We start from the raw sequence: 41,777 nt of genomic DNA, 5'->3' as shown, positions 1-41,777 counted from the left end.
GAGCCCGAAGACGCCGCCCCCCGGGACGATTCGACGACCACCGCCGAACCCGAGGACGCCAAGCCCGCGGACGCCAAGCCGAAGGCGACGGCCGAACCCGCCGACGCCGAGCCCGCCGACAAGCCCAAGGCCACCACCGAGCCCGAAGACGCCGCCCCCCGGGACGATTCGACGACCACCGCCGAACCCGAGGACGCCGAGCCGAACGCGACGGCCGAGCCCCAGGACGCCGTGCCCGGCGGCAAGCCCAAGGCCACCGCCGAACCCCAGGACGCCAAACCCGCGGACGCCAAGCCGAAGGCGACGGCCGACCCCGAGGACGCCAAACCCGCCGACAAGCCCGAGGCCACCGCCGAACCCCAGGACGCCAAACCCGAGGACGCCGAGCCGAAGGCGACGGCCGAGATCCAGGACGCCGTGCCCGGCGGCAAGGTCGGGTCGGCGGGCGGTGGTTCGGGTTCCGGGGACGGTCGCGCGGACGCCGACGGCGAGAGCGAGGAGGCGCCGCAGGGGGCACCCGCACCTGACGGCGACGGCCGCGCGGACGGTGCGGGCGGGAAGACCGACGGCGGCGACGGCGAAGCCGAGCCCGCCGTCGATCAGCCCACGACCATGCTCAAGGCCCCCCGCCCCCCGCAGGTGGACCAGCCGACCACCACGCTCAAGCTGGGGGGTGCGAAGCCCAGGACCCCCGAGGCCGACGCCGAGCGCACCAGCAAGTTCGTCGCTCTCAAGTCGGACATAAGGCAGGGCCCGAAGCCGGAGGCCAAGCCCGAGCCCGCCTCGACCACCCGGACCACCGTCCTGCCCCAGGTCGGCCCCGAGCGCACCACCCAGCAGCCGCTTCCCCCGAAGCCCCCGCTGGACCTGCTCGCCGAGCTGACCAACACCCCGCCGCCGCCGGAGACCCCGGTCAGGACCCTCTTCCGCCGGGTCAAGATCTGGACGCCGCTCGTCATCGTCCTGCTGATCGTCTTTGCGGTCGTGCAGACTCTGCGTCCGCTCCCCCAGCCCACCCTCGACCTCACCGCGAAGGACACGTACACCTTCGACGGCGGCAAGACGGACATCCCCTGGCCGGCCGACGGCCAGGCCGCCCTCGACGTCCAGGGCATCGGCACGTTCGGCTCCTCCGGCGACCAGAAGCCGGTGCCGATCGCGAGCGTCGCCAAGGTGATGACCGCGTACATCATCCTGCGCGACCACCCCCTGAAGAGCGGTGCCGCCGGCCCGAAGATAAAGATCGACCAGGCGGCCCAGGACCAGGCGAACGCCGGCCAGGAGTCGACCGTCGACGTGACGGCAGGCGACTCGATCACCCAGCGCGAGGCCCTGGAGTCCATCCTGATCGCCTCGGCCAACAACGTGGCCCGCCTGCTGGCCCGTTGGGACGCCGGCTCCGAGAAGTCGTTCGTGGCGAAGATGAACACCACCGCGAAGAAGCTCGGCATGACCAACACGACGTACACGGACCCGTCGGGGCTCACGAACTCCACGGTGTCCACGGCCGTGGACCAGGTGAAGCTGGCGAAGGCCGCGATGGCGAGCGAGCCGTCCTTCCGCGAGGTCGCCGCGATGATGTCGTACGACGACTACAAGGGCGTCAACCACTCCAACTGGAACCAGCTGGTCGGCCACAACGACGTCGTCGGCATCAAGACCGGCACCACCACCTCGGCCCTCGGCAACCTGGTCTTCGCCGCGAAGAAGACGGTCGGCGGCGAGACCCGCACGGTCATCGGCGCGGTGATCCGGCAGCCGGCCAACGCCAGCAACGACAACAGCATCCTCAAGGCCGCCCTCAACGCCGGCGACGCGCTGATCCGGGCGGCCCAGGGCGCGCTGAAGGGGGCGACGATCTACAAGAAGGGGGACGTCGTCGGGTACGTGGACGACGGGCTCGGCGGCCGCACCCCGGTCGTGGCGACCAAGGACGTCACCGCCGTCGGCTGGTCGGGGCTGAAGGTGAAGCTGTCGTTCGCCGCCGACGACGTGCCGCACACCGCGCAGGCCGGTACCAAGGTCGGCACCCTCACCGTGGGTGACGGTTCCGGCTCCGCCGTCCAGGTCCCGGTCGCCCTGGAGAAGGACCTGGCCGAGCCCGGGTTCACGAGCAGGCTGACCCGCCTCGGCTGACCCATAACCGGCATTCCGTCACCGCACCCCGCCGATGGCGGCCCACCCCAGGGCCCCGCGGCGGGGTGCGTGCTAGCGTCACGAATCGGGGCAGGTCGCCGGTCGCCGGGACACGGCCGCGAACTGGACGGAAAGCGGCCGCCAACACCGTGGAACGCGGCCGGTAACAGAAGACGGGACACGGGGAGTGCCTTCAGGTGGCCACAGCGGAGCCGACACGCGCCGACGACGCCGATCCGGGCCCGGTAGCCGGCCCGCGAATAGCCCTGCCGTCGGCGGACACGGACGACACGGAGCGTAAGGCCGGCAACCGGCTGCTGCGGGCCGCCGAGCCGCTGCGCGGACGGCTGCTGCGCCACCCGGTGCTGTCGGTCACCGCCCTCGCCGGCATCCTGCACATCATCTGGTTCTTCACGTTCGCGAACAGCGGCGGGGATCTCGCGGCGCAGGACGCCTGGGCCGAGTTCGTCGGCCGGCATCCCGACTCCGCGTACAACCTGGCCTGGTACGGCGGCATGCACCCGGTGTCGTACAGCGTGGTCTCGCCGTACCTGATGTCGCTGATCGGCGTCCGTACGACGATGATGCTCGCCGGCACCGTCTCGGCCGGGCTGCTGACCCTGCTCCTCATCCGCAGCCGTGCGGTGAAGAACCCCCTGTGGGCCGCGCTCGCCGGGGTGTTCGCGCTGATCTGCAACGCGCTGTCCGGGCGGGTCACCTTCGGGCTCGGCACGATGTTCGCGCTGGCCTCGGTCGGGGCGGTGTTCTGCTGGCCGTACCGCTGGCGTTACAAGAGGTGGGCGAAGGCGCTCGTGGCCGCGCCGCTCGCCGCGCTCGCCACCATGTCGTCGCCCGTGGCCGGGCTCTTCGTCGGCCTGATCGCGGTCGCGCTGTTCCTGCAGAAGCGGCGGCCGGGCGCCTGGGCGCTGGGCCTCGCGCCCGCGGCCGTGGTGGCGGTCTCCGCCTGGCTGTTCCCGTTCTCCGGCACCCAGCCGATGGGCTTCGGCTCGGTGATCATGCCGCTGACGTACGGCCTGCTCTGCCTCTTCCTCGTGCCGAAGGAGTGGAAGACGGTCCGGCTGACGGCAGCCGTGTACAGCCTCGGCGTGGTGCTGGTGTGGCTGGTCAGCTCGCAGATCGGCTCGAACATCTCGCGGCTGCCGATGCTGTTCGCGGGGGTGACGCTGATCGCGGCCCTCCCCTACACGGTCCCGCGCTCGCGCAAGTACTACACCGTCGTCCTCGCCTTCCTCGGCGCCTGCGGCTGGAGCAGCTTCAAGTCGGTCGACGACATCATCCACACGACCCCGGCCGCGTCCTGGGCCCGCGAGCTCGCCCCGCTCGTCCACCAGCTCCAGCAGGTCGGCGCCGAGAAGGGCCGCGTCGAGGTGGTCCCGGCCCGCTCGCACCGCGAGGCCTCCGCGCTCGCGCCGTACGTCAACCTGGCCCGCGGCTGGAACCGCCAGGCCGACATGGAGCGCAATCCGCTCTTCTACGACGACACCCTCAACTCCGCGAACTACCACGAGTGGCTGCAGCGCTGGGCCGTGCACTTCGTCGTCGTCCCGAAGGACCAGCCCGACGGCGACGGCGGCGGGGAGCGGGAGCGGGCGCTGGTGCGGCGCGGGATGCCGTACCTGAAGCAGGTCTGGGGCGACGCCAACTGGCAGCTGTTCCGGGTGACCGACCCGGTGCCGCTCGCCGAGCCCGACGCGGTGGTGGACAGCGCGGAACAGGGCGAGCTGACCATCGAGGTCCGCAAGGCCGGCCGGATCCTGATCCGGATCCCCTACTCGCCCTGGCTGAGCATCGTCGACGCGGACGGCAAGAGCCTCAAGGCGCCCCAGGAGACCGAGGCCTCCAAGCACCGGGCCGACGGCGAGCCGAAGACGTACACCAACGTCAACGGCTGCCTGAGGGAGACGCCGGAGGACGCCAAGGGGGACAAGTGGACGATGCTGCTGGCCCCGAAGGCAGGCACGTACCGGCTGGCGGCGCCCTACCAGCTGCCGCGGGGCACACCCTGCCCCGACGAGCTGAAGTGACCAGCCTGCAGACGTGACATGACTGACAGGATGACAACTCGATTGACTCACTGAGTCAATTCACATTCGAGCTGGATATTCCCAGCTCAGAGACGGTATTAAGGAGGCCGTCACGGCCTCCCATGACCCCTGTCCGCCCATTTTCTTTACTTTTTACTTGACTCTCAATGACGGGCTCAGTTGACTGAATGACGTTGATTCGTCAGCCGAGGAGGCAGCGCAGTCATGGGGGACGAGACGTTAGGGATCATCCTGGCGGGAGGCCGGGGCGAACGTGCCAAGCCGCTCACCCTCGCCTCCTCGGACTACATCCGCAGCAAGGCGCTCATCCCGTTCGCCGGCCGGCCCGTCGTCGAGTGGCTCGTCGAGAACTGCCGGGACCAGGGCATCCGCCGCTTCCACGTGGTCGCCCAGGGGGCCGAGAACCACAGCCAGATCAAGCTCGTGCTGGGCAGCGGCGAGCGGTTCGGCGTCGAGATCCACTACTCCCGGGCCCGGCTCGACCGCTACAACGTCGGCTCGGGCGCCGCCACCCTGCACAACCTCGAACGGTGGGACCTGACCGGCCGCGCCCTGGTCATGCCGGTCGACTCCGTCTTCGAGTTCTCGCTCCCCCTGCTGACCGACGCGCACGACGCCGCCGACGCCGTCGTGACCGTCGCCTCCGTCGGCCGCACCGCCGAGGAGATCGCCGGCAAGTACGGCGTCATGCAGAAGTCCGCGGACGGCACCGTCTCGGGCTTCCTGGAGAAACCCGACCTCGACCGCATCCACCGCCTCTTCCCCGAGACATCCTTGCCGGGAGCCGGCTTCACCCTGCCCACCAACGCGGGCATGTACCTGATCGACTGCGGCCGCCTGCGGCTGGCCGCCCGCACCCCCGAGATGATCCGGCTCGCCCAGCAGCGCCTGGACTGGGGCGGCGACCTGCTGCCCTGGCTGGTCCGGCGGGGCCTGCCGGTCGCGGCCGCACCCATCGACCGGCTCGGCGACCTCGGCAGCATCCCGGACTACCTGGCCACCCTCGGCGACGTGCTGCGCGGCCGCTACCGGTGGATGAGCCGGGCCATGGGCGCGCCGGTGAGCACCGACCCGCCGTACTGGATCCACGAGTCGAGCCTGCGCACCAAGGACAGCGTGCACGGCACCACCCTCGCCCAGAAGATCTCCGAGGGCAGCGTGGTGCTGGGCCCCGCCGTGCGCATCGGGCGGAACGCCGAGATCGGCCCCGGCGTGAAGCTGCGGTACACGGACGTCGGCGACGACGTCGACATCGACGAAGGGTCCCGGCTCAGCCGGTCGGCGATCGGCGACGGCGCCGTCGTCGGGCCGTACGCCCGCATCACCGACTCGTACGTGGGGCCCATGGCGCAGGTGCACTCCGCGCGCGACAACCCCGTCCGGCTCGTCCACTCGGCGATCGGCGAGGCCGCCGACCTGCGTCCCGGCACCCGGCTCTCGGGGGTGAGCGTCTACCCGCGGCTGCGGGTCCCCGCCGTCACCGGACTGCCCACCGGCACCCATCTGACCAGCTCCGACGACATCCTGCGCTGGATCTGACCGGATCCGGCCCGACCTGACCTGACCTGACCTGACCTGACCTGACCTGACCTGACCTGATCGAACACGCCCTGACGCATCCACCTGCTCCTTCCCGCACCCCAATCGTCCGGCTCGTCTACAGCCTGGGGAGTTTTCTCGATGGACAGCCCGATCGCAGTCATAGGAGGGACCGGCCGGGTCGGCCGGCTCGTCACCCGCCGGTTGCTGGCCCGGGGCGAGACCGTCCGGGTCATCGGCCGCAGCACCCAGCGCGCCCGGCGGCACATGCCCGCGCAGGCGCAGTACTTCACGGCCGACGTACGCGACCCCGGTACGCTCCGCACCCCCCTGCACGGGTGCTCCGCGGTCGTCTACGCCGTGGAGCCGGGCACCGACGCGGCCGGCCCGGACAGCCCGGAGTCGACCCTGCACGGCGGCGTCCGCCACGTTCTCGACGCCCTGGGCGCGGCCGCCCCGGTCGACCGGCACTTCGTGCTCGTCAGCCAGCGGCACGTCACCCGCCGCGACCACCCCATGAACGCCTACGGCAGGATGCTGGACTGGCGGCTGGCCGGCGAGGACGCGGTCCGCTCCTCGGGGCTGCCCTACACGGTGATCCGGCCGGGCTGGCTGACCGACGAGCCCGGCCACGGCGTGCTCCACCTGGAGCAGGGCGACGTCGGCGACGGGTACGTGGCCCGCGAGCACGTCGCCGAGGCGTGCGTCCGGGCGATCGGCTCGCCCGCCGCGCACGGCGTGACGTTCGAGATGCGCAGCGAGGCCGGCCCGGCCGCCGGTGCCGTGCCCTGGGACGAGCTCTTCGCCGGGCTGCGCGCCGACGCCCCGGCCGGGACCAGGGCGGTGTTCGCATGAGCGCCCCGACCGAGGCCCAGGACCAGCCGACCGCCACCACGACCACGGATCCCGCGAACGAGTACATGACCCTGCCCGCCGACCAGGCCCCCGACACCCTCGACCTCGTCCAGCCGGGGGTCACCCCGGGCCACCCGCAGCCGCTGGGCAGCACCGTCGACGCCGACGGGGTCAACTTCTCGATCTTCTCCGAGCACGCCACCCGGGTCGACCTGCTGCTCTTCGAGCACTGCGACAGCCCGCGGCCCTACCGGACCGTCCGGCTGCGCCCCGAGCGGCACCGGAGCTTCCACTTCTGGCACTGCCACGTGCAGGGGCTGGGCGCCGGCCAGGTCTACGCCTACCGCATCGACGGGCCGCGGGACCCGGTCGCCGGGGGCAGCCGCTTCGACCACCGCAAGGTGCTGCTCGACCCCTACGCCCGCGCCAACGTCAACAGCCGCTGGGACCGGACCCGCGCGATCGGTCCCGGGGACAACGTCGAGCACTCCATGCGCAGCCTGGTGGTCGACCTGGACGACTACGACTGGGAGGGCGACACCCCGCTGCGGACCCCGATGGCCGACACCGTCATCTACGAGATGCACGTCCGCGGCTTCACCGCCTCACCGACCTCCGGGGCGGAGTGCCCGGGCACCTTCTCGGCCGTCATCGACAAGATCCCGCACCTGAAGGAACTCGGCGTCACGGCGGTGGAGCTGCTGCCGGTCTTCGACTTCGACGAGACCCAGGTCCTGCGCACGGGACCGGACGGGACAGCGCTGCGCAACTACTGGGGCTACGACCCGTACGGGTTCTTCGCCCCGCACACCGGCTACTGCGCGAGCCCCCATCTCGCCACCCACATCACCGAGTTCCGCGACATGGTGAAGGCGCTCCACAAGGCGGGCATCGAGGTCATCCTCGACGTGGTCTTCAACCACACCAGCGAGGGCAACGAGTTCGGGCCGACGATCAGTTTCCGGGGCGCGGCGAACGAGGCCTACTACCACCTGTGGCCGCAGGACCGCTCCCACTACATGGACTTCACCGGGTGCGGCAACGCGGTCAACGCCAACCACCCCATCGTCACCAAGTTCATCCTGGAGTCCCTCGAGTACTGGGTCTCCGAGCACCACGTCGACGGCTTCCGCTTCGATCTCGCCTCGGAGCTGTCGCGCGGCCCGATGGGCTACGAGATGGCGGTGCCGCCCGCGCTGTGGGCGATAGAGCTGTCGCAGGTCCTGGCCGAGACGAAGATCATCGCGGAGCCCTGGGACGGCGGCGGGCTCTACCAGGTGGGCCGCTTCCCGGGGAAGCGCTGGGCACAGTGGAACGGCCCCTTCCGGGACGACGTACGACGGTTCGTGCGCGGTGACGCGGGCATCGCCGGCGAGGTCGCCTCCCGGCTCGGCGGCTCGGCCGACCTGTTCGCGCCGCAGGAGGAACTGCCCACCAACAGCATCAACTTCGTGACCTGCCACGACGGCTTCACCCTCAACGACCTGGTCAGCTACAACACCAAGCACAACCACGCCAACGGTGAGGCGGACGCCGACGGGACGAACGAGAACTACAGCTGGAACTGCGGCTCCGAGGGCCCCTCGGACGACCCGGAGGTCGAGGGGCTGCGGGTACGGCAGATCAAGAACCTGCTGTCGGTCCTCATGCTCAGCCGCGGCGTCCCGATGCTCCTGGCGGGGGACGAGTTCCGCAACAGCCAGGCCGGCAACAACAACGGCTACTGCCAGGACGGGCCGCTCACCTGGCTCGACTGGGACCAGGCCGGCAAGGAGCGGGAGACGCTCGGGTTCACCCGGGACGTCATCGGGCTGCGCAAGCGCTACCGCACCTTCCGTGAGCCGCAGTTCTTCTCCGAGCGGCTCAACCCTCGTCTCCTGCCGGACATCACCTGGCACGGCACGCGCCTCAACCAGCCGGGCTGGGAGAACCCCGACGCCCACGTGCTGGCCTGCACGTACGGCGGTTTCGACGGTGACCCGGACCTGCACCTGATCCTCAACATGTACCACCTGGGCCTCGAATTCGAGCTGCCCGAGCTCCCCGGCCACCGCTGGCACCGCGTCCTGGACACGGCCCGGCCGGCCCCGTACGAGATCCTCCCGCCCGGAGCGGAGGAGCCGGTCGACGGTCCCACCTATCACGCCCAGGGCCGCAGCGTCGTGCTGCTGGCGGCCCTGCCCGACGAGAAGGGCACGCGACGATGAGCGCACTCTCCCAACGACGCATCACCTCCGACACCCTGGCGGGGTACGTCACCCACTACAGCCCCACAAGGCGCATGTTCGGCCTGCGCAGCCCGGACGGGCGGGAGTTCACGGTCCACCTGACCCACAACGCCGTCTCCCGCATCGTCCGCAACCTCGGCGACTCCTACCGCGACACCACGGCCGACACCGTGGACATGCTGGCCGAGGGCCGGTTCCTGTTCGCGTACGGGATCCTCTACGAGTGGGAGGGCGGCGCCCGCTTCGACGCCAAGGAGATCACCTTCCCGGAGGAGAGCCGCGGCCAGTACGTCTTCGAGCACCCGAACTGGTGGGTGCAGCAGGCCGCCGCCATCGCCGACTTCTACCTGCGCGGCCAGTTCCCCGACGGGAACTACGACTGGCGCGACTTCCGCACCCACCTCACCCTCAGCGGCACCCACTTACCGGACTTCCACGGGCAGGACGTGCGGCAGGAGACCGACACCATCTCCCGGCTGGTGTACGGGCTGGCCACGGCCTACCTGCTGACCGGCGAGGACCGCTTCCTGGAGGCGGCCGAGTCCGGCACCGAGTACCTGCGCGAGCACATGCGGGTGGACGACCAGGCGGACGGGATCACCTACTGGTACCACGGCATCGACATCACGCCGAACGGGCACCGGCCGGTCTTCGCCTCGGAGTTCGGCGACGACTACGACGCGATCCCCATGTACGAGCAGATCTACGCGCTCGCCGGCCCCACCCAGACCTTCCGGATCACCGGCGACCCGAAGATCCTGAACGACATCGACCGCACGGTCGCCCTGTTCCAGAAGTACTTCCGCGACCCGGTGAACGGCGGGTTCTTCTCGCACCTGGACCCGATCGCCCTCGACCCCGGCGCCGACTCGCTGGGCCGCAACCGGTCCCGCAAGAACTGGAACTCCGTCGGCGACCACGCCCCGGCCTACCTGATCAACGCCTACCTGGCGACCGGGCGTTCCGACTTCGCCGCCCTCCTCGAGGAGACCGCGGACACGATCGTCGAGCGGTTCCCGGACGAGCCCAACTCCCCCTTCGTGCAGGAACGGTTCCACGCCGACTGGAGCCCGGACCGCACCTGGGGCTGGCAGCAGGACCGCGCGGTGGTCGGCCACAACCTCAAGATCACCTGGAACCTGACCCGCATCAAGGCGCTGCACGACAAGCCCGAGTACCTCGCCACGGCGGAGCGGATCGCCGAGCTGATGCCCGGGGTGGGCAGCGACGGGCTGCGCAGCGGCTGGTACGACGTGGTGGAGCGGCAGCCCGACCCGGACAGCGGCATCCACCGCATGGTCTGGCACGACCGCAAGGCCTGGTGGCAGCAGGAGCAGGCGATCCTCGCCTACCTCATCCTGGCCGGCACCACCGACGACCCCGAGCACCTGCGGCTGGCCCGGGAGGCGGCGTCGTTCTACAACGCCTACTTCCTCGACTACGAGGACGGCGGCGTCTACTTCAACGTCCTGGCCAACGGCATCCCGTACCTGCTGGGCACCGAGCGGCTCAAGGGCAGCCACGCGATGGCCGGCTACCACGCGCTGGAGCTCTGCTACCTGTCGGCCACCTACACCGGTCTGCTGCTCGGCAACGACCCGGTGACCCTGCACTTCCGGCCGCGCCCGGACGACCTGCCGGAGCGGCTGCTGCGGGTGGCGCCGGACCTGCTGCCGGCCGGCTCGGCGGAGCTGACCCGGGTCTGGGTGGACGGGCAGCCGTACCAGAACTTCGACGCCAAGGACCTGACGGTACGGCTGCCCGAGGGCACCGAACCGGTGCGGGTGCGGGTGGAGCTGGAGCCCGCGCAGATGCGGCTGCGGATGCGCAGCGAGTTCGACGGCGGAACCGCCCACATCAGCTGCCGCGGTGTGATCGACGCCGCCGAACTGGGCAAGTTCCGCAGGATCCTCGGCGAGGTCATGGCGGCCACCCCCGGGCGGGTGGAGTTCCACCTGTGCGAGACCAGCGAGATGTGCCGGTCCGCCATCAACGAGCTGCTGTTCCAGCGCACCAAGGCGGGGCTCGACGTCGACTTCGTGATCGTGGGCTGCGCCCTGCCGGAGGTCGCGGACGCGCTGCTCGCCACGGACGCCTTCCTGCTGGAGGGTGGTGACGACTGCAACCATGAGTGATCTCGCGACCCTCGCACTCCCGTTACCGTCCGTGCGTACCCCGGGTGCCCCGCCCGGTGCCTGCGACCTGCCGTCCTACTGCGGCGAGCTGTTCGGCCAGTTCACCCGGGCCGACCAGCGGCGCTGGGGCGAGGTGTACCTGCGCGGCCTGCTGGCGGTGCCCGGACGCAAGACGCCGGCCAGGATCACCGAACAGGTGCTGGGGCGGCGGGCGGTGCAGCAGATCCAGCAGTTCGTGAACCAGAGCCCCTGGGCGTCAGCGCCGGTGCGCGGCCGGCTGGCCGGGCAGATGGTCCGGGCCTTCCGGGCCGAGGCCTGGTCGGTCGACGAGGTCGTCTTCGCCAAGAACGGCGACCGCTCGGTCGGCGTGGCCCGCCAGTACGCGGCCTCCCAGCAGCGCACCGTCAACTGCCAGCTGGCGCTGGCGACCTCGCTGGTGGGGCACGCCGGCGGGGTCCCGGTGAACTGGCGCCTCGTGCTGCCGACCCGGTGGGACCGCGACGAGGACCTGCGCGGCCAGGCCCACCTACCGGAGCACGAGCGCTGCCGTCCGCGGTGGAGCTACGTGCTGGAGGCGCTCGACGAGATGCTCGACGAGTGGTCCCTTGAACCGCTGCCGGTGCTGGCCGACTGGCGCGGCGACGGGGATCCCGACCCCCTGCTGCGGGGGCTGGAGGCCCGCGGTCTCGGCTATGTGGTCCAGACATCGCCGCACACCCCGGTGCTCCTCCCCCGCGGCCGGGCCGGCGGCACCGGCGGCACCCTGGCCGACCTCGCCGCGCACGCCGTCCGGCACACCGAGCGGACGTCGGTGACCTGGCACGACCCGGTGACCGAACGCATGTGGCACTCCGAGTTCCTGACCGTTCCCGTGCTGCTGCGGGCCGAGCGCTCTCCGGAGGGCTGCCCGAGCGGCGCGCCCCGGGCGCGGATGCTCCTCGCGGACTGGCCCTACGGCCGGCCGCAGCCGCGGGCGTACTGGCTGACCAACCTGCCGGTCCGGCGGCTCGCGGAGCTCGTGCTGCTGGCCCGGCTGCGCAGGTTCGCCGGGGAGGCGCTGGCCCGGATGCACGACGAGTTCGGCCTCGGCGACTTCGAGGGCCGCTCCTTCCGCGGCTGGCACCACCACGTGACGCTGGCCTCGGCCGCGCTCGGCTTCGACATGGTGCGCCAGCAGGCCGACGAGAGAGCCCTGAGCGCACCGCATGCCTGAACAGCGCCACCGCAACAGCCAAGACGGCCCCGTGCGGACACGTCCGCACGGGGCCGCCGTGCGCTCACTTCTCCCAGCCGACCTTCGTGAAGTCGATGTCGCCGAGGCCCGGGACGCCGTAGTTGGCGAGGCCCTTGCGGACGGCGAGGATCTGGGGGCGCTGGTAGAGCTCGATGTCGTGGCCGAGCCGCCAGATCTGGGTGTCCGCCTCGTTGTACAGGCGCCGCGCGGCCCGTTCGTCGAGGGTGCCGGCGGCCTTGCCGAGCAGTTCGTCCACCTGCGCCGAGCCGACCCGGCCGTAGTTCTCGAAGACCTGACCGCCGGCCGGGCGCCGGTAGACGGCGTAGGCGGAGCTCGGGTACGTCAGGCCGGTGAACCGGAAGATGGCGAGGTCGAAGTTCCCCTTGTCCAGGTACTGCGGCCCGTAGGCCGTGGCGGGCACCTTCTCGATCTCGACGCGGACCCCGGCCCGGGCCAGCATCTGCTGGACGAGCTGGGCCAGGTCCTCGCCGAGCCGGTTGGTGCCCTCGCTCAGCACCAGGCGCAGGGTGAGACTGCGGCCGTGCCTGACCCTCGGCTTCCCGTCGCCCTGGCTGCGCCAGCCCGCGCGGTCCAGGGCCCGCTCGGCGGCCGCCAGGTCGAAGCGGCCGTACGGGCCGGAGTCGTCGGCGTAGCCGGGCTGGTTGGTCATGTAGAAGTGGTTGCCGAGCAGCGGCACCTTCACCGGCAGGCCCGAGGCCGCGACCTCGGCCAGCGCCTGACGGTCCACGGCCTGCTGGAGGGCGTTGCGCACCGCCCGGTCGGCCAGCGGCCCGCTCGCGCCGTTCAGCGTGACGTGCACCTCGTCCCAGGCGGAGCCGACCCGGATGGCGGTGTCCTTCGCCTTCGCCAGCTGGGCGTAGGCCTCGCTGGTGGCGGCGTTGACGACGTCGACCTCGCCGTTGCGGAAGGCCTGCAGGGCGGCGTCGGGGTCGAGGACGCGGAAGACGATCCGGTCGAGCCGGGGCCGGGTGCCCCACCAGGCCGCGTCGGGGACGAGGGTGAGGGTCTGCGCCGTACGGTCGACGGAGGCCAGCCTGAAGGGGCCCGCGGTGACCGGGAGCCGCCCCTGCCAGCCGGAGTCGAAGTGCTGCGGGCTGTCGTAGGCGACCGCCGGGAAGAGCGGGGTGAAGAGCCTGCGCCAGTCGGCGTACGGCTGTTTGAAGGTGACCTTGACCTCGTGCGCGCCGGCGCCCTGGCGGACGTCGGCGATACGGTCGTAGCCGCTCGGGTCGGCGACCAGGTACCGGTCGTCGCCGCCGCCCACCGCCTGCCACTGGGCTGCGAAGTCCCGCCAGCTCAGGGCCCTGCCGTCGGACCAGCGGGCCTTCGGGTTGAGCCGGTAGGTGACGACCTGGCGCGGGCCGGCGGCGGAGACGGTGGCGGAGGTCAGGTAGTCCGTGACGATCCGGGGGACGCCCTCGGCGTCGCGGGTGAAGAGCCGGGGCTCCGTCATCGTGTCGACGGTCCACACGTCGTCCAGGGCGCCGTCGACGTGGTTGAAGTTGAACTGCGTGATCATCTGCGTGATCGGCACGGTCAGGGTCCCCCCGGAGCGGAGGTCCGTGGACGGCAGGGCGTTGATGTCGTAGGTGCCGTAGGTCGGCAGCGCCTGGTGCCGGGAACCGTCGTGCACGCCGGACGCGGTGCATCCGGTCGCCGTGAGGACGATGAGCGCCCAGACGGCCGGCCACGCGGGCCATCCCCGTAATCGCTCCACCTGTCAGCCTCTCCGGCGTCGCGTAACCGCCAACTACCCCCGTTACCATGGGAATTGCGGCGTCGGAGCTTAACATCACGATGTTTCCCTCACATGAAGAGAAGGCAGACTCCCCTCCGTCAGGAGTGCCATGTTCTTCCTGGTCGCCAGGCGCCTGGTCCGCTGTGTCGTCCTGTTCCTCGTCTCCCTGGTCCTCTCCTACGCCCTCGCCTCGACCGCGCTCGATCCCCGCGCGTACTTCGAGGACCGCAGGCCACCGCCGCCGGCGCGGGTCGTCGACCGCGAGCTGTCCCGGCTCGGCATGGACGACCGCGCCCCGCTGCCGGAGCGCTTCGCGCGCTGGGCGGACCGCGCCGTCCACGGCGACCTGGGCCGCACCATCGACGGCGACTCGGTGAGCGGCGAGTTCGGCCGCCGGATCGGCGTGACGGTACGGCTGCTGCTGGTGGGCACGGTGGCCGGTACGGCCGTCGGCACCCTGGCCGGGATGTGGGCGGCGGTCCGGCGCGGCGGGTTCGGCGACCGGGCGCTGGCCGGGTTCTCCTTCGCGGTGCTGTGCGTCCCCACCTTCGTGCTGGCGCTGCTGCTGAAGACGGGGGCCCTCGCGGTCAACCGGGCCGCGGGCGGCAACGTCGTCAAGTACACCGGCGAGCACACCCCCGGGCTGCAGGGCGACTGGAGCGTCCACCTCCGGGACACGGCGGCCCACCTGGTGCTCCCGGCGCTCTGCGTGGCGCTCGCGGCGATCGCGCTGTACAGCCGCTACCAGCGGGCCGCCACCCTGGACGTGCTCGGCGCGGACCATCTGCGCACCGCCCGCGCCAAGGGGCTCACCCCGGGCCGCGCGCTGCTGCGGCACGGACTGCGGATCTCGCTGGTGCCGATGACGGTCTTCTTCTCCTTCGGCGTCCTCACCCTGGTCACCGGGGCGGTGTTCACCGAGCGGGTCTTCGGCTGGCCCGGCATGGGCAGCTGGCTGATCGACTCGGTGGAGAAGGGCGACGTCAACTCCGTCGTGGCGGTGGACGGCTTCGCCGCGGCCGTCGTGCTGCTGGCGGGGCTGGTCGCGGACGTCCTGCACGCGCTGCTCGATCCCCGGGTGCGGGAGCCGTGAGAGCGGGGCGGCGGGGGCGGGCCGTGCTCGGCCGGCTGGCCCGGCACCCGGGGGCGCTGTGCGGACTCGCGCTGCTGCTGGCCCTGGTGGTGTTCGCGGTCGCGGGGCCGTACGTGTGCCGATGGTCCTACACGGACGTCGACTACGGCGCGCTGCGGCAACCGCCGGACGCGCGGCACTGGATGGGCACCAACCGGATCGGGCAGGACGTGTTCGCCCAGGCCGCGCACGGGCTGCGGAAGTCGCTGCTGATCGGGGCGCTGGTGGCCGCGGTCGCCACCGGTCTGGCCGCGGCGGTGGGGACCTGCGCGGGTTACTTCGGCGGCTGGACGGACCGGCTGCTGATGCTCGTGGCGGACCTGCTGCTCGTGCTCCCCGGCTTCCTCGTCCTCGTGGTGCTCGCGCCGCGGCTGCGGCGGTGGGGCTGGCTCGCGCTGGCCGGGCTGCTCGCCCTGCTGGGCTGGATGGTCACCGCACGGGCGGTGCGCGGCATGACCCGTTCCCTGAAGGAGCGGCAGTTCGTGGTGGCGGCGGGGCTGATGGGGGTCGGGCCGGTGCGGATCATCTGGCGGCACGTGCTGCCGCACCTGGCCTCGTTCCTGATCACCGATGCGACGGTCACGGTGGCCGGGGCGGTGGTCAGCGAGGCCGGACTGTCCTACTTCGGCTTCGGCGTCCAGCCGCCCGACGTCTCCCTGGGCACGCTGATCGCGGACGCGTCCGACGTGGCCCTGGTGTATCCGTGGATGTTCTTCTTCCCGGCGGGCCTGCTGATCGCGTTCGTCCTGGCGGTCAGCCTCCTCGGCAACGCCCTGCGCGACGCCCTGGACCCCACGACGGTACGGCCGTCCGGGCCGCCCCGCGGCGCCGTGTCGGGGCTGGCCTGATGAGCGCGCGCCCGGCGGCGCACGGACCGGCGAACCCGGTCCTCGAGGTGCGCGGTCTGACGGTCGCCTTCGCAGGCGGGCGGCGGCGGCCGCCCGTTCCCGTGGTGCGCGGCGTGGACCTCGTGCTGCGCCCCGGCGAAGTGCTGGGCCTGGTGGGCGAGTCCGGCGCCGGCAAGTCGCTCACCGCCCTGTCCCTGCTCGGCCTGGCCCCGCCCGGCGCCCGGGTGGGCGGTTCGGTACGGCTGCTGGGCGAGGAGCTGCTGGGCCGGCCGGAGCGGGAGCTGGCCGGCCTCCGGGGCCGCCGGATCGCGATGGTCTTCCAGGATCCGCTGCACGCCTTCACCCCCGTACTGCGCGTCGGCGACCAGATCGCGGAGGCCCTGCGCATCCACGAACGCCCGCGCCCGCGCCGCGAGACGGCGTTGCGGCGGGCCGTGGAGCTCCTGGACTTCGTGGGGGTGCCGCAGCCGTCCCGGGCCGCCCGCGCCCTGCCCCACCAGCTCTCCGGCGGGATGCTCCAGCGGGCCATGATCGCGATGGCGGTGGCCAACCGGCCCGCGGTCCTCGTCGCGGACGAGCCGACCAGCGCGCTGGACGTGACCGTGCAGGCCCAGGTCCTTGAGGCGCTCGCGGCAGCCCGGCGGGAGACGGGGGCGGCACTGCTCCTCGTCACCCACGACCTCGGCGTGGTCGCGGGCGCCGCCGACCGGGTCGCGGTCCTGTACGCGGGGCGGGTGGTGGAGACGGGCCCGGCGGAGGCGGTGCTCTGCCGCCCCCGGATGCCGTACACCCTCGGCCTCGTCGGCTCCGTGCCGCGCCTGGACGCCCGGGTACCCCCCGTCCCGGTCCCGGGTACCGCCCCCGCCCCGGGCACCACCGGCCCGGGCTGCCCCTTCGCCCCCCGCTGTCCCCTGGCGGCACCGGACTGCCGCACGTCCGAGCCGTCGCTCACGGGAGTGGACAGCCCGTCCCGCGCCGACGGCTCGGCCCCCGACGCCCACGCGGCGGCCTGCCGGAGGATCCCGGAGGTCCGGCAGCTGAGCGCGGCGGAGCTGTTCGGGCCGCCGCCGGTCCCGCCGGAGGACCGGGGCGATGCGCCGGGCGAGCCGTCCGCGCCGCCCGCGCCGCCACGGTCCGGCACGGACACCGCCGAGCACACCCCGGCTGCCGCCCCGGCCGGAACGTGGCGCCGGGCCGTCGGCGCACCGACGCACGCCGGTCGCGCGACCGAGCCGCCTCCGAGGGCGGCGGGAGACGCGGCCGAAGACCCGTCCGGCGGCACGGCCTGGGACTCCACCGGAGGCGCGGCCGCGGCCGCCGATGTCGTGCTGCGGGTCTCCGGGCTCGGTCGGTCGTACCGGGCGCCGGGGTTCCGGCACCGCCGTGCCCCCGCCGTGCGGGCCGTGGAGTGGGTCGATCTGGAGGTACGGCGCGGGCAGACGCTGGCGCTGGTCGGGGAGTCGGGGGCCGGGAAGAGTACGACGCTGCGGGAGATCGCCGCGCTGGCGGCTCCGCAGACCGGGCGGGTGGAGGTGCTCGGGCAGGACACCGCGCTGCTCTCCCGGCGGTCGGCGCGCGAGCTGCGGACGGCGGTGCAGCTGGTGCCGCAGGATCCGATGTCGAGCCTCGATCCGCGGATGCCGGTGGGTGACATCGTCGCCGAGCCGCTGCACGCCGCACGGGTGCCGCCGGCCGTCGTGGCGGCGCGGGTACCGCGGCTGCTGTCCCAGGTGGGGCTGCGCCCGGCGGACGCCGACGGCTACCCGCACCAGTTCTCCGGGGGCCAGCGGCAGCGCGTCGCCATCGCGCGGGCCCTGGCGGTCGGCCCCGCGCTCCTGCTGCTCGACGAACCGGTGTCGGCGCTGGACGTGTCGGTGCAGGCCGGCATCCTGGACCTGCTGCTGCGGCTGAAGCGGACGCTGGGCCCGGCCTACCTGCTGGTCTCGCACGACCTGGCGGTGGTCCGGCAGCTCGCCGACCGGGTGTCGGTCATGTACGCGGGCCGGACGGTGGAGACGGGCGGTGTGGCCGAGGTGTTCGGCCGGCCACGCCATCCCTACACCCGGGCGCTGCTCTCGGCCGTCCCGCTGCCGGATCCGGTCGCCGAGCGCTCCCGGCGCCGGATCGTGCTGCCCGTCGACCCCGGGACGGGCCAACGGGCCGCCTCCGGGTGCGGCTTCCGGGCCCGCTGCCCCGTCCAGGCCGTGCTCTCCGCCGCCGAGCGGCGGCGCTGCTCGGAGGAGGTACCGCGCGGGCGGGCGGCCGGACCGGCCGCGGGCCACACCGTCTCCTGCCATTTCCCGCACGACGAAGGACCGGGTCCGGTCCGGCGGCCGTAGCGCGACCGCCGGACCGGACCCGGTCCCGTGCGAGGTGCCCGTGTGATCAGCAGCAACCACCACTCCCACCGCTGGACGCGGCCATGCCCTCGTGCTGCGGACGGTTACCCGGGCCGGAATCGCTCAGCCACAGTCCCCCCGACACAAGACCACTGATCAGGACGACGATTGCAAAGAGCGCGATTATTTTATTGCTCACGAAAATCCCCTCCCCTGAACAATAGAAGGTTGCGCCTTGACAATTACAGTCAACATTAAATAACTAGCCCAGTCAAGCTATTTCTTTAAAAATTAATCACAACCAAACGGAATATCGCGCACCGCATAAGCCATCCCCTAAAGCGATCGGATAAGTCCCCTGCAAAATACGGTCGAGAGCCACTAAAAGATCACCGTAGGCCCATTGGGTAGATATCAACTTACTGGTAACATCAATCTGTCATCCCCACAGTCAAGTACTGCCACCGAGGAGTTCGCATGGATCCACTCGGCAACGCGACGGCCGCAGGACTGGGCGAGCGCATCAGGGTGTTGCGCGGCAAACGTGGACTCAAGCAGCAGGACCTCGCGTCCGGCGAGATTTCGGCGAGCTACATCTCCCTGATCGAGTCGGGGAAGCGCGGCGCGCCGTCGGACTCGGTGCTCGCCGCGCTCGCCGAGCGCCTCGGGTGCTCCGTGGAGTACCTGCGCAGCGGACGCGACGACCACGAGCTGGAGGAGACCCGGCTGCGGCTGGCCTTCGGCGAGATGGCCCTGCGCAACGGCAGCAACGGCGAGGCCCTCCAGACCCTGAGCGACCTCCTGGCGAAGCCGTCCCTGCTGGACCCGTCGATGACCCGGCGCGCCCGCATCGCGCAGGCCTCCGCCCTGGAGAAGCTCGACCGCATCGAGGCCGCCATCACGATCCTGGAAGACCTCCAGCGCGACCCCGAACTGCCGCCCGGCTCCGCCGACTGGTGCACGGTGTCGGTCGCCCTGTCCCGCTGCTACCGCAACGCCGGCGACATCACGACGAGCATCGAGATCGGCGAGCGGGCCATGTCCCGGCTCGACGCCCTCGGCCTGGACGTCACGGTCGACCACGTCCAGCTCGGCGCCACGCTCATGGCGTCGTACCACATGCGCGGCGACCTCACCCGAGCCCAGCTGCTCGGCGTCCGGCTCCTGGACGCCGCCGAGAAGCAGGGGGCCCGGGCCGCGCGGGGTGCCGTCTTCTGGAACGCGGGGCTCGTGGCCCGCTCCCGCGGCCAGCTGAACGAGGCGCTGGCCCTGGTGGAGCGGGCGCTGGCGCTGATGTCCGAGGACGACAACATCCGCCATGTCGCCATGCTCAAGATGAACTGCGGCTCGCTGCTCCTCCAGGTCGACCAGCCGGAACCGGCGCGCGCCAAGCAACTCCTGGAGGAGGCCCAGCAGTTGCTGGCGGAGGTCGGCAACGCCCCCGAGCTGGCCCAGTGCGAGATCGGCCTGGCCGACGCGGACGCGATGCTCGGCAACTGGGACGAGGCCGCGGCCCACGCGGAGCGGGCCCTCGGCCTCACGGGTCCGGAGTCCCGCATCCAGGCGGTCGGCGCGCGCGCCACGCTCGCCGAGATCCATCTGCTGCGCGGCGACCACGAGCAGGCGGCCCAGTGCCTGCAGGCCGCGACCCGGCAGCTGCGCCAGTTCCCGCCGTCCCACCAGACCGCGCTCAACTGGCGGTACGTGGGCGACCTGTGGCGCCGCCAGGGCAACGGTACGGCCGCCCTGCAGGCGTACGACCAGGCGCTGTCGTCGGCCGGTCTGGCCCCGAACCGCGACCCGAGCGCGTCCTTCACCGAGCAGCGCCGTTCCTGACCCGCTCCGCCCCGTTCCGCGCACCACCCGAATTCCCCTTCCGGAGCCGCCGTGAAATACCCGCACGAGCAAGAGAACTGAAAGTCCGTCGAGCGATTTCCGAGTTCCGGTTCCGGTCCTTTCACCGCCGGATTCGACGCCGCGCCGGGCCCCGTCCGGCACCGGGTTGTACGACCGGCCGGACGCCGGGCCGGACACCCGGTGAGGCACCCGGACCGGACGCCGGGTCGGGCACGCGGGCGGGACGCCGGGTTCGCCACCGGACCGGGCGCCGGATCCGTGCGGGTGCGGCGGCTCCCGGCGGGGCGGCCCTCAGCGCGAAGCCGTGGCCAGCCGATGGACCGCCGCGAGCGGCACCGGCAGCCGGTCGGGGCGCAGCCGGGACTCGTACACGGCCTCGTAGACGGCCTTGTCCGCCTCGAAGGCGCGCAGGAGTACGGGGTGGCAGTCCGGGTCCTCGTGGCCGGCGGCCGCGTACCCGGAGACGAACGCCCGCCGGTTGCGCACCGCCCACGCGGTGGCGCGCCGGCGCCTGCGCAGCCGGACCGCCGGCGAGGACTCGCCCTCCTCCTCGACGGCGGCGAGCCCGGTGCGGGCCGCGTAGTCGAAGGAGCGCAGCATGCCGGCGACGTCCTTCAGCACCGGCTGCGGACGGGCGCGTTCGGCGGCGGGCTGGGCCGGCTCGCCCTCGAAGTCCACGATCCGCCAGCCGTCGTGCGCCCGCAGAGCCTGTCCCAGGTGCAGGTCGCCGTGGGTGCGCTGGACGTAGAGCGGGCAGCCGCGCCCGGCCACCCGGGCGCAGTCGTCGAAGAGGGCGCCGAGCCGTGCGGTGTACCGGGCGAGGGCCGGGACCTCCTCGGCGGCCTCCTTGAGGCGCATGGTCATCCGTGCCGTCTCCTCGGCCACGTCCGCCACGGTCAGCCGGGTCCGCCCGAACGCCTCGCCGAGCGCGCCGTGCACGTCGGCGACGGCCCGGCCCAGGGCGGCCGCGTCCGCGGTGAAGCCGCCGCCGGCCGGGCCGCCGCGGGCGGTGCCGGCCACGGAGTCGGTGGCCTGCCGTACCGCCTCCGCCCAGCCCTCCCGGGCGTCCGGCAGGAACTCCTCGACGAGGCCGAGCACCAGGCCCTCCGCGCCGGGGGCGTCGCTGTGCACCGCCCCGTAGAGGTGGGGGGTGCGGGCGCAGTCCTGGCCGGTGAGCGCCCGCAGCGCCTCGACCTCGGTGTGCGGTCCCTGCTCCGGGCGGCGGAAGATCTTCAGCAGCACCCGGTCGCCGTAGGCCACGGAGGTGTTGCTCTGCTCCACCTGGAGCGGCCGGGGCACCAGGCCGACGGGCAGCGGGTAGCGGGAACTGCGCTCCAGGCGCGGCCCGTGCTCGGCGCCGCCGCCCGCCAGGGTGCGCAGCAGCAGCGCGAGCACGGTGCCGTCGGCCAGCGCGTCGTAGACCCGCCAGCCCTGCCAGGGGCCCGCCGGCACGGTGGCGATCGCGGCGGGGGCCAGCCGGCCGGGCAGTTCCGGGCGCAGGCCCAGCAGGAGCTGGACGCGCAGCGGTCCGGCGGCGCCGTCCGCCGAGACCACGGCGTGCAGCAGCAGCGGGGGTTCGTCACCGACCACCGACGCCGCCTCGGCGGTCAGCGGGGCCCCGGCGTAGCGGGTGTCGAACCAGCGGCGGCCCGCCAGCCACGGCCCGAGCGCGGGCAGCAGCGGCCGCAGGATCTCCGACCTCGCCGCCGTACTCGTCTCCGTCCTCATGACGCCTCCTCGGTCGTCAGTACGTGCGCGACCTGGTGGGCCGGGTCGAGGCGCACGTAGGTGGACTCGCCCCAGGCGTAGGCGGCTCCGGTGAGTTCGTCGCGGAGCTTGAGCGTGCCGTCGGCGGGCAGGCCGAGGGCCGCCAGGTCGCAGGTCACAGTGGCCTCCTGGGCCCGGTGCGGATCCAGGTTGACGACGACCAGCACCACGTCGGTGCCGCCCTCGGGCAGTTCCACGTGTTTGGAGTAGGCGAGGATCTGGTCGTTGTCGGTGTGCTGGAGCCGCAGGTTGCGCAGTTCCTGGAGGGCCGGACGGGTCCGGCGGAGCCGGTTGAGCAGGGTGATCAGCGGGGCGATGGTCCGCCCCCCGGCCTCGGCGGCCGCCCAGTCGCGCGGCCGTAACTGGTACTTCTCCGAGGCGAGGTAGTCCTCGGTACCCTCGGCGAGCGGGGTGTTCTCGCACAGCTCGTACCCGGCGTACACCCCCCAGCTGGGCGCGGCGGTCGCCGCCAGCACGGCCCGGACCTCGAAGGCGGGCCGGCCGCCGTGCTGGAGGTAGGCGTGCAGGATGTCCGGGGTGTTCACGAACAGGTTGGGGCGCAGGAAGTCGGCGCTGTCCCGGGTGAGTTCGGGCAGGTACTCGGTCAGCTCCTGCTTGGTGTTCTTCCAGGTGAAGTAGGTGTACGACTGCTGGAAGCCGGCCTGGGCCAGGGCGTGCACCATGGCCCGCCGGGTGAACGCCTCGGCCAGGAACACCACGTCCGGGTCGGTGGCGTTCACCTCGCCGATCAGCCGCTCCCAGAAGTGCACCGGCTTGGTGTGCGGATTGTCGACGCGGAAGATCCGCACGCCCTGCGCCGTCCAGTGCCGCAGGACGCGCAGCGCCTCGGCGTACAGGCCCTCGAAGTCGGTGTCGAAGTCGAGGGGGTGGATGTCCTCGTAGGTCTTGGGCGGGTTCTCGGCGTAGGCGACCGAGCCGTCCACCCGGTGGTGGAACCACTCGGGATGCGCGGTCACCCACGGGTGGTCCGGGGAGCATTGGAGGGCGAAGTCGATCGCCACCTCCAGGCCGAGGCCCCGGGCTGCGGTGACGAAGTACCGGAAGTCGTCCAGGGTGCCGAGGTCGGGGTGGACCGCGTCGTGGCCGCCCTGCCAGGAGCCGATGGCCCAGGGCGAGCCGACGTCGTCGGGGCCCGCGACGAGCGTGTTGTCGCGGCCCTTGCGGTGGGTGGCGCCGATGGGGTGGACGGGCGGCAGGTACACCACGTCGAAGCCCATCGCCGCGACGGCGGGCAGCCGGGCGGCGGCGGTCCGCAGGGTGCCGCTCACCGTCCGCCCGTCCGCCGTCACGACCGCGCCCTCCGACCGCGGGAACAGCTCGTACCAGGACCCGACCAGGGCCCGCCGCCGCTCCACGCGCAGCGGCAACGGCCGGGAGGCGGTGACCAGTTCGCGCAGTGCGTAGCGGCCCAGGGCGGCCGTCACCCGGGGGTCGGTGACGGCCGCCAGCCGGGCCGAGGCCGGGCCGAGGGTGTCGCGGAGCGCGGCGACCGCGGCCCGGACCTCCTCGCGTCGGCCCCAGTCGGTGATGTCGTTGTCGCCGTGTGCCGCCCGTTCGTGCAGCAGCACGCCCTCGCGCAGGGTCAGTTCGGTGTCGACGCCGGCCGCGGTCTTCAGCGCGGCGTCCCGGCGCCAGGTGGCCAGCGGGTCGGCCCAGGCCTCGACGCGGAAGGTCCACAGGCCCTCGGCGTCGGGGACCACGGTGGCGCTCCAGCGGTCGGCGTCCGCGTCGACGAGGACCATCGGTACCCGCCGGGCGGGGGCTCCCCCGGGACCGCGCAGGACCACGTCCGCGGCGATCACGCCGTGGCCCTCGCGGAAGACGGTGGCCGTGATGTCGAGGTGCTCGCCGGTCACGGCCTTGGCGGGCAGTTCCCCGTCCCGCACCCGGGGGCGGACGTCGAGGATCGGGATGCGCCCGGTCACCGGTGTCATGAGATCGCTCCTCTCCCCGTTGGCGTCCCGTCAGCCCTGCCCGGCCTGGGCTGCCTGAGCGGCCGGGGCGGCCTCGGCGGGCTGACGGTCGGCGAGCAGGTCGATGATGGTGCGGGCGAAGACGTGGCAGTGGTTGCCGGTGCGGCCGGTGACCAGGTCGTCGTGGACGACGACGTCCTGGTCGACGTACTCGCCGCCCATGTTCCGCAGGTCGCCCAGCAGGTTGTTGTGGACGACCGCGCGCCGGCCGCGCATCAGGTTCGGGATGGGTGCGGCGAGCCACATGCCGTGGCAGATGATGCCCTTGACGATCGCCGGGTCGGCGAACGCGCGGCGCAGGAACTGCGAGGCGGGCGGCAGCTGTTCGGGGTCCTCGGTGTAGCGGAGGCGGTCGGAGACCATCCCGGAGGGGACGATCACCGCCGAGTACTCCTTGAGCGCGAACTCGTCGAGGTCCTCGAAGGACTCGGTGACCTCGAAGGGCATGCGGTGCTCGTGCCCCTGGAAGGTCATGCCCTCGTTGCCCCAGAGCCGGGTCAGGAAGTGGACCTCGGCGCCCTCCTCGGGGAAGCGGTAGCGGTAGTAGAGGATCTCGGGCTCGTAGAAGTCGCTCTCCATCAGGACGGCGATCTTGTGTCCGGTCAGTCGCACGGCGGTCACCCCTTTCCCTTGGCCGTCACCAGGTCGACGAGGAACGGCCCGTGGTGGGCGAGGGCCTGGGCCACCGCGCCCTCGGCCTGGCCGGGCTTCTCCACCCGTACGGCGGCCACGCCGAGGGAGCGGGCGAGGCCCGTGAAGTCGATGGGCGGGTGCGAGAGGTCGAACATGCCGGGCTGTTCGTGGGCCGGTATGCCGGTCTCCCGCCAGTACTCCTCGATGTTGTCCTCCAGCAGCCGGTAGCTGCCGTTGTTGCAGATCACGAACTTGGTGGGCAGGCCGTACCGGGCGGCCGTCCACAGGGCCTGGAAGGTGTACATGCTGCCGCCGTCGCCGGTGAAGCCGACCACCGTGCGGTCGGGGTGGGCGAGCTGGGCGCCGAGCGCGCCGGGCAGGCCGACGCCGAGGGAACCGCCCCGGGTCTGCATCCACCGGCCGGGCACGGTGGGCGGCAGGTGGCGGAAGAGCACCGGGGACGCGGTCAGGGCCTCGTCGAACAGCAGTGCGTCGGGCGGAAGTTGGCGGGCGAGTTCGCGGGCGAAGGCGGCGGTGGGCACGGACTGCGCCTCGCCGTCGAACAGGTCCCGTTCCCGGGCGCCGGCCAGGGCGTCGGCCCGCTCGGCGGCCCGCACCCGAAGGCGTTCGGCCGCTTCCGTCCGCCGCTCCTCGCCCATCTCCCCGTGCAGCGCGTCGGCGAGCAGCCCGAGGGTGGCCTTCGGGTCGGCCACGATGCCGAGGTCGACCGGGAAGTTCTTCGCGATGGCGTCGGTGTCGAGGTCCACGTGGACCACCGGGGTGCCCTCGGCGAAGACGTCGTACAGGGCCGGGAACACCTCGGGCAGGGCGTAGGTGCCGACGATCAGGACTCCGTCGGCCGCGCCGGTGATCCGCCGGCTCTGCTCGCCGAACATGTGCCCCAGCTGGCCCGCGTAGGCCGGGTGCTGGACGGAGAGGTTGACCTCGGCCCAGTCGGCGCCGTACACGTCGGCGCCCCACATCTCGGCGAGGCGGGCCAGCTCGGGCTGGGCGCCCGCGAAGTGCACGCCGTCGCCCGCCACGATCAGCGGGCGGCGGGCCCCGGCGAGCAGCGCGGCGGCCCGGGCGACGGTGTCCGGGGCGGGCCGGCTGCGGGTGTCCGGGTAACTGACCGGAACGACCGCCTCCCGGGTGCCGGCGTCCATCACGTCGGCCGGCAGCACCACCAGGACCGGCCCGTACGGCGGGGTTCCGGCCACCTTGAAGGCGCGGCGCAGCACGCGCAGCGTGGAGTCGGGGTCGAGCACCCGGGTCGCCCACTTGGTGACCGGCTCCGCCATGCCGACCAGGTCGGCCGCCATCTGGGCGTCAAGACCGGCGTACCGCAACCCGGCCTCGCCGACCAGGGTGACGATCGGGGCGTGCCCGCGCATGGCCTGGTAGAGCATGCCGATGCCGTTGCCGAGGCCGACCCCGGAGTGCAGTTGCAGGACCGCCGGGGTGCGGGTGGCGCGGGCGTGGCCGTCCGCCATGCCGACGGCTGTGGCCTCCTGCAGGGCCAGGATGTACTGGATCGAGGGGAAGGAGCGCAGTTCGTCGAGGAACCCCTGCTCGACCGTGCCGGGGTTGCCGAACATGTACCGGACGCCTTCGGCCTCCAGTTGCTCCAGGAGCGCGACGCGCGCGGGCCTGCTGTCCATGCTGGTCACCTCTCGCGGGACGGGTTGTCAGGACGTCAGGAGGTCCTGAACCCCCACTGGCGCAGGCCCTGTTCGAGGACCTCGACGGTCTTCTGGCCGGTCAGGTAGGAGTCGGGGGTCGAACGGCCCGTGATGAACGGGTAGTCGACGATGACCGAGGTCTCCTTGCCGAAGTTGCCGTGGTAGGCGCCGCCGGGCGCGGTGGCGTCGCGCAGGATGTACTCCAGCGGGTACGGCGGCGGGCCCATCACGAAGTCGGTGCCGAGGAACCCGGTGCCGTCCTTGTAGTCGTACTCGATGCAGTGCCCGGTGACGTGCTTGCCGCGGATGATGGACGTCCGGGTCTCCTGGTCGCGGGCGAAGGCCAGGCAGGCGACGCCGTAGCACTCGGCGGCGATCGGCCGGTCCAGCTCGCGGAAGGCGAGGATCAGGTCGTGCACCCGCCAGTTGTTGGCGAGGTCGACGATGGGGCCGCTGCCGCCGACGATCAGAAGCGCGTCGTAGCGGTCGGCGATCTGCCGGCGGATCTGCTCCAGGCGGCTGTGGTAGGCCTCCCAGTCACGCAGGAAGTACGGCCGGGAGCGGTAGGGCCGGTCGGGCAGCCAGGACGCGAGGTCGAGGGGGTTGTCGAGCCGGTCCGACTCCTCGACGGCGCGCACCTTGGCCGCCATCTCGGGCGTGGTGACGGACCGGCCGAGCGGCGGGTCGACGTACTCGGGGTCCATGCTCGGCGGCAGCGCGTTGGGCCGCTTGCCGGTGGGGGTGGCGAAGGTGACGTGGTAGCCGGCCTGGTCGAAGGTCTCCAGGGGGCCGATCAACTCCTCGCCCCAGTAGCCGTGTTCGGACAGGACGACGAGGATGCGCCTGCTCATGGGATTCCTCCCGGTTTCGGCGGGACGGTGCCAAGTGGCGGATTCCTGTCTACGGCGGGGCACTTCGTCCGGACCATCGCCGCCGCCCGTGCTCACGGCACATCCCCAAGTGGCCGAATGCACTACGGCATGTTGTGGCCAATGCCTGCGCGTGCTCCGCTACCGGGCGGTACAGCGGTCCCGGCCACGCGAGTTGCCCGAGCCGGAGCTGCGACTTCGCACAGTGCGGCCGGAGTTCCGGCGCACGGCGCGGGGTGCGCCCCGGCTGTGGGGTCATCGGACGCGTATCGCTCCCGGTTCCCGGGGGCGGGACCCCGATGAGCGGAGACATCCATGTCCACCGAACAGACCGGCTCCGACCGGGAGATCGAGGAGTTCGTGCAGCGCTGGTTCGGCCTGCTCAATGTGCACGCACCGGTCGCGGAGCTGCTGCCCTTCGTCGCCGACGAGGGCCTGGAGATGGCCTTCCCTGAGCGCACCCTGCACAGCCACGCGGACTTCCTCGACTGGTACGCGGCCGTCGGTGAGGCCTACAGCGAGCAGGACCACACCGTGGAGAAGCTCGTCCACCAGGAGACCGGAGCCCGGATCGGCATCGACCTGACCGTCGTGTGGACGGCGAAGTCCACCGCCGACGGCACCGTGTCCTCGTTCCGGATCAACCAGCAGTGGCAGCTCGAGCGCCCCGCGCCGGGCGCCACCCCGGTGATCGTCGACTACCAGGTCGGCGAGCCGGCCGCCCTCTGACCCCCGTCACCGTTTGGAGGCTGTCATGCCGTCGAATCCGACGTCCCCGGTGCCACCGGCCGCCGACTACGTGGTGGTCGGCGCGGGTTCCGCCGGCTGCGCCGTCGCCGCCCGGCTCAGCGCGGACCCGTCCGTGACCGTGATCCTGCTGGAGGCGGGCGGCCCGGACGAACGTCCCGAGATCCACCACGCCGACGCCGCCTCGGTCCTCTCCCTGCTCACCGCCGACTGGCGCGGCGAGATCGACTGGGGCTACGCAACCGAACCCGAGGCGGGCATGGACGGCCGCCGCGTCCCGGTGGCCCGCGGCAAGGTCCTCGGCGGGTGCAGTTCCGTCAACGCCCTGATGTGGGTGCGCGGCAGCCGCCACGACTACGACCGCTGGGTCACCGAGGGCGCGACCGGCTGGTCGTACGACGAGGTCCTGCCGTACTTCCGGGCCGCCGAGAGCTACTCCGGCGGCGGCTCGGAGCTGCACGGGGCCGACGGCCCGGTCCGGGTACGGCAGTTGGACCACCCGTCCCCGCTGGCGTCCGCCTTCGTGGCGGCGACCGCCGAACTCGGCCACGACGCCGCGAGCGACGGCGACTACAACGGCGCCCGGCAGGACGGGTTCGGCTTCCTGTACCAGACCAACCGCGACGACGCGGGGCAGCGGTGCAGCGCCGCCGACGCCTACCTGCGCCCGGCCCTGGACCGCCCCAACCTGACCGTGCTGACCGGCGCCCGCACCACCCGGCTGCTGCTCGACGGGGACCGGGTCACCGGCGTCGAGTACGTCCGCGACGGCGCGCCGGACCGCATCCGCGCCGACCGCGAAGTCATCGTGTCCGCCGGAGCGTTCGAGTCGCCGAAGCTCCTGATGCTGTCCGGGATCGGCCCGGCCGACCACCTCAGGGCACACGGCATCCACTGCGTGCGCGACCTGCCGGGCGTGGGCGCCGGACTCCAGGACCACCTCTTCACGCCCGTCTGTTACCAGTCCCTCCAGGAGCACCCGCCCGGCGCGCTGCTCTCCGAGGCCGGGCTGTTCACCCACACCCCGGCCGCCGACCCGGCCGGGCCGCCCGACCTGCAGTTCACCTTCGGCCCGGTCAAGTTCCTGCCGGCCGGCGCGCCCGCCGACCAGTGGGAGGGCCCCGGCCTCACCTTCGCGCCGATCGCCGTGCTCCCGCACAGCCGGGGCCGGGTCCGGCTGCGCGACGCCGACCCCGAGTCCAACGCGGTGATCAGCGCCGGCTACCTCACCTCGGCGGCCGACCTGGACGTCCTGGTGTACGGGGTCGAGCTGGCCCGCGAACTGGCCGCCACCCGGGCCTTCGACGCCTTCCGCGGCGACGAACTGGGCCCCGGCAAGGACGTCACGACCCCGGACGAGCTGCGCGCGTACGTCGCCGCCAACGCCACCACCCTGTGGCACCCGGCCGGCACCTGCCGGATGGGCACGGGCCCGGACGCCGTCACCGACGCCGAGCTGCGCGTCCACGGCGTGCAGGGCCTCAGGGTCGCCGACGCCTCCGTCATGCCGTCCATCGTGGCCGGCAACACCCACGCACCCAGCGTCATGATCGGCGAGCGCGCGGCGGCGTTCGCCCTCGGCACCTCCCAGCCGCTTCCGACCGCCGCCCGACCGACCGAGGGGATGCACCATGTCCACCCGTGACCAGCAGGACATCCAGAAGCTCTACGGGCGCTTCCTCGACGCCCTGAACGCCGGCGACCTGCAGGGCGTCCGCGCTGTGCTCAGCCCTGACTTCACCGACCACCACCCCGGGTTCGACATCACCGGCATCGACACCTACCTGGACGCGGTGCGCGGCGCGCACGAGTCGCTCGACCTCAGGGGCGAGCTGGAGGAGGGCGCGCCGCTCGGCGACGACCGGCTCGTCACCCGGGTGAAGCTCACCGGCACCCACCTCGGCGACGTGCTCGGCTTCCCGGCCACCGGCCGCAAGGTCGAGTGGTCCACCACCGAGATCTGGCGGGCCGAGAACGGCCTGTTCGCCGAGCGCTGGGCCCAGGACGACCTGCTCGGCCTGCGCGCCCAGCTGTCCTCGGACGACCTGAACTACACCGTGGTCCGGCAGGTCAGCGACGCCGTCAACGAACGCCGCTACGACGACCTCGACGAGTTGTTCGGGCCGACGTTCAAGGACAACAACCCGGCCTGGAGCGTCGAGAGCCTCGACGAGCTCAAGGTGATCATCAAGGGCGCGCACGACGCGCTGGACATGAGGGTGCACCTCGACGCCCTGTACCCGGCCGCCCCGGACAAGGTGATCATGCACATCACCTTCCACGGCAGGCACATCGCGCCGTTCCTGGGCCAGGAGGCGACCGGCAGGGACGTCTCCTGGACCAGCCTGGAGGTCTACCGGCTGGAGGACGGCAAGGTCGTCGAGCGCTGGGTCCAGGCCGACACCGCGGGCCTGATGCGCCAGCTCGGCGTGGACCTCCCCTGACCCCCACCACAGACCCGCAGCAGCAGGAAAGGACGGCCGCATGAGCACCCGAGAAGTGGTCGACACGTACTACCGGCTGGCCAACGAGGGCGACTGGGACGCCTGGTGCGACCTGTTCGCGATCGACCAGACCATGGACGAGCAGCTGGCCGGGCACGTCGAGGGACGCGAGACGCTCCGCGAGATGATGAAGGGCTTCCCGCAGATGTACGCCTCCTTCGCCAACGTCCCCCGCCATGTCGTGGTGGACGGCGAGCAGGCCGCGGTGGTCTCCGACATCACCGCCCGCACCCCGGACGGCATCACGGTCGAGGCCGCGGTGTGCAACTACTTCCGCGTCCGGGGCGGGCTGATCACCTACATGACGAACGTCCACGACACCGTGCCGTTCGCCCCGGTCACCGGGAAGTGACGGCCATGACGACCGCCGCCCCGAACGGCCTGCGCTGGGCGCACGTGGGCCTCAACTGCCGTGACCAGAAGGCCACCGAGGACTTCTACACCCGGCACTTCGGCTTCCGCCGCGCCCGGGTGGTGGAAGCCGACGGCACCCGCGTGGTCTTCCTGCGCAACGGCCCCGTGTACCTGGAGCTGTTCGCGACCGACGCGGAGCCACTGGTGACCGCGGCGAAGGACGGCCCGGACAGCCCCGGCACCGCCCGCCACCTCGCCTTCCAGGTCGACGACGTGGACGCGTTCCTCGCCGCCGCCGGGGGCGAGCTGGAGCCGACGCTCGGGCCGCTGACGTTCGACGAGTTCATCCCCGGCTGGAAGACGGTCTGGGTCTCCGACCCGGACGGCGTCGTGGTGGAGGTCAGCCAGGGATACACCGACCAGTCCACCGAAGAACTGGCAACGTACGCCTGACAGGAGACTCCCCACATGAAGGCCGTTCCCGAGCAGACCATTCTCATCACCGGCGCGACCGACGGTCTCGGCCGCGCGGTCGCCCGTGAACTCGCCGCGCAGGGCGCGTCGCTGATCCTGCACGGCCGCAGTGCGGCCAAGGGCGCGGACCTGCTGGCCGAGCTGCGCGCGGCCGGCGCCACCGGCCGGCTCAGCTACGAGCTGGCCGACTTCTCCTCCCTGGAGGACATCGGCAAGCTCGCCGAGCGGATCCTCACCACGTACGACCGGCTGGACGTGCTGGTGAACAACGCGGGCATCGGCGTCGAGCTGGCCCGCCAGGAGAGCCAGGACGGCCTGGAGCTCACCTTCCAGGTCGACTACCTGGCCGCGTACATCCTCAGCTGCCGGCTCGCCCCGCTGCTGGTGGCCTCGGCCCCGGCCCGCATCATCAACGTCAGCTCCGCGGGCCAGGCGCCGATCGACTTCCGGGACGTGATGCTGGAGCGCAACTGGGACGGCGTGCAGGCCTACTGCCAGGCCAAGCTCGCCCAGATCTCGCTCACCTTCGACGTGGCCGAGCGGCTGCGCGGCACCGGGGTCACGGCCAACGCGCTGCACCCGGCGTCGTACATGCCGACCAAGATGGTGGTGAACCTGTTCACCCCGCAGAGCACGGTCGCGGACGGCATGCGCAACACCCTGCGGCTGATCACCGACCCGGCTCTGGACGACGTCTCGGGCGTCTACTTCAACCGCTCCACGCGGGCCCGGGCGGGCGCTCAGGCGTACGACGAGCGTGCCCGCGCCCAGCTGCGCAGGCTCAGCGAGTCGCTCACCGGAGTGGCGTTCCCGGCCAGCTTCGGCTGATCCCGGCCCCTCCGCCTCCCCGAACGGGACGAGCCCCCGCCTCACCGCAGCGAGGCGGGGGCTCGTCCATGCCCCGGTTCCCCTCCGGCTAGGGCGCCGTGACGGACAGCCGGTGGTGGAAGACGTTGTGCGGGTCCCAGGCCGCCTTCACCGCTCGCAGCCGGGGCAGGTTGTCCTTGAAGTAGAGGCTCTGCCAGGGCACCCCCGAGGTGTTCCAGGCCGGGTCGGCGAGGTCGGTGTCCGGGTAGTTGATGTACGAGCCGTCGTTGGTGTCGTCCGGCACGGGCACCCCGCCGGTGGCCGCGTACAGGTCCCGGTAGAGGGTGCGCATCCAGGTGACGTGCCGGTCGTCGGAGGCCGCGTCGGGCCAGTACGTGGTGAAGTTGGCCTTGAGGACCGAGTCCCGCTGGGCCAGCGCGGTGGCCGAGGACGCGACGGTGTTGACCTTGCCGCCGTAGGAGTAGAGCAGGATCCCGGCGTGCCCGTCGTAGCCGGCGTCGGAGAGGTAGCCGTAGAGCGTCGAGGCCTGCGTGGCGGACCAGCCTCTGCGCAGGTAGGCGCCCTTGGACTTGGTCCGGTTGTACAGGCCGGTGTCGTAGGGGTCCTTGAGCGTCGTCTTCAGCCACGGCCAGGAGGAGCGCACCTCGCTGTACGGCGCCCCGATGCCGTCGGCCACCGCCGTGACGTATGCGTCGAGGAGCGCGGCCGCGTCCGGAAGAGTCCCGTCGATCTGCGAGTTGAGCACGATGCTGCCCTGCACCCGGTTGTAGAGGATGAGCACGCTGTGCAGGCTGTCGTAGGCGGAACCGGCGACGCTGTTGCGGGCGTGCCAGGCGCCGTGGTCCGCGATCAGCGCGGTGAAGGCCGCCTCGGTCAGGTCGCTCCACTTGATGGTGACCGTGGACTTCAGGAGCGTCTTCGGCGGCCTGGGCAGCAGGCCGGCGGGGTCGGTGCCGGTGGCGTCCGGGGAGCGGAACCAGTAGCGGGTGACGATGCCGTAGGTGCCGCCGCCCCCGCCGGTGTGCGCCCACCACAGCTCGCGGTGCGGGTCGTCCGGCTCCCGGGTGGCGACCACCGCGCGGGCGGTGCCGGAGGCGTCGACGGTCACCACCTCGACGGCGTACAGGTGGTCCACGACGGTGCCGTGCTGCCGGCACATCGCGCCGTACCCGCCGCCGGTGACGTGCCCGCCGACCCCGACGGTCGGGCAGGTGCCGCCCGGCAGGGCCACGCCCCACTCCAGGTACAGGGTCCGGTAGACGTGGCCGAGGGTCGCGCCGCCCTCGACGAGGAACGCCCGGCGGGCGGGGTCGTACCGGACGGCGTCCATCTCGGACATGTCGACGAGTATGCGTACGTCCGGGTCGTCGACGAGCCCGTCCAGGCAGTGCCCGCCGCCGCGCACCCCGATGCGTCTCCCGCCGCGCACCGCCTCCTGGACGACGGCCACCACCTGCTCCGTGCTGTGCACGAGCCGCACGGAGTCGGGGGCGGCGGTGAATCTGGCGTTGTAGCCGCGCGAGGTGAGGTCGAGATAGCGGGCGTCGGAGGCGCCGACGGTGACCGCGGCGGGGGTGCCGGCCGCTGCCCCCGCCTCCGCGGCGCGGGCGGGGGCCGGGAGGAGGGCCGCACCGGCCCCCGCGGCGGCCGCCGAGCCGAGGAGTCCGCGCCGGGTGAGGCCGGCGGCGGGCCGCCGGTCCGGCTGCTGCTGTCGTGTCACAGGTCTCTCCCAATCGTTGGAAAACGGCTGCCGCCCGGGAGGCACGGAGCCTCCCGGGCGGCGGCGAACGGGACCGTCAGACGACCTCGTGTCCGCTGACGGTGGTCTCGGGGATCTCGTCGCGGACGTCCCAGTGCTCGACGATCAGCCCCTCGTCGATCCGGAAGACCTCCACGACGACCATGCCGCGGTCGTCCGGGTCGCCGCGGAACCGGGTGTGCAGGAAGACCAGGTCTCCCGACCCGGCCGCACGCCGGATCTCGAACCGGGCCCGCGGGTACTGCTTGTGGAAGCCGTCCACGAACTCGACCAGCGGGGCCCGCCCGTCGGGCAGGTTCGGGTTGTGCTGGATGAGGTCCTCGGCCAGGTACTTGTCGGCCAGCTCGGTCCGCCCCTGGTTCCAGACGGTCTCGATGTACTCCCGAACGAAGTTCACCTGGTGGTTGCTCATGGGTTCTCCTTGAATTACTGGGGGGGATAGCGCCCCGTAAGGGGCGCGGGGAACTGCGCGACCAGCCACGACGGCGCCGCAGCCGACCGACGAGGCATCGCGGCACTACCGGCCGGTGTGTACAGGGGTCGCAGACCGCTCCGCACCGGCCGCCGCCGACGCGACCTGCCGAACCGAGGACAGATGGGCCAGCCCGGCCAGCACGAGGACCCCCAGCGCCGCCCACGGAATGGGCCCGGCGCCCAGGCCAGGCAGCAGCGAGCTGCCGATGAAACTGCCCAGGCTCATCCCCAGGTACAGCGCCGCGGCGTTCATCGCGAGGATCAGCCCCGGCTGCAGCGGCACCAGCTCCACCAGCCGGGCCTGCTGCGGCGCCTGGTACAGCTGGCTGAAGAACGCCCAGAACGCGAAGAAGACGACCCCGGGCGCGGAGTGCGGGGCGACCAGCAGCAGCACGAAGCCGAGCGCGAGGCCGAGCACGGCGACGCTCACCGTGCGCCCGCCGCCCAGCCGCTCGGCGATCCGCGGCGCGCAGGCGTTGCCCGCCACCCCGATGACACCGAAGGCGAGCAGGGTCAGCGAGATCAGCCCGCTGGACGCGCCGAAGCGGTCCTTCAGGTAGGCGCCCGCGATGCCGTAGACGGTGAACTGGGCGGCCATGAACAGCAGGGTCGTGGTGACCGTGGCGGCCGTGGCCGGGGTGCGCATCGCCTCGCGGTAGGCGCCGACCGTCGGCGGTTCGCCGGCCGGGATCTCCGGGACGAACACCAGGACCGCCACGAAGGAGAGCGCCGACAGCGCGGCCACGCCGAGCAGGGCAGGCCGCCAGCCCAGCGATCCGCCGAGGAACGAGGCCAGCGGCACGCCGAGCACCGCGGCGGCCGTCATCCCGCCGAACACCGTGGCGAGGGCCCGCTGCCGGCGCTCGGGCGGCACGATCAGCGCCCCGGCCGCCGAGGCGCCGGGCCCGAAGACCGCGGCCCCCATCGCGCCGAGCACCCGGGTGACGGTGAGGAAGCCGTAGTTCGGTGCGACGGCGCCGAGGGCCGCGCCGACGGTGAGCAGGCCGACGCCGACGAGCAGCACCCGCTTGCGGTTCCACCGGCGCAGCAGGATGGGGGCGGTGGGCGCGCAGACCGCGAAGGTCAGCGCGAAGACGGTGACCAGGATGCCCACCGTGGCCGGCTGCACGTGCAGGTCGTCGCCGATCGGGCCGTTCAGGCCGACGACCGCCAGCGAGATCGTCCCGAGGCTGAAGTAGCCCAGGGACAGGGAGAGCAGGGCGGGTAAGGCGCTGCGGGACGGCATCAAGCCACCTCCTCTTCCTCTTCGTCATCGGTACCGGGAGGGCGGGAGCCGGAAGGTTCCATACAGCGAACCTAGGAACGCTCCGCGTCCCGCCGAGGCCGCTCCGGAAGGCCCTCCGGCACTCCCCCAGGTCCGTCGGCCTACTACGTCAGGTCGTCGCCGGCCGTCGCCCGACCGCCGTCAGGCCGTCCCGAACGCCCGGTTCCGCAGGATCAGCGGCACCTGGCGCCCGGAGCTGATCAGCCAGTGCTCCACCGCGTTGACCAGCAGGAGAAGCACGGTGGTGACGGCGAGCGTGGCCATGCCCGGCAGCCGCCAGGCCGGGAGGGCGAGGACGAGCAGGGCGAGGCCGCCGTAGAACCGGGTGGCGGACGCGGCGCCGAACATGCGGCGCCGGGTGTAGCAGAACGCCAGCACGAAGAGGGCGGCACCGGACGGCAGCAGGGCGGCGCTCAGCCCGTCCGGGGTGTCCAGCGGGTGGCGGACGGTGCGGGTGGCGCCGACGGAGACCAGCAACAGGCCGACGACCAGCACCAGATGGCCGTAGCTGAGCACGTCGCGGACGACGACCGACGGGGTCGGATGGGTGCGCAGGGCGTGTGCGACGGCCGAGGCCACCAGGTGGAAGTAGAGCCACCACAGGGCGCAGCCGACCAGGAAGGCGAGGACGAGGGCGACCAGTTCGGCCGGGGCGAGCGAGCCGTGCGCGGCGCCGGCGCCGACGGCGAAGACGTTCTCGCCGAGGGCGATCATCACGAACAGGCCGAAGCGCTCGGGCAGATGGTTGACTCCGAACGCCAACTGGCGCAGATGGCCGCTGAGTACGACGGGCGCGGCGATCTCGGCGACGACGGCGCAGGCCCAGCAGACCTCGCGCCAGGGCGCCGGAACGGTTGCGCAGGCGAACAGGACCAGGGCGAAGGCGAGTCCGGCCCGGTAGGGGTGGATGGTGTAGAGGGCGCACTCCTTGCGGATCGCCTCCCCGATCAGCAGGCGCAGGGCGAGGTAGCTCCCGGAGTACAGCAGGGCCGCCTCCCGGTCCTCCAGGGCGAGCGGGGCGGCCACCGCCATGCCGTAGACGGCGAGCGCGGTCAGCAGCAGGAACACCCGCTGGAGGTTGGTCTCCAGTACGGCGTTCATCGCCATGACCACGTCCACCCAGGCCCACCAGAGCGGGACCAGCACGAGCAGGCATGCGCCCAGCACCGGCCAGCTCGGGTGCACGGCCACCGGGTGGGCGACCTGGCCCACGCCGAACGCGAGGACCAGGTCGAAGAAGAGCTCCGCCCAGGTGGTGCGGTCGCGCGCCGGAACGGCAGGAACGGTGGTCGTCGCTGCGGTTGTGTCGGTCATTCCTGTATGGGGGCACGGCCCCGCCCCGGCACCACCACGCAGTGGAAACCCGGCGGGTACTGCGCGATGTCCCGGCCCCGGATGTCCGAACTCGGCCGGCGAGGCGGCCGGTTCGCGTCTCTCCTCTTCCGTACCTGACACATCGTCAGCTAAACCGGACCCATGGCAGACGACACGACGCAAGCAGACGAGACCCGCAGCGACCTGTACGCCGAACTGGCCGCCGTCGGCCCCTACGGAGCCGACCTCGGGCACGCGCTCATCACCATGGTCGAGCCGCATCCCGGCCGCGAGCGCGCGTACAACCGCTGGTACGAGGACGACCACTTCATCGCCGGCGCGATGGCCATGCCGTGGATGTACGCGGGACGCCGCTGGGTCGCCACCCGGGACCTGCAACTGCTGCGCTACCCCGAGAAGTCCGCCGTGGCACAGCCGGTGACGGCCGGCTGCTACATATCCGTCTACTGGATGACCGCCGGTCGCTACGCGGACCACATGCGATGGACCGTCGGCATCAACAAACGCCTCAACCGCGACCACCGCGTCTTCCAGGACCGTACGCATGTCTTCACGGCCTTCCAGGACCACGCGGCGACGGTCTACCGCGACGGCGACCAGGGCCCTCGCGACATCCACGCCCTCGACCACCCCTACGCCGGTCTCGTCGTCCAGGTCATCGACACCGACTCCCCCGACAGGCGCACGGCACTGCTCGCCTGGCTGCGCGACGACCACCTCCCGAAACGGCTGGCGGGCTCCCCGGCGGCCATGGTGACCCTCTTCACGCCGACGCCCCTGCCCCTGGACCGCATGACCTACGTCAAGCAGGTCGAGGGGGTCGGAACCCGGCTGACCCTCCTGTGGTTCCTCGACCGCGACCCCCGAGACGGCTGGCGCGAGCACTTCGCGCACCTGGACACGGCGGTGACGGCTTCGGGGCTGGGTGAAATGCAGTTCGTCGCACCGTTTGTCCCCACGGTGCCGGGGACGGACCGCTACGTGGAGGAGTTGCGATGACCTCTCCGGGGCCGGGCCGGTCGACGTTGTGAAGATATTGTTTAACTGGCAGGAAATTGACGCGCCTTGTCGGAGCTGGCGAGAATGCGAGTCGCCTCGCTGTGACCAGAGCGAGTGCAGTGACGCGGGGTCGGGCCACGCCGTCTTCCGTTGGCCTGTGCGCACCCCTCACGCACGACCACCTCCCACACCTAGTTTCCGCAAGGGCACACCGTGACGCGCTTCTCACGCTCCAGAACGTCGGCCACCCTCGCCGCGACGGCCTTCCTCGCCGCCGCGCCCCTCGCCGGGGCCACGACCGCGAGCGCCACCACCGCGAGTGACTGCCAGACGGCCACCGTGCAGTACCGCATCGTCGACGCCGACGGAAACCCGGTCGGTGCCGACTGGACCTCCCAGGGCGGCTTCCACCAGTGGGACTCCGCCCCCGGCACGGTCGAGGTGCGTCTCGCCCCCGGGCAGAACGTCGGCGCCGGCTGCACGTACCCCGTGTCGCTGGCCGAATACACCACCGAGGGCTCCAACTGGTACACCTCCGGCCACCAGACGCTCGTCGACCACGCCACGGTGTACCTCACCGCCGACGACGTCGCGGGCAGCGACGACGCCAAGCGGACCTGGCAGAAGCTGGCCGTGAAGAGCCCCGACTGCTACGGGCAGATCGACCTGTACGGCGACGACGTCGTCTACGACGGCAAGTCGGGGGACGGGCACGGCCCCGCACCCTACGAGCCCGGCAACGTCGTCACCCCGTACCACCTCATAGCCGCCTGGAACGGCGGCGACAAGCCGTGCACCCCCGACCAGCCGGATTCGCCCACGCCCTCCGCGTCGACACCGGCCAGCCAGCCGCCCGCCCCGGAGACCTCCGCACCGGCCACCCCGACGCCCTCCACCCCCGCGTCCTCCACCCCGCCGGCCTCCTCCTCCACCCCGCCCACCACGTCCCACGTGCCCCCGATGAAGACGCCGCCGCCCACCACCCCGGCGCCCTCCCCCAGCACCAGCACCCCGCCGCTGGCCGAGACCGGCGCCAGTTCCTCGACGCCCCTGATCGCCGGCGGCGCCGCCCTGGTGATCGCGCTCGGTGCCGGCACGCTCTTCGCCACCCGCCGGACCCGCAAGTCCTGAGCCTCTCCCGAGGCCACCCGAACATCCGACGGCTCCGCCCCCAGGGCGGAGCCGTCGCCGTTACGGCCCCGCCGCCCCGGCCCTCTTCCACCCTCCCGCCCCCGCCCTTACCCTGACGGTCCGTCAGACACAGGTGCGTGAACCGGAGGTCATCGATGTCGCTGCTCACGGGCAAGACCGTCGTCGTCTCGGGAGTCGGCGCCGGGCTCGGGCACCAGGTCGCCGCGGCCGTCGTACGGGACGGCGGGAACGCGGTACTGGGTGCACGGACCGAGGCGAACCTCGCGAAGAGCGCGGCCGGGATCGATCCGGAGGGCACCCGGACCGCGTACCTGCCCACCGACATCACCGACGAGGGCCAGTGCGAGGCGCTGGCAACGCTGGCCGGCGAGCGGTTCGGCGGGATCGACGCGGTGGTCCATGTCGCCGCCTGGGACTCCTACTTCGGCGGGGTCGAGGACGCCGACTTCGCGACCTGGGCCTCGGTGATCGACGTGAACCTGCTGGGGACGCTGCGGATGACCCGGGCGTGCCTGCCGGGGCTGAAGGCCGCGGGGGGCGGCTCGGTCGTCTTCATCGGCACCCAGTCCGCCGTCGCCGCGCCCTCCCAGGTGAAGCAGGCCGCGTACGCCGCCTCCAAGGGGGCCCTGACCAGCGCGATGTACTCGCTGGCGCGGGAGCTGGGGCCGCACAGGATCCGGGTCAACACCGTGCTGCCGGGCTGGATGTGGGGGCCGCCGGTGCAGGCCTACGTCCAGTTCACCGCGCACACGGAGGGGGTGCCGGAGGACGAGGTGCTGGGCCGGCTGACCGGGCGGATGGCGCTGCCGGAGCTGGCGACGGACGGGGACGTGGCGGACGCGGCGGTGTTCCTGGCGTCGGACCGGGCGCGGGCCATCACGGGCCAGTCGCTCCTGGTCAACGCGGGGGAGCTGATGCACTGAGGGACCATGTCCGGACGGCCATCCTGTTCATACTCATGAACCAAGGTCAGCAAGACGAACGATTTTACTTCGCCTTGACCTTACGCCCGCTTGTCGTGCCCTCGTAAAGGAACCCACGATGAGCGGGCACTTCGCGGCCTTCCCCGTCCCCGCTCCGCTTATGCGAAGTGCCAGCCAGCTGAGCGGAGTTCAGTAGGCGGACCCTGAAAGGGGGGCGCATGAACGGGCTCGACTGGGCCGTGCTCATCGGCTACTTCGGTGTGATGGTCGCGATCGGCGTCTGGTCGCACAAACGCGTGGACAACGTCAGTGACTTCTTCACCGCGGGCGGCAAGATGCCCTGGTGGCTGTCCGGCATCTCGCACCACATGTCGGGCTACAGCGCGGTGATGTTCACCGGGTACGCGGGCATCGCCTACACCTACGGCGTGACGTCCTTCGTCACCTGGTCCTTCCCGATCGCGCTCGGCATCGCGATCGGCTCCAAACTCTTCGCCCCGCGCATCAACCGCCTCCGCTCCCGCCTGCACGTGGCGTCCCCGCTGGAGTACCTGAAGAACCGGTACAACCTCTCCACCCAGCAGGCGCTGGCCTGGTCCGGCATGCTGCTGAAGATCGTGGACGTGGCCGCGAAGTGGGCGGCGATCGCCACCCTGCTGTCCGTCTTCACCGGGGTGACCCTGAACCAGGGCATCCTGATCACCGGCGCGATCACCGCCGTCTACTGCACGATCGGCGGCCTGTGGGCGGACGCCCTCACGGAACTCGGCCAGTTCGTCATCCAGTTGCTGGCCGGCATCTCGATGTTCGTCGCCGTCGTCCTGAAGCTGAACGACAAGGGCATCGGCATCTTCGACGCCTTCGACCAGCCGGCCCTGCACGGCCACGGCAAGCCACTGGTCGGCCCCTACGGCACGGTCTTCCTGCTCGCCTTCCTCTTCATCAAGCTCTTCGAGTACAACGGCGGCATGCTCAACCAGGCCCAGCGCTACATGGCGACGGCCAGTCCGAAGGAGGCCGAGCGCGGCGCCCGCCTGTCCGCCGCCCTCTGGCTGGTCTGGCCGGTGGTCCTGTTCTTCCCCATGTGGATGTCGCCCCTCCTGGTCCACGCCCAGAAGCCGGACGGCTCCGACTCCTACGGCCTGATGACCGAACAGCTCCTCCCGCACGGTCTGCTGGGCCTGGTCATCGTCGGCTTCTTCTCCCACACGATGGCGATGTGCTCCTCCGACGCCAACGCGATCGCGGCCGTCTTCACCCGTGACGTGGCCCCGGTCCTCTCCCAGCGGGCACGGGCCTGGAACGAACGCTCGGGCCTGATCGCGGCCCGCATCACCACGGTCGTCTTCCTCGGCCTGTCCATGACGGTGGCCACCCAGATCAACTCCCCCACCTTCAAGGACATCATCACCGTGGTCATCAAGTGGGTGGCCGGTCTGATGGGCCCGATCGCGATCCCGATGATGCTGGGCCTGCTCCGCCCCTTCCGCCGCTCCGGCCCGACGGCCGCGCTCACCAGCTGGGCGGCGGGCCTGTTCGCCTTCTGGCTGGTCAACTACCCGATCAACTGGAACGTCGACGGCGGGGTCCCGCTCCAGTACCAGGTCTCGGTCCCGCTGGCCGTCTCCCTGGTCCTCTACATCCTCATCGGCTACCTGAAGCCGGAGGACACCCCGGACCGCCTCGCGATCATCGAGAGCGTGAACACGGACGGGGACGGCGCGACCGCTTCGGTCCCGGTTCCGGCGCAGGCTCCGGCGGGCGGCGGCGACGCCCTGGAGTCACCGGTCAAGGACTGACCGACGGCAACCGGCACAGGGAGCACACGACTCGGCCCGCCCCCGTGGCGGGCCGAGTCAGCGCCCCGTAG

31 protein-coding genes are annotated in these 41,777 nt (G+C 72.1%); 21 read left to right on the top strand and 10 right to left on the bottom strand.

What is annotated here, in order from left to right; all coding sequences use genetic code 11:
• The 7 genes from ACFY0P_RS35020 to ACFY0P_RS34990 form a co-directional block, all read left to right on the top strand.
• Window positions 1-2,136 (top strand): serine hydrolase (locus ACFY0P_RS35020; protein WP_388922463.1); only part of this gene is annotated, 2,136 nt, incomplete at its 5' end.
• Between the two features lie 197 nt (window positions 2,137-2,333).
• Window positions 2,334-4,181 carry an MFS transporter gene (locus ACFY0P_RS35015; RefSeq protein WP_388922460.1) on the top strand — a complete coding sequence of 616 codons (1,848 nt, stop codon included), beginning with the start codon at window positions 2,334-2,336 and terminating at the stop codon, window positions 4,179-4,181.
• Window positions 4,182-4,406: 225 nt separating this feature from the next.
• The gene (locus ACFY0P_RS35010; protein WP_388922458.1) at window positions 4,407-5,741 is read left to right on the top strand and encodes a sugar phosphate nucleotidyltransferase; all 1,335 of its coding nucleotides are present in this window, start codon (window positions 4,407-4,409) and stop codon (window positions 5,739-5,741) included.
• A gap of 141 nt (window positions 5,742-5,882) precedes the next feature.
• Window positions 5,883-6,596, top strand: coding sequence for an SDR family oxidoreductase (locus tag ACFY0P_RS35005; protein ID WP_388922455.1), 714 nt, complete (start codon window positions 5,883-5,885; stop codon window positions 6,594-6,596).
• Complete coding sequence (gene glgX, locus ACFY0P_RS35000) at window positions 6,593-8,803, top strand: glycogen debranching protein GlgX (RefSeq protein WP_388922452.1); 2,211 nt, start codon at window positions 6,593-6,595, stop codon at window positions 8,801-8,803. The genes ACFY0P_RS35005 and glgX overlap by 4 nt, the downstream gene beginning before the upstream one ends.
• Window positions 8,800-10,959 carry an AGE family epimerase/isomerase gene (locus tag ACFY0P_RS34995; protein WP_388922449.1) on the top strand — a complete coding sequence of 720 codons (2,160 nt, stop codon included), beginning with the start codon at window positions 8,800-8,802 and terminating at the stop codon, window positions 10,957-10,959. Before glgX ends, ACFY0P_RS34995 begins: the two co-directional genes overlap by 4 nt.
• 31 nt (window positions 10,960-10,990) lie before the next feature.
• Window positions 10,991-12,172 (top strand): IS701 family transposase, encoded by a 1,182-nt coding sequence (locus tag ACFY0P_RS34990; protein ID WP_388922446.1) that lies wholly within the window; start codon window positions 10,991-10,993, stop codon window positions 12,170-12,172.
• Between the two features lie 64 nt (window positions 12,173-12,236).
• On the opposite strand, the gene ACFY0P_RS34985 is transcribed toward ACFY0P_RS34990, so the two are convergent.
• The gene (locus ACFY0P_RS34985) at window positions 12,237-13,847 is read right to left on the bottom strand and encodes an ABC transporter family substrate-binding protein (protein ID WP_388922443.1); all 1,611 of its coding nucleotides are present in this window, start codon (window positions 13,845-13,847) and stop codon (window positions 12,237-12,239) included.
• A 214-nt stretch (window positions 13,848-14,061) separates the two neighbouring features.
• Between ACFY0P_RS34985 and ACFY0P_RS34980 the strand changes: the two genes are divergently transcribed.
• The 4 genes from ACFY0P_RS34980 (at window position 14,062) to ACFY0P_RS34965 (ending at window position 20,107) form a co-directional block, all read left to right on the top strand.
• The gene (locus ACFY0P_RS34980) at window positions 14,062-15,045 is read left to right on the top strand and encodes an ABC transporter permease (RefSeq protein ID WP_388922440.1); all 984 of its coding nucleotides are present in this window, start codon (window positions 14,062-14,064) and stop codon (window positions 15,043-15,045) included.
• Window positions 15,042-15,932: an ABC transporter permease gene (locus tag ACFY0P_RS34975; protein WP_388922437.1), complete on the top strand. Its 891-nt coding sequence runs from the start codon at window positions 15,042-15,044 to the stop codon at window positions 15,930-15,932. Before ACFY0P_RS34980 ends, ACFY0P_RS34975 begins: the two co-directional genes overlap by 4 nt.
• On the top strand, window positions 15,932-18,271 hold the full coding sequence (locus ACFY0P_RS34970) for a dipeptide ABC transporter ATP-binding protein (protein ID WP_388922434.1): 2,340 nt from the start codon (window positions 15,932-15,934) through the stop codon (window positions 18,269-18,271). Before ACFY0P_RS34975 ends, ACFY0P_RS34970 begins: the two co-directional genes overlap by 1 nt.
• Before the next feature lie 477 nt (window positions 18,272-18,748).
• Window positions 18,749-20,107 carry a helix-turn-helix domain-containing protein gene (locus ACFY0P_RS34965; protein ID WP_388922431.1) on the top strand — a complete coding sequence of 453 codons (1,359 nt, stop codon included), beginning with the start codon at window positions 18,749-18,751 and terminating at the stop codon, window positions 20,105-20,107.
• A gap of 312 nt (window positions 20,108-20,419) precedes the next feature.
• On the opposite strand, the gene ACFY0P_RS34960 is transcribed toward ACFY0P_RS34965, so the two are convergent.
• From ACFY0P_RS34960 to ACFY0P_RS34940, 5 genes are read right to left on the bottom strand one after another with little or no spacing between them, the layout of a single operon-like run.
• Entirely contained in the window at window positions 20,420-21,856 is a 1,437-nt protein-coding gene (locus tag ACFY0P_RS34960) for a hypothetical protein (RefSeq protein ID WP_388922428.1), read from the bottom strand.
• Entirely contained in the window at window positions 21,853-23,850 is a 1,998-nt protein-coding gene (locus ACFY0P_RS34955; RefSeq protein WP_388922426.1) for an alpha-1,4-glucan--maltose-1-phosphate maltosyltransferase, read from the bottom strand. The genes ACFY0P_RS34960 and ACFY0P_RS34955 overlap by 4 nt, the downstream gene beginning before the upstream one ends.
• Window positions 23,851-23,880: 30 nt before the next feature.
• Window positions 23,881-24,501: a DJ-1/PfpI family protein gene (locus tag ACFY0P_RS34950; RefSeq protein ID WP_388922475.1), complete on the bottom strand. Its 621-nt coding sequence runs from the start codon at window positions 24,499-24,501 to the stop codon at window positions 23,881-23,883.
• A gap of 5 nt (window positions 24,502-24,506) precedes the next feature.
• The gene (locus ACFY0P_RS34945; protein ID WP_388922423.1) at window positions 24,507-26,183 is read right to left on the bottom strand and encodes a thiamine pyrophosphate-binding protein; all 1,677 of its coding nucleotides are present in this window, start codon (window positions 26,181-26,183) and stop codon (window positions 24,507-24,509) included.
• 35 nt (window positions 26,184-26,218) lie between these two features.
• A complete protein-coding gene (locus ACFY0P_RS34940) occupies window positions 26,219-27,055 on the bottom strand; it encodes a type 1 glutamine amidotransferase domain-containing protein (protein ID WP_361296529.1) in 837 nt (278 codons plus the stop codon).
• A 333-nt stretch (window positions 27,056-27,388) separates the two neighbouring features.
• Between ACFY0P_RS34940 and ACFY0P_RS34935 the strand changes: the two genes are divergently transcribed.
• From ACFY0P_RS34935 to ACFY0P_RS34910, 6 genes are read left to right on the top strand one after another with little or no spacing between them, the layout of a single operon-like run.
• Window positions 27,389-27,802, top strand: a complete 414-nt coding sequence (locus tag ACFY0P_RS34935) for a hypothetical protein (RefSeq protein ID WP_388922420.1) — start codon at window positions 27,389-27,391, stop codon at window positions 27,800-27,802.
• Window positions 27,803-27,827: 25 nt separating this feature from the next.
• On the top strand, window positions 27,828-29,465 hold the full coding sequence (locus ACFY0P_RS34930) for a GMC family oxidoreductase (RefSeq protein ID WP_388922417.1): 1,638 nt from the start codon (window positions 27,828-27,830) through the stop codon (window positions 29,463-29,465).
• Window positions 29,452-30,264: an ester cyclase gene (locus tag ACFY0P_RS34925; protein WP_388922414.1), complete on the top strand. Its 813-nt coding sequence runs from the start codon at window positions 29,452-29,454 to the stop codon at window positions 30,262-30,264. Before ACFY0P_RS34930 ends, ACFY0P_RS34925 begins: the two co-directional genes overlap by 14 nt.
• 40 nt (window positions 30,265-30,304) lie before the next feature.
• Entirely contained in the window at window positions 30,305-30,676 is a 372-nt protein-coding gene (locus ACFY0P_RS34920; protein ID WP_388922411.1) for a nuclear transport factor 2 family protein, read from the top strand.
• A 5-nt stretch (window positions 30,677-30,681) separates the two neighbouring features.
• Window positions 30,682-31,131, top strand: a complete 450-nt coding sequence (locus tag ACFY0P_RS34915) for a VOC family protein (RefSeq protein ID WP_388922408.1) — start codon at window positions 30,682-30,684, stop codon at window positions 31,129-31,131.
• 15 nt (window positions 31,132-31,146) lie between these two features.
• Entirely contained in the window at window positions 31,147-31,980 is an 834-nt protein-coding gene (locus tag ACFY0P_RS34910) for an SDR family NAD(P)-dependent oxidoreductase (RefSeq protein ID WP_388922405.1), read from the top strand.
• Between the two features lie 88 nt (window positions 31,981-32,068).
• Here the strand turns inward: ACFY0P_RS34910 and ACFY0P_RS34905 are convergent, their stop codons facing one another.
• The 4 genes from ACFY0P_RS34905 to ACFY0P_RS34890 all read right to left on the bottom strand — a co-directional run bounded on the left by ACFY0P_RS34905 (window position 32,069) and on the right by ACFY0P_RS34890 (window position 36,812).
• Window positions 32,069-33,700, bottom strand: coding sequence for an FAD-binding protein (locus ACFY0P_RS34905; RefSeq protein ID WP_388922402.1), 1,632 nt, complete (start codon window positions 33,698-33,700; stop codon window positions 32,069-32,071).
• A gap of 76 nt (window positions 33,701-33,776) precedes the next feature.
• Window positions 33,777-34,151: a nuclear transport factor 2 family protein gene (locus ACFY0P_RS34900; protein WP_388922399.1), complete on the bottom strand. Its 375-nt coding sequence runs from the start codon at window positions 34,149-34,151 to the stop codon at window positions 33,777-33,779.
• Between the two features lie 105 nt (window positions 34,152-34,256).
• Window positions 34,257-35,459: an MFS transporter gene (locus ACFY0P_RS34895; RefSeq protein WP_388922396.1), complete on the bottom strand. Its 1,203-nt coding sequence runs from the start codon at window positions 35,457-35,459 to the stop codon at window positions 34,257-34,259.
• Window positions 35,460-35,639: 180 nt separating this feature from the next.
• Window positions 35,640-36,812 carry a low temperature requirement protein A gene (locus ACFY0P_RS34890; protein WP_388922393.1) on the bottom strand — a complete coding sequence of 391 codons (1,173 nt, stop codon included), beginning with the start codon at window positions 36,810-36,812 and terminating at the stop codon, window positions 35,640-35,642.
• Between the two features lie 162 nt (window positions 36,813-36,974).
• Here ACFY0P_RS34890 and ACFY0P_RS34885 point away from each other — a divergent pair, with 162 nt between their 5' ends.
• The 4 genes from ACFY0P_RS34885 (at window position 36,975) to ACFY0P_RS34870 (ending at window position 41,706) form a co-directional block, all read left to right on the top strand.
• Window positions 36,975-37,832 (top strand): hypothetical protein, encoded by an 858-nt coding sequence (locus tag ACFY0P_RS34885; protein WP_388922391.1) that lies wholly within the window; start codon window positions 36,975-36,977, stop codon window positions 37,830-37,832.
• A 213-nt stretch (window positions 37,833-38,045) separates the two neighbouring features.
• Window positions 38,046-38,963: an LAETG motif-containing sortase-dependent surface protein gene (locus ACFY0P_RS34880; RefSeq protein WP_388922388.1), complete on the top strand. Its 918-nt coding sequence runs from the start codon at window positions 38,046-38,048 to the stop codon at window positions 38,961-38,963.
• Between the two features lie 155 nt (window positions 38,964-39,118).
• Window positions 39,119-39,907: an SDR family oxidoreductase gene (locus ACFY0P_RS34875; protein WP_388922385.1), complete on the top strand. Its 789-nt coding sequence runs from the start codon at window positions 39,119-39,121 to the stop codon at window positions 39,905-39,907.
• 218 nt (window positions 39,908-40,125) lie between these two features.
• On the top strand, window positions 40,126-41,706 hold the full coding sequence (locus ACFY0P_RS34870; RefSeq protein ID WP_388922383.1) for a sodium:solute symporter family protein: 1,581 nt from the start codon (window positions 40,126-40,128) through the stop codon (window positions 41,704-41,706).
• The last annotated feature ends 71 nt before the right edge of the window (window positions 41,707-41,777 follow it).

It is taken from the genome of Streptomyces sp. NPDC001714 (assembly GCF_042892755.1).
Lineage (GTDB): Bacteria > Actinomycetota > Actinomycetes > Streptomycetales > Streptomycetaceae > Streptomyces.
The sequence above is the reverse complement of the archived record's forward strand: the minus strand, read 5'-3'. Positions and strand labels throughout refer to the sequence as shown.

Excerpts from the sequence above, each read along its gene's own strand:
- ACFY0P_RS35010 (WP_388922458.1), top strand. The coding sequence starts at position 4,407 with ATGGGGGACGAGACGTTAGGGATCATCCTGGCGGGAGGCCGGGGCGAA.
- ACFY0P_RS35005 (WP_388922455.1), top strand. The coding sequence starts at position 5,883 with ATGGACAGCCCGATCGCAGTCATAGGAGGGACCGGCCGGGTCGGCCGG.
- glgX (WP_388922452.1), top strand. The coding sequence starts at position 6,593 with ATGAGCGCCCCGACCGAGGCCCAGGACCAGCCGACCGCCACCACGACC.
- ACFY0P_RS34995 (WP_388922449.1), top strand. The coding sequence starts at position 8,800 with ATGAGCGCACTCTCCCAACGACGCATCACCTCCGACACCCTGGCGGGG.
- ACFY0P_RS34980 (WP_388922440.1), top strand. The coding sequence starts at position 14,062 with ATGTTCTTCCTGGTCGCCAGGCGCCTGGTCCGCTGTGTCGTCCTGTTC.
- ACFY0P_RS34970 (WP_388922434.1), top strand. The coding sequence starts at position 15,932 with ATGAGCGCGCGCCCGGCGGCGCACGGACCGGCGAACCCGGTCCTCGAG.
- ACFY0P_RS34965 (WP_388922431.1), top strand. The coding sequence starts at position 18,749 with ATGGATCCACTCGGCAACGCGACGGCCGCAGGACTGGGCGAGCGCATC.
- ACFY0P_RS34960 (WP_388922428.1), bottom strand. The coding sequence starts at position 21,856 with ATGAGGACGGAGACGAGTACGGCGGCGAGGTCGGAGATCCTGCGGCCG.
- ACFY0P_RS34955 (WP_388922426.1), bottom strand. The coding sequence starts at position 23,850 with ATGACACCGGTGACCGGGCGCATCCCGATCCTCGACGTCCGCCCCCGG.
- ACFY0P_RS34945 (WP_388922423.1), bottom strand. The coding sequence starts at position 26,183 with ATGGACAGCAGGCCCGCGCGCGTCGCGCTCCTGGAGCAACTGGAGGCC.
- ACFY0P_RS34940 (WP_361296529.1), bottom strand. The coding sequence starts at position 27,055 with ATGAGCAGGCGCATCCTCGTCGTCCTGTCCGAACACGGCTACTGGGGC.
- ACFY0P_RS34935 (WP_388922420.1), top strand. The coding sequence starts at position 27,389 with ATGTCCACCGAACAGACCGGCTCCGACCGGGAGATCGAGGAGTTCGTG.
- ACFY0P_RS34930 (WP_388922417.1), top strand. The coding sequence starts at position 27,828 with ATGCCGTCGAATCCGACGTCCCCGGTGCCACCGGCCGCCGACTACGTG.
- ACFY0P_RS34925 (WP_388922414.1), top strand. The coding sequence starts at position 29,452 with ATGTCCACCCGTGACCAGCAGGACATCCAGAAGCTCTACGGGCGCTTC.
- ACFY0P_RS34920 (WP_388922411.1), top strand. The coding sequence starts at position 30,305 with ATGAGCACCCGAGAAGTGGTCGACACGTACTACCGGCTGGCCAACGAG.
- ACFY0P_RS34915 (WP_388922408.1), top strand. The coding sequence starts at position 30,682 with ATGACGACCGCCGCCCCGAACGGCCTGCGCTGGGCGCACGTGGGCCTC.
- ACFY0P_RS34910 (WP_388922405.1), top strand. The coding sequence starts at position 31,147 with ATGAAGGCCGTTCCCGAGCAGACCATTCTCATCACCGGCGCGACCGAC.
- ACFY0P_RS34900 (WP_388922399.1), bottom strand. The coding sequence starts at position 34,151 with ATGAGCAACCACCAGGTGAACTTCGTTCGGGAGTACATCGAGACCGTC.
- ACFY0P_RS34895 (WP_388922396.1), bottom strand. The coding sequence starts at position 35,459 with ATGCCGTCCCGCAGCGCCTTACCCGCCCTGCTCTCCCTGTCCCTGGGC.
- ACFY0P_RS34890 (WP_388922393.1), bottom strand. The coding sequence starts at position 36,812 with ATGACCGACACAACCGCAGCGACGACCACCGTTCCTGCCGTTCCGGCG.
- ACFY0P_RS34885 (WP_388922391.1), top strand. The coding sequence starts at position 36,975 with ATGGCAGACGACACGACGCAAGCAGACGAGACCCGCAGCGACCTGTAC.
- ACFY0P_RS34875 (WP_388922385.1), top strand. The coding sequence starts at position 39,119 with ATGTCGCTGCTCACGGGCAAGACCGTCGTCGTCTCGGGAGTCGGCGCC.
- ACFY0P_RS34870 (WP_388922383.1), top strand. The coding sequence starts at position 40,126 with ATGAACGGGCTCGACTGGGCCGTGCTCATCGGCTACTTCGGTGTGATG.